The sequence below is a fragment of the Aliifodinibius sp. S!AR15-10 genome (assembly GCF_031569985.1).
GTDB lineage: Bacteria > Bacteroidota > Rhodothermia > Balneolales > Balneolaceae > JAMQKA01.
Window position 1 is genome coordinate 1 of sequence record NZ_JAMQKA010000029.1, and the last position, 57,671, is coordinate 57,671.

Below are 57,671 nucleotides of genomic sequence, written 5' to 3' on the forward strand. Positions count from 1 at the left end.
CACTCCCGGCAGCAGCTGGTCGATCAACTCATGAGCTACATCAAAGACTATAACCAGAAGAACGCAAAACCATTCAACTGGACCTATGGAAAAGAGTACCTCACGAATTAAGTGGTAATGACACTAGAGCCTTTTACAAACGGTTCGAACTGCTCCTCGTTATCCATTTTCCACAGGTTCATGGGCTGAAATGTACTACCTTCCTGTGCGTCCCGAATAAAAATATGTCCCAGTTGCCACCCCAGGAACTTCTTTATCCGTTTGATACAGGCTTCCAGGGAGTGGGTGTAGTCCATATTTTTATTGACAATCTGGGCAATATCTTTTTGCAGTTCCTGGACTTTTTGATCCCAAATCATCTGCTGCTCTGCTTTTTTTCGCTCCCTGATGTCTCGGATGATGCTATACGTTTGCTCTTTCCCGTCTCTCAGTTCAACAATACGAGATGTTATCTCAACCGGGATGGCAGACCCGTCTTTGTGTTGTAGTTCCAGCTCTCCCTTAAACTTCTTCTCTTCAGCCTGTTCTCTCTCATGAAGTAGTTTTTGCAAGTCGGTGCCGTCAAGTTGAAATAGATCGGTTCTTCTTAGCTCCAGGAGTTCTTCCCGGCTGTATCCCAGCAGATCGCACAACGCTTGATTGGCATCCAAGACCTTTCCTTTTTTCTCTGGCTGTCCAATTAAAATACCGTCCATGCTGGAATTGAACAGCAGTCGGTATCGCATCTCACTTCTTTTCAGGGAGTACTCAGCATGCAGTCGTTTTTCTTTCTCCTTGGATTCTCGAATAGCTCGTATAGCTACTTGCCCCAGGCGTTTTTCTGCATTGTTCTTGATGAGGTAGTCTACTGCTCCCTCCTTAATCAGTTCAACAGCCTTTTCGTCACCAATCGTCGCCGAAACGATAATGATTGGAACCTCTTCGCAGTATGAATCTTTCAACTTGATTGCATCTAGGCCTGTGAAATTTATCAGGCGGTAGTCGGAGAGAATAAGATCGGCCGGAAAGTTCTGCAGGGCCTCCTCATAAGTCTGCTTGTTGTGCACCAGCTTAATTTTGTCGAACGGTTCCCCTGACCGCTGCAGGTACTGCTTCATCAGGTTGGCGTCAGCCTTGTTGTCTTCCAATATCAGAACATTGAATCCCATATTTGACCGAAATGGTTTAGTTGGGTTTTTGGTTGAGCAGCAGCCAGTAAAAGCCAACGTCCGATATTGAATCCAGGAATTTGTTAAAATTCACCGGTTTTACGATGTAGCTGTTGACCCCATACTCATAACTTTGAACGATATCTTTTTCCTCTTTGGAGGAGGTAAGAATGACCACCGGAATGCGCTTGGTTTCTGAATGTGTCCGGATTTCTTTAAGTACCTAGAGCCCGTCAACCTTTGGCATTTTCAGGTCCAGCAGTACCACTTTCGGTTTGTTTCTTATGGAGCGGTCGCCGTATTCCCCGCGGGCAAACAGGTAATCAAGTGCCTGCTCGCCATCTTTAACCCATACTACTTTATTTCCCAGGTTTCTTTTTTTTAAAGCCCGCATGGTCAGGTCGGCATCTCTATTGTTGTCTTTGGCTAATAAGATTTCAATACCCTTTTGTCGTCCTTGATTATCTTTGCTGCAAATTTTTCTTCAAACAGCTCACTGTCCGTTTTCCCGATGATATCTTCCTGTTCCAGTCCAAAAGTTTTTCTGAACTCCTTGTTAACCAACCGATACGGTCCATCTACATCCTTCACAAAGATAAATGAGCCCGATTGCTCCATGATCGCTTCGAGCAGCTTTTGCTGTTTTAATAGTTCATCCTGGGCTGATTTCTGTTTAGAGATATCAATCCCGACTCCCAACAGGTAGGGCTTGTCATTCAAGATGATTCTGCTGGCACTGAAATAAAACGGAATTTGATCACCTTTTTTTGTGACAAGACTGGCCTCAACTTCTACACTTCCCTCTTTGAATGCCTGCCCTATCGCTTCTGAAATTCGCTCTTTGTCTTTACCCTTAAAAAAGTCGAGTGCATCCAGCGTCCTTATTTCTTTCGTGCTGTAGCCGGTAATTTCTTCCACATTCTTATTCCATCGCAGCATGTTTCCTTCATCGTCGAAGATATAGAACGTCCCGGGGATATTTTGGGCAAGGGCGTCCATAAACTCTTTTTCTATATTCAACTCCTGTTCCGCCTGGACTTGCTCAGTCACATTTTGGGCCAGGACGAGCTTGCACATCTTATCCCCATCATAAATGGGGGTTGAAAGAATGTGAACAAAGAGTTCGGAGCCGTCCTTTCTCCTGTGCTCCCAGATACCCGCATTGTTGAAGTGTGGCTTTCGTTTTTCTACCTCTGTAATCAACTTTGGTATTTCACTTTGGGGACGCAGATCTTTTATGGAGAGGGAAAGGGCCTCGTTTCTGTTATAGCCGTAGAGTTGTAGCGCGGCCTCATTGACCTCTATAATGCTGAAATCATCGGGATCATAGATCCACATGGGATTTGGGTTATCTTCAAAAAATAGATCTATGTTTTTTATACCCATAATTTGCGCTCCTGCCTGATCCCTAATTTTCAGAGGTGAGAGTATTACCGCGGTAAATGTTAATTAATTTTAATATTTATTTCCAAATATTGCCGCTCAGTATGTCAAAAATAGGTGGAAACGCTTAGTTTATTTCCCTGCCACTGGTTGTAGCTTGTTTTTTCTCTTAGTTCGGATTCTTTCATCCTGCTGTTTACATTGCTCAAAATTTTGCAGTATTTCTTTCCTGATGAAGTCAGCAATTAAATCAGTATTTATTTGGAGCGCCGTGCTGGGCCTGATTGCCATTTGGGTGCCGGTGCTGGGTGTGGTTCGGCTGTTTGACCGCGATCCCGCGCATTATCGCACGGGGCGACTCTTCCGCAAGCTGGGTAAGTGGATTACCAAGGTGAATCCAGAGTGGTCGATTCATATTTCGGGTAATACCGAGGTAGACGACCGAAAGCCGTTCATAGTGGTAAGTAATCACCTGTCCAATGCCGATATCCCCCTTATCTCAAACCTGCCGTGGGAGATGAAATGGATTGCCAAGAAAGAGCTTTTCGAGGTTCCGCTCTCGGGATGGATGATGAAGATGGCGGGCGATATCCCGGTGAACCGGCGCGACCCCCGCAGTCAGATATCAACGCTGAAAAATGCCGTGCATTATTTGCGTAACAACTGCTCCGTAATGTTTTTCCCCGAAGGTACACGCTCTCGTTCCGGAAAGCTGGGACGTTTCACCAACGGTGCGTTTCACCTGGCCATACGAGAACAGGTCCCCGTATTGCCACTGGTCATTGATGGCACGCAGGACTGCCTTCCCAAGAACAGCTGGAAGTTTGGTCGCGCCCCGGAGATCCGCCTGAAAGTGCTCGACCCGATCCTGGTAGAAGGGTTAGGCTCAGATGATGTGGATGAACTGATGAAAAAAACACGGGCTGCCATTTTAGATCAGCTCTCCGAATGGCGCCAACAACCCACTGCCGAAATTGATGCAACAACGAAGTAAAAACAATAGAGGTGAGCCCTAAAGCGGCTACTTTTTGTGGGATAGATCATTAGGGAGGGTGTATTACCCTTAATCCAACGCCATCTCAATTAAATAATCGTCCAGTTTTTGCTGGGGAATGATGTGGGTGTCGAGATCCAGGTGCTGTACAATTTGGTGGTTTCGCTGGCTGCAGTTTTCGTAAAATCGTTTAAGGGCTTCAAAATCTTCAAGCAGAAGTTTGCCGATATATTTGTCCAGCAACTCCTGTTCCCTGAAATGAGAAAGCATAATTTCGAACAACTCATCCGAGGAGCCGATAAATAGTTTTTCCAGTAGCGCGGTGCTTATTATGTGCTCATCCGAAACGTTAAGGCTATAGTTCATGGGCGTAAGATTTTTGAGCAAGATCGAAGGAAGGTGGTGAGCGGAATCGACCTTGTGTTCAGCTATATACAGCAGGCGGAACAGGGCACCCAGGGCTTTGCGAACCACCACGTGACCTTTGAACGCCCCGTAGGTATGCCACTCTTTTTCAGAATATTGGCGCATGTTTAGTTTAAAGGTCCAATAGTTTTCCTCCTGCTTAACATGAATGAAGTAGTAAGTTTCTGGAGATTTTTTGGCATGATTGAACTCGGGTTGCTTTTGACGGATCAGCTTGTTTTCGCGGAGTAATGCCTGTTTCTCATTCTTGCAGAGCTCATACTGAATATCATGCACCATACGTATCAGCCTGATGGTTTTACGAGAGGATTTCCCAACCTTGGCACGGCGATAGGTAAACAGCCGATTGCGCAGGTTTTTGGCTTTGCCTACATACAGCAGCATACCATCGCGGCCATACATTTTATAGATTCCCGGTTTTTTGGGTAACGCATCAAAAAAATCAGTCCCCAATCGATCTTCGAGTGGATTATAGTGGTTAAACAGACGCTGTTGTTCGCTATTCTTCATAGCACCTTTTATAATTCAAATAACAAATTGAGTTTTCCTCGGCAGAAATCTATTCTTAAAAAAAATACTTCTAAATAGAACATAGAATTACCATTTGTCGTGTTATTTGTCTTACTTTACAAATACAAACTTCATAAAAACTGGGGGAAGTTATGAGGAAGCTATCATATACAGGGTTATTTGTCATCTTAGTGTTAATCTCTTCTGTGGCAGCCGGTCAGTCAAGCGATGCCAATTACCTGAAATTCGATTATATAAAAGTACAACCCGAGAACGTCCATGATTATCTTGAGTATATGCATAATACTTGGAAACCCCTCTATCAAAAGCAGGTGGCATCAGGTAAAATAGACAGTTGGAATTTATACCGGGTCTTTGCACCGGGGGGAGCAGATGGTAAATATAACTTTGTGGCTGTCACTTCTGCGTCCGGTCTTAATGTATACCAGTCCCTGAGTCCCAGGGAAATACTGAGTATGAATAAAAAATCGCAGCGAGAAATTGGCAGAATGATGGACAGGGCAAATGACCTGCGTACCGTCATGTACACGGAGTTCTGGAAAGCGATTAACAAAATTGATGAGGATGAGGCATCTCCACATCCTGCAAAATATATGATGGTTGACTACATGTTGGTCGCACCCGGCAAAGATTATGACTACCAGATGCTGGAAGATGAGGTGGCAAAACCGATCCACCAGGAACGAAAAGAACAGGACCGTATGGCAGGATGGGAATTGTTTTCCCTTATAACCCCGGGCGGTCGGGAATATGGGTATAATTTTGCTACCGGAAACTATTTTGAGGAACTCAGCGATGTAGAGTTCGGCTTTACCGAAGATGTCGTCATGAATGCACTGCCGGGTACTGACCTTCCCGAACTCTTTGATACCATCTTTGCCACCCGCTCCCTGGTAAAAAGCGAGGTTTGGGAACTGGTTGATCGTACTGACTAAAATTATAAAAGTTTGAAATCCGGATGCTCCCCATTTGTTCTGCGATTAGAGCAATATGCTGAATTTGGGCATCTGGATTTCGAATTTAATATCGCTTTTCTTGTTTTTGAAATACCCATTGCCCATCTTCATTCTGATTGTTTGAAAAAAGTGATATCAGAACTATGCCGTACATTGCCGACCTCCATGTCCATTCCCACTACTCCAGGGCGACCAGCAAGGATCTGAATCTTGAATCGCTCTATCAATGGGCTAAAATAAAGGGTATTAACGTAGTTGGAACGGGCGACTTTACTCACCCGGAATGGTTTAATGAACTCAAACAGAAACTACAACCGGATGGAAGAGGATTCTATACACTGAAAAACCCACCCGAGGACCCGGCGATTCCCGGGACAAAAACACGGGACATAGATGTACGATTTTGCCTGACTACCGAGATCAGCTCTATCTACAAGCATGGGGATTGCGTACGCAAGAACCACAACCTGGTATATGCTCCCGACCTGGATACGGTGGCACGCATCAACCACAAGCTTTCGGCCATCGGGAACCTGGAAGCCGACGGGCGCCCGATATTAGGGCTGCCATCGCGCGATCTGCTGGAGATTGTCCGTGAGACCTCGGACCGGGCCTACCTGGTGCCGGCCCACATTTGGACGCCGTGGTTTTCTACGCTCGGTTCCAAGGCCGGGTACGACAGCATCGAAGCCTGTTTCCGGGATTTGACCGGTGAGCTGTTTGCAGTGGAGACAGGCCTCTCTTCCGATCCCGCTATGAACTGGAGACTTAGCAATCTCGATCAATACACGCTGATTTCAAATTCTGATGCCCATTCACCCTCCAAGCTGGGCCGTGAAGCCAATCTTCTGGATACCGAATTAAGCTATGATGGGCTTTTTGAGGCTTTCAAGACCGGGGATGGTTTTATGGGGACGTACGAGTTTTATCCCCAGGAAGGAAAATACCACCATGATGGTCATCGCAAATGTGATATCTCCTTTGAACCCGAGGTAACCAAAAAGCATAATAGCCTTTGCCCTGAATGTGGGAAGTCACTTACCGTGGGTGTGCTTCACCGGGTAGTAGACCTTGCCGACCGCCAGCAGCCTCAAAAACCACGGGAAGCTGCTGATTACCAGTACATTATTCCACTGCCAGAAGTACTTGGAGAGATTGAAGGCGTGGGACCCAAAACAAAAACCGTCCGAAGAAAATACCGCGATGTGATATCAAACTTCGGTAATGAGTTCGACCTGTTGCACCAGGTCCCAATTGAGGATGTTGAGAAGAAAAACGGGGCTGTCCTTGCAGAAGCTGTGCGACGAATAAGGGACAATGATGTCAATCCCAAAGCCGGCTATGACGGTGTATTTGGGGTAATTAAAGTGTTTGAGGATGGGGAAATTGAACGGATTCGCGGGCAGCTGGGATTCTTTGGAATAGATGAATACAAAGTTGATGAAAAAGAACAGCAAGCTGCTGAGCCTGAGCCAAATGCCTACGAGCAAGATGAGGAACTCAAGACCGGCTCGGAAGAACCCTATGCTCTTAACCCTCAACAGCAAGAGGTAAAAGATTCCCTGCGCGGTACAACACTGGTGAAGGCGGGGCCGGGCACCGGGAAGACCCATGCTCTGGTTGAATGGATTGTAAACCAAGTGGAGATCGGCCAGCGAGCCCCGGATCAAGTGATGGCGGTTACCTTTACAAATAAATCAGCTGAAGAACTCCAGCAGCGATTAACCAATCGGTTGGGGTCCCGGGCCAAACGGATGACCATAGGTACATTTCATGCTATTGCATGGAAGTTGCTAAAAGAGCTGCGCCCAAATATACATACGATCTATGACCGGGGTGCCCGAAGAATGACGCTTAGTTTTGTGTTCCCGGAATTGAGCGGCTCGAAACGTAAGCAGCTCGAGGAGCACCTTTTACGATATTTTGAACTGGGCACAGAGCTTCCAGCTGATTTTAAAGACTACGCCCGAAGATACCAGGATTACCTTGAGGAGAACGGGGCAGTAGATCTCTCAAATATAATTAACCGTTTAGTTAGTATAGCCAGGGATAAGAATGATATCCGGAACCAGCTCCAAAATCGTTTTAAGGCAATTGCTGTTGATGAGTTGCAGGATATCAACCCGATTCAGTATGAGATGGTGGAATTGCTGGGCGGTGGAGATGAGAAAAGTATGCTGGCCATCGGGGATCCTGACCAGTCAATCTACGGCTTCCGCGGTTCTGATCTGTCGCTCTTCTTTAAGTTTGGACGCCAATTTGAAGCTAATGAAATCGCGTTGAGCAGAAATTATCGATCTACTGGCAACATATTGGAGGCGGCAGGATCTGTGATCGACCACAACGAGATGAAGAGTGAGGTTGCATTGAGACCCAGTAAGGAAGAGGGCAGTCTTATATCTGTGCATCGCGCAGCAAATCCTTTCGCAGAAGCTGATTATATACTGGACCAGGTTGAACGATACATCGGGGGAATTGACAGCTTGGCTTCAGGTACACATACCTACAGTCAGCACTCCTACGGTTTGGGGGACATCGCCGTGCTATATCGCACGAATGCGGTAGGGGAATCGCTCTTTAAAGCGTTTCTAAAAGCTGGAATCCCCGTAAACTTTGGAGATGGAACCCCGTTTCTCACTGAGCCCCCATTCACTGTAATTGCGAACCTCCTTCGACTCATGCTCAATCCAGGTAACAAAATGGCGCTAAGTGACCTGCTATCCGAAGGTTATGGTTGGAGTGAGGCACAAATAACGTCACTGCTGAATGCTGTCAGTGGTAATGAGATGTCACTGTTTGGGGACGAACTGGTAGAAAATATTGCAGATCCACTGCAGGAAGACCTGGAGAATTTGAAGAAGATATATGCAGATATTACTGAACATATTGAAAGTTCTGGGTTAGCATCGGCCGTGACAGTAGCCTGCAAAGAGTTTATGCCGGATGACCTGCTTACTGATGAGCAGCTCCTGAAGAAGGAGACACTGCTGGAACTGGCGGAGGAGTCGGATCAAAATCTGGAGCATTTCCTTGAGCAGATGCAGCTGAACCCCTATACCGATGCAGGCCGTCTCAAATCTGAAGGCGTCCATTTGTTGACCTTCCATGCGGCCAAAGGTCTGGAATTTCCGGTGGTTCTTATTGCTGCTGCAGAAGAAGAGGTTGCGCCGATACTTCGGGAGGATACGGATCTGGAGGAAGAAAGGCGCTTGTTTTACGTGGCTATGACCCGGGCGGAAGAAGAGCTCCAGATAACATACACTGACGAGAGAAGTCGGTACGGTGAGTTGCGAAAAATGGAGGCTTCCCGGTTTATCTCTGAGATACCCGAACATCTAAAAGAGGTTTCCGGAGATGTGGAGGCTAAAACGGAAGATGAGAAAGAAGAGACCCAACCGGAGCAGTTGGGATTGTTTTGAACAGGAGCTGGAATATGTGCGACGCACTTTGGAAGTGCGTCGCACATTGATAGTCTAAGGCTATTTACTACCTGCCAGCAGTTCCGCAGGGTGGAACGCTTTACGACCGGTGCCATCCATAATCTGGTGACGGCAGGAAAAGCCTGGAGCACAAATCAGGGCGTCTTCGGGTAGTTCCCGCAAGGATGGGAAGAGTACAAGCTCACCGATATCCATCGATACTTTGTAATGCTCCTTTTCATATCCGAAGCTGCCGGCCATCCCACAACAACCGGTTGCCAGGTTTACTGGTTCAAATCCAGCTTTTTTAAGAGCTTTAAGTGTTGGGTCCATACCTACCAGCGATTTAGCGTGGCAGTGTCCATGCACATACACTTTAGCTTTCTTTTGGTAATTAAGTTTTTTATCCGATTGGTTAATAAATTCTTCAAACTGATAGGTGCGCTCAGAGATTAGTTCAGCCTTGTCCAGGTCTTCTTCTTTGCAGAGGTCCAGGTATTCATCTCGAAGGGTCAGTATCTCTGATGGTTCAAGTCCAACTATGGGAATACCTCTGCTGGCGTAGTTATATAGGGAAGGGATATTTCTGTAAACCAGTTGTTTAGCCAATGCCACCAATCCCTTCGAGAGATGTATTCGCCCCAGTTCAGCAATGTTTGGAACAATAACTTCATATCCCAGTGATTCAAGGATTTCTACGGCTGCTTTCCCGATATCCGGTTCATGGTAGTCGGTGAAGATGTCAGCCAATAACACAACCTTGTCATTTGCCCTCTGCTTTTGGTATCCATGAAACCATGTCCTGAATCGTTGATTAGCAAATTCAGGCAGATTTCGTTTTGGGTGGATACCAAGGAATTTTTCGAGGAGTTCTTTTCCCACGAGACTATTAATTAACCAGTTGGTTATTTGCGGAAAGGCACTTGCCAGTGGATAGAGAGCTCCTGCCTGGCCGAAAAAACGCTCGGCGAGTGTAATCCCGTTCTCCTGATGCCACCCCTGCATAAACTCGGCTTTCATCCGTGCCATATCCACATTGGCCGGACACTCGCTCTTGCAGGCTTTGCAGCTGAGGCAGAGGTCCAGGGCATCTTTTAGCTCTTTTGATTTGAATGCGTCCTTTTGCTTACCGGAAAAGAGCTGCCGGAAAAGGTTTGCTCGTCCCCGGGTAGTATCTTTCTCTTCTTTGGTGGCCATATAGGAGGGGCACATTGTGCCACCACTCTCGGCAAGTTTACGACAAACCCCGGCACCGTTGCACAGTTCCAGTGCTTCTCCGAAGCTGCCCTCTTTGCGCCAGTTAAATTCAGTATCCACCTCTGCTTTCCTGTACGTAGTCGGGGAAACCCGAAGATCCTCATCAATCGGTTTTGCACGTATGATTTTGCCAGGGTTGAAAATATAGCTGGGATCCCAGATCTCCTTTACTTTTTGGAGAAGTGGGATCATCTCTTTGCCAAGCACTTTTTCGATATAGGGAGCACGGGCCCGGCCGTCGCCGTGTTCACCTGAAAGAGACCCATTATAACTGCGCACAAGGTCCGCAATATCATCAGCCATATCCTTCATCTTCTGGACGCCTTCGGCCGTATGGATATCGATGACCGGCCGCAGGTGTAGCTCCCCAACCGAAGCGTGCGCATAAAACACGCAATTGGTGTCGTACTTGTCTAAAAGCTTTTTGAAGTCGTCAACGTAATCGGGCAGATCCTGCACGCGAACGGCAGTATCCTCACAGAATGAAGGAGAAGGGGCGCTTGAACCCAGCCCCATAAGCAGGCCCAACCCTGCTTTCCTTAGCTCCCAAACACGGTTGACTTCATCCGTGTTGGTAAGAATAGGGTGAGCGTATCCAAATCCATTTGAACGTAATCGCTTTTTGAGGTCAGTTGCTCTTTTCTCAATTTCATTCTGTTTTTGTCCCTCAAGCTGGATAATAAGGATACATTCTGGCTCTCCATCCAGGAAAAAGCGATTCTTTCGCTGCTCAATGTTGCCTTTTGTGGCATCCAGGATGATGCTGTCGACCAATTCCACCGCTGCGGGTTCGTACTTCACAATCTCAACGGTAGCCTCCATCGCTTCTCGCAGGGAGTTGAAGTGGGGAACCATTACCAGTTTGCAGGGGTCCAGCGGTTCAAGGTTCACTTTTGCCGACACGGTCATCGCCAGCGTGCCTTCACTCCCACAGAGGAGTTCCGCCATATTGAAAGGTCTCCCATCGGGGGCAAAGGGTTGCATGCTGCAGAGCTTGTCGAGCACATATCCGGTGTTTCGTCGTATAATCTCGGGATGGGGATACGCTTCCAGTATTTTCTGGCGATGTTCTTCGATAAGCTGCAAGACTCCCCGGTAGATATCACCTTCAAGGTTATTAAGCTTCTTCTTCTCCTCAAGCTCTTCAGGGGATAAAGGTTTGAAAACGGCTCGGGATCCATCACTTAGAATAGTCTCAATTTCCAGGATGTGATCCCGGGTTGTGCCATATTTGATCGAAAAGGATCCGCATGAGTTGTTGCCAATCATTCCACCAAGCATACAGCGGTTCGTGGTGGCGGTGTCTGGCCCAAAGATCAGGTCGTGTTTGCAGGCCTCTCGGTTTAGCGTATCCCGGATAACCCCGGGCTCAACGCGGGCTCTCCGTCCCTTGGGATCAAGATCCAATATCCTGGTCATATGCCGTGATACATCCATAATCACCCCGTTACCTGTTGTTTGTCCTGCCAGGCTGGTGCCGGCACTCCTGGGGGTAATGGTAAACCGCTCCTTGTTAGCCCTTTGTACGAGCTCCTGGATATCCCTGGGCCTTTGAGGAAAGGCTACTCCCCTGGGCATCTCTTCATACATGGAAGCATCATTTGCATAAAGTCGCCGGGTTTGTGAGTCGGTCTTAATTTGGAGTGAATCGGGCATATGGTGCGGTATTTATATTCGTATTTGAATCTCTAACGTAAGAAATTCAGGAGTGTAGGCAAAGAAGGGCGTGTCCTTGGTTACGTTTATTCACAGGTATGAATCTGCATCGACAGTAGAAGCCTGCTGCCAAAGGTGTAAAGGTAGTTACGAATCTATATCTACAGATCGAAATTCCGCTCGGCGCGCTTCACTACTTCATCCCCGATAGCCAGGCCTGCCGTGGCAGCAGGACTTGGGGCATTCAGGATGTGAATTTCGTTGCGGGTTGTCTCAAAATGGAAATCATCCAGGATCTGCCCATTTGGTTTCAGTGCCATGGCTCGTACCCCCGAGGGGGAGGTGACAAGATCATTCTCACTGATGGCGGGAATTAGTCTCTGCAGGTCCTCAACAAACGCTTTTTTAGAAAAGGAGCGGTAGTACTCATCCAGTCCCATGCGCCAGTGCTGCTTGGCCAGGTTCCAGAACCCGGGGAAATTGATCGTTTCAATGGTTTCATTGAGATCAAATGAGAGTTTATTGTATCCCTCACGTTTGAATGCAAAAACTGCATTGGGACCACATTCTATACCTCCGAGGACCATTTTGGTGAAATGAACCCCTAAAAACGGGAATGCAGGATTGGGCATCGGGTAGATCAAGCCGTTCACCAGGTGCGCGGCATCGGGTTTCAGCTCGTAGTATTCACCGCGGAAAGGCACAATTTGTATTTCGCTGCGCACGCCAGCCGATTCCGCTACATGGTCGCTGTAGAGTCCCGCGCAGTTGATCAGCCAGGATGCCTCAAAATGGTCACTTTCTGTAACAGCTACAACATGCCCGTTCTGGTGATGTACATTTTTTACCTCTTGATTGAATTTAACTTCATTGCCTTTTTCTTCGATGAGCTCTTTCTGTTTTTCGCAGACACCCACAAAATCAACGATACCTGAACAGGGAACATGGATCGCTTTCACACCACTGGCATGCGGTTCGATTTCAGCCAGCCGCTCCGGCCCAATCATCTCAATGTCTTCAATCTCGTTAATCTGGCCGGTCTCATAGATTTTTTCCAACCTGGGGATGTCTTTCTCTTCAGTGGCAACAATCACTTTGCCGCAAATTTCATATGCTACCTCATGCTCTTCACAAAAGTCTACCAGCTGGTGTCGCCCATTCACACAGTTTTTTGCCCTATAACTATTTGGTTTGTAATAAATTCCGGAATGAATGACGCCTGAATTGTGCCCCGTTTGGTGCGCAGCCACCCGGTCTTCCTTGTCAAGAACCAAGATGTCAAGATCAGGATATTTTTGGGAAAGTTTATAAGCCGTTGAAAGGCCAACGATGCCGGCTCCAACGATGATAAAATCGTATTTCATACAGAAAATAGTCTAAATTATTTAATTGCCGTCCAATATAAAAAATGTGCACTTAATAATAATAAAGGAGGCCGGAAATACCGACCTCCTTGGTAAAATTAATATTTATTGGATGGTTAATTGACATTTTCAGCTTCTGGAATGGGGAAGCTAATCCAGACGTTGTCTCCCGAACGATCAATAGGAAGGTTGTCCAGGCGATCGTAACGCCGCATATCTATCCACCGGTGTCCCTCGAAAAAGAGCTCATACCGGCGTTGGTTCAGCATTTCATTCGTAAGCGCTGCCTGGGTGGTGGACCCGCTGTAATCGGGGAGATCGGCTGCATTGCGGACTATATTGAGCAGGTCTTCCGCGTCATCCAGGTCAGAGCCCTGGTTCCTGTTGATGAGCGCTTCTGCCCTTAACAGAATCAGTTCGGCATTACGGATAATCGGGATGGAAGCCGTTGGGGAATCATAAACGGCCAGCCCGTAGTTACTGCTCAGGCCATCCAGGGCGGCCTCCGATTCGCGTAGTTCTACTTTCTCATCCACGCGGGCATCCCCATTTTCGGCATCCGCAACAAACGAGGGATGTGCCACCCAGCTATCGCCGGAACCCGCTTGTGGATCTGCAAACACCGGATTGGTCTCATCGTTGGGTTGGGTGGTGAAGTCGTGGTAGACGCCTGTGGCCAAGCTGCCGTCCTCGTCAATAAACGAGTTGTCCAATGCATCGAGTACAGCCTGCCAGTCGCTCATTTGATACGCTGCCACGCGCGCCTGGAGTGCCCGGTTGAACTGCTGGAATCCTTCTGAATCGTCAAAACCGGAGAACCCCGGTGGCAGATTAAAGATAAATTCAGCGTTGTCCAGGTCGGTATACGCTTCATCGAGCAGGCTTTCAATCAGGGCGAATCCATCGGGCTTGCTGAGCATATCACCCACCGCATTGATATCATCGGTAACCTGCCGGCGAATACCGTTATTATTAGTCAAATTCAAAGCCAGCAGGTACTGGTAAGCTTTGATCGTTTTGGCGAATCCCAGTATTCCGTTCAGTTCCTCCGCGTTTACGGCCGGTGAATTGGAGGCTGCCTGGATCAGGATATTAGCCATCCGGATATTGGCATAGTAGGCCGACCACGGACGTGTGGTATAAAATGAACCGGGATCAAGCTGCGAATTTTCCTTTCCAAGCAGATCACCGGTATTACGAGGCTCTGCTGAAAGGAAGCGATACATCTCGCGCCCGATCATGCCGTGGTTGATGAACCAGATGCGCATATCCACCCGCATACCTGAAACAGTACCCACCGCCAAAGTTGAAAGATTTGGACGAGAGGGATTGTCCAGAACTACTTGCAGTTCGGTGTTATTGGGATCAGCGCGGTCTTCAATGTCGATGATGTTGCATCCACTGATCCAAACTAGAGCCGCAAAGAAGATTGCGAAACTTGCCTTGTTTATTGTATTTAGTCGTTTCATGGTCCCCCCTAAAAGTCGATGTTTAAGTGAGCATAGAACTGCTTGGAAGAGGGGAACGGCGTAACCTCAACTCCGCGGCCAATCGGTTGATTGCCAAAGTTCGATACTTCGGGATCATAGCTGCGGTACGGCGTAATCGTAAACAGGTTTGTTGCCGAAACTCCAACCCGAACGCCCCTGATGGCGTTATTAAGGGAAGCGAAGGCAGAGACCGGCACATCGTAATACAGGCCGATTTCCCGCATACGCAGGTAGCTGGCATCCTGGATAAAATGATCGGCACTTATACCCAGCAGAGCCAGACGTTTGATAGCGTTTGTTTCGGTGCCGTCAAGGCCGGCTGCCTCAAGCCTAAAATCAGCAATATCCAAGTCGGTGTCATCGTAATCATTCGTTGTGCCGTTCAGGTCAAACAGCAGTTCCGTAAGATTGAGGTTGTCACCACCCTTTTTCCAGTGAAGCAGGAAATTCAGGCTTAAGTTGTTGAAAATTCTGACATCGTTGGAAAATGACATCTGGAAGTCGGCTTCGCCATCTCCCAGCTTCTTGGTAATTATTGACAAGCTGCCCTCTTCTTCCGAGACTACATTGCCATCGTCATCCCTGTACACAAGATCTCCATTTGTGTCCAATTCAGGATCCGAACCCACGATCTGAGTAGCAGATTCTCCTTCTTCTATGCGATATTGCCCCAGTGAGGTCCCAAAACCGCCACCCTCTATATCAAATGGTGGAACTGGTAGATCAGTTACTTTTGACCAGTTTTTCCAGAAATTGATGGAAGAATTCCACCTGAAGTTGGCGGTGTTAAAAGGCAGCAGGTTCAACCCTACTTCGACACCTCGGTTCCACATGCTGCCGGAGTTGAAACTTTCAAAATCAAAACCGGTAGAGGGTTCGAGCTCGCGCTGCAGCAACATGTCTTCAATGCTTTTTTGATAAACTGTTAACTCCAGCGAACCAAATCCGCTGGCCAGACTGGCGTCAATCCCGGCTTCGATTTCAGTTTGTCGTTCCGGTTTCAGGTTCTCCACACCACGGGTTTCATCGATTAATACACCACCGAGACCGGCGATGTTCGATGGACCCAGCGAAGTGAATTTGGCGCCAAAGGTTGAAAGGTTGCCTGTTTGCCCAAACGCCACACGGAGCTTCAGGTTTTCCAAGGTTCCGCTGTTCCAGAAGTCCTCATTTGTAAGATTCCAAGCCAGGGAGGCTTTGGGGTAGAGATAGAATTTACCGACATCACCATTGCGGTCCGATTTATCAAATCGGAGTCCCGCTGTAAAGATATAGGTATCATCAAAGTTGAGTTCCTCTTGTAGGAAAAATCCGCGATCGCGCTGGAAAACTTTGGTCTGGTCCGCATTTAATTCAACAGCTTGGTCTACGTTGGTTTGGGTACCCAGGATATTGTTGGCAATGGTCAGGATCCGGTTTTGGTCATTGTTGAATGATGTGTACCCGGCCTGAGATGTAATTGTAAGGTTGTTGCCGGTGGTAAAAGTATGGACGAGGATAGCACTGGTGTTGGTGTTAAGATTATCAGTTGCTGTTTCAATTAGTGTTCCCGGCGACCCGCTTATGCGCTCAAACTGAAGCTCCGAAGGGAAAATGAGCTTGTTGTTTTGGCTGAAAAAGTCAACCCCGCCATTGAATGTAAAGGTGAGGAAATTATTGGGTTTCTGCCAGATATTGAAATTGGCTTTTACCGAGGTTGAGACGCGATCAACACCCTCTCCATTGGAGAAAAGGTCACGGGTTTGTAGTGGGTTGGAGGTATTAAAAGGATGATCCGGGTATAATCCATCTTCGTTCGGTCTCAGGTCGATGAAGTTGGGAGTGGCTGTCATGGCCACACCAAAGGTCGTGCCCGAGTTGTCATTGTTTGTAAGGCCCCGAAAGGCTTGCGAATGCACATAATTACTGGAAACGGCGACATTCAGACTGGGACTGAACCGGTGATCCATATTGGCCCGGATCGACTGGCGTTCATATCCCGTAGTGGGGATAATGCCTTCGTCGTCCTGTAGGGAACCACTTACAAAGAAGGAGGTATTCTCGTTGCCAAAGCTGGTGCTCAGCGTGGTTTTGGATAATAACCCTTCCTGGCCATACATCTCCTCTTCGTAGTCAATAAATCGATTCTGAGACTGGGCCTCTTCAAACAGGGTGCGCCCGGTAGAGCCAAAAGCAGAATCCGCCGTGGCAACGGTGAAGTCACGCATACCCAGCTTTTTCTGAATTGTGGTAAAGCCCACCCGTTGGGACAAGCTAAACAGCGGACCGCCCGAGGTGCCGCGCTTGGTAGTAATAATAACAACACCGCCGGAGGCTCGTTGCCCGTAAATTGCTGCCGCTGAAGCTCCCTTCAGGATCTCAATGCTCTCGATATCCTCGGGATTCAGATCGGCAATGCGGTTAACAGGGTTGTCCTGGTTGGAGGCACTACCCCCGCCGGCTGCTGCAGTTACAGCATTGGATCCGTTGGGAATATCATCATTATTGTAATAGATACCGTCCACAATATAGAGTGGCTGCGAAGCCCCGTTGATACTGGTTACTCCGCGCAAACGGATGGAGATCCCTCCGCCCGGAGCACCCGAGTTGGCACTGATTTCTGCCCCGGTCACTTTCCCGTACAGGTTCGAACTCAGGGTCTGGGCAGGCGATTTTCCAATGAGTTCTTCTGCAGAAATCGAAGAAACAGAGTTGGCAAGGTTCTCTCGTTTTACAGTGGTGCCAAGTCCTGACACGACGACTTCACCCAGCTCTGCAATATCCTGCCGGAGTGTTACATCCAGGGTCCCCGTATTGGAATCTACCGGGAACGTCTTGGTCTGATAACCGATATATGAAAACACTAACGTTGCACTCGAACCCTGCAGCTCAATTTCATACTCCCCCTGGCTGTTTGTGACGACGCCAGATCCTGTTTCCTGAACCTGGATGGTTACGCCGATCAGGGGTTGATCGGTTTGTTCTTCAGTTACTGTTCCTGAAACAGTAAACTGGGCTACTGTTGCATAAGAAAAACCCAAAAGAAAGGTTGCAACAGCTAATACTAACAGTAGATTGGAGAAACTTCTGTCGCTTTTTTTCATATTAGCTCCATTTATGTAATGCTATATTTGACAGAAAAGGCGGGAAATATAGCGCTGACCGTCTACCTGCTTTTCGCGCTGACTGGCAACGTTTGAAAAATAGGTAGGCTATTTGATACTAAGTTACTGATTTTAAATGAATTAAGCGATATTATGGGTTGTTTATTGAAGCAGGCAGAATAGCAAGTAGGGAACATGATAAAGCGGACTTTTTTTCGGTAAGTAAACGTTATATTGGCCCTTCTAAGAAGAGGAAGATTTAATTTTAAATTAGTTACTATATGAAACTGTTGTACTCCTTAAAAAAGCTCATTCTGTTGTTAATGTTTACAAGCCTTTTGGTGGCGTGCAGTTCTGAGAAACAAGAATCATCCACTCCAAAGGCTGAATCTGCTACTTTACAAAACGATTCTACCGATACTGCAAAAAAATCAACTGCCGAAGCTCAGGCCGTTGAACAAGCAACATTTACCGATTTAGAAGGCAATGCTGTTGATATTGCTGAATTTGAAGGCAAAGTGGTGTTGATTGATTTTTGGGAAACCTGGTGTAAGCCCTGCCTGGCAAGCTTCCCGACGATGCAGCAGTTGATGGATGACTACCCAGAGCAATTTGTAGTTCTGGCCGTTACCCCGGGATTTCTTAACACGAAGGAAGATGCAAGCGAATTTTCCGGGGAAAATGACTATGATTTTGTTTACCTGTTTGATGAGAATAAGCTGCACCAAAAATTAAATGTGCAGGGCATTCCGTTTAAAGTGTTTGTGGATGCTGAAGGGAATTTTATAGAAATGTCGATGGGGAGCAGGGGACCGGAGGGCGATTACAAACACGCAAAAGAAATTATTGAGAAGCACAGCTGAACTATATACGCCCGTTCTTAGTTTCAGTTTGAGTGTAAATCAAAAGAGGGCGGTTACTTTGATTGACTATAGAATAACGAGTATCTTTATCCAACAATAGAAATTCAAAAACTGAAAAATTTTATGGCACAACAAGTTGAAGAAAAACTACCATATAAAGTAAAGGATATCGGCCTGGCCGACTGGGGTCGCAAAGAGATCCGTCTGGCTGAAGCCGAGATGCCGGGATTGATGTCCCTGAGAGAGGAATACCGTGAAGAACAACCGTTGAAAGGCGCCCGAATTGCGGGATGCCTCCACATGACCGTTCAGACGGCTGTACTCATCGAGACGCTAGTAGAACTCGGTGCTGAAGTGCAGTGGTCGTCTTGTAATATCTTTTCTACACAGGATGAAGCCGCCGCTGCAATTGCAGAAACCGGCGTACCGGTCTATGCCTGGAAAGGGGAAACCGAGGAGGAGTACTGGTGGTGCATTGAACAGACCCTGTATTTTGAGGATGGAAAGCCGTTGAACATGATTTTGGATGATGGTGGAGACCTGACTCAGGTGGTCCATGAAGAGCATCCGGAACTGCTCGATGAGATTCGTGGTATTTCCGAGGAAACAACCACCGGCGTAAACAGGCTTTACCAGATGGCCAAGAAGGGCGAACTTGGAGCTCCTGCCATCAATGTTAATGATTCGGTTACAAAGTCGAAATTTGATAACAAGTACGGCTGCCGCGAGTCTTGCGTAGATGCGATTCGTCGCGCCACTGACATCATGTTTGCCGGGAAAGTTGCCGTTGTAGCCGGATATGGAGATGTAGGAAAAGGCTCAGCCGCGTCGTTGCGTGGTGCCGGTGCTCGTGTTATCGTAACCGAAATCGATCCGATTTGTGCACTGCAGGCTGCCATGGAAGGCTATGAAGTGAAGAAGATGGACGACGCCATCAAGGAAGCCGATATCGTGGTTACCGCAACCGGAAACAAAGATATTATCACCGAGCGTCATTTCAAGGCGATGAAGGACAAGGCGATTGTCGGCAATATCGGTCACTTTGACAACGAAATTGATGTGGCCTGGCTGAAAGCCAATGCCGAGCGCGATAACATCAAGCCGCAGGTCGACCTGTTTAAGCTGGAGGATGGCAAAGAAGTGATTCTGCTTTCCGAAGGCCGCCTGATGAACCTGGGGAATGCTACGGGACATCCTTCATTTGTGATGTCGAACAGCTTCACCAACCAGACACTTGCTCAGATTGCGCTCTGGAATCGTCAGGATGATTTTGAGGTAGATGTGCATGTGCTGCCAAAAGATCTGGATGAGAAAGTAGCCCGTCTGCATCTGAAGAAAATCGGGGTTGATCTCGAAGAACTCTCCGATGAACAGGCGGAATACATCGGTGTGCCGAAAGAGGGTCCATACAAGCCGGACCACTACAGGTACTAATTCTTACGTTTTATTTAAGCAAAGGCCTCCGTCGTTTTGGACGGGGGCTTTTTTATTGCCTGAGTTAGACTAGAATTGGAATTTTAGATTCGTATTTTGGGCTGCACTTCAGAAAATAATTGAAAATAAACTGTAGAAAACTGAGTATGGCTACGAAAAAGAAGGATATCAACATTACGGTTGAACTTGATGACCAGGACATCCCGGAGCGTATTGTGTGGGATGCCAGTGACATGGGCGGTTCAGATGCTGCAACCTGCAGGGCGATGTTCCTTTCTATGTGGGAACCTGAAAATAAAGATACGCTGAAGCTGGATCTTTGGACGCGTGATATGACGATAGACGAGATGAAGATCTTTTTCCACCAAACACTTGTCACGATGGCCGATACGTTGACACAGGCCACCAAAGAGGAACAGATGGCGGAAGATATGCGAGATTTCTGTTCCTATTTTGCTGAGAAGATGGAGATAATAGAGTGAGATATTTTTACTGATGAGCTCTCTATGAAACTGGTCGCTTATTTTCTAGGGGATGCGTTCATTTTTTCAATGAGGAAAAAACGAACCAAAAAAAACTCACCGGCTGAGTAAAATATCGCTGCGTTCACTTCACCTCCGCTAAAATCATTGAACTCGATCCGTAACACACGCAGATCTCAGACAACAATGATTTCTTTACGCTCCGGTTGCGCTCTCTTTCCCAGCGAAATTTACATTAGGCCGGAGGGGGCAATTGAGAATTAGGAAGGTTCTGGCTATTTCTCCAGATCCAATAACTTGGAAGTATTATAGCAATAGATGAAAACCCGAAGAATTTCTGTTTGACGAGGTGCTGGCAGGGAATTCAACCAGCGTTACCGTCGGCATCAGCTCCCGAGGAGTTATCCCGAAAGTCTTAGGGAGGGTTTTTGGTCCAGCTCTGCTGGTTCCGAACCCCCTCGGAATTGGGCCAAGCCAAAATGAATACCTAGATAAAGGAACTGGCTCCCAATAGTTTGTGATTATAATTAGGGCGAAGCTCCAATCCATGTAATCCGCGTTCTATTCCCTTACTTTCGATAAAGAATGGAGCCAAAAGAGACAGCACTTTCCCGCTCAGTTTCATCCCAGAGGTCGTAGGTTAGCTGCTCCCCTTTTACATCCGGAATGGCATTCAGGAAGGAATACAGGGGAGCGAAGCCACAAATCCGGTAGGGATCGTGCTGCTCTCTCATTAGGTTTAGCATTGATTCCCTATCACCTTTTTCAGAATAAGTCATGAACATCCGGTCAAAGCTTTTAACTTCGCTGAACATATTCGAAGCAGGCTCCGGATCCCCGAACTTTTTCCCGATATGTGCCAGGTCGCCGCTGATCAGGAAGAGCGTTTCATTGTCCTCCCCAAACTGCTCATTGAGATAGTTTCCAAACTTCTCAACTTGTCCTGCCAGATGACCATCTTCCATGTAGAGCAGTTCATCGAAACCGCGGACGAGCACCGGGACGATCTCGAAGTCATGATCCCACAGGTAGCTCAGGAACAGCAGATGTAACTCAATGCTGTGTTCAATGCGGTGGGCACGATCGCAGCCCGTTACTCCCAGCCCTTCAGCCTGCAATAGCTCATCGATAGCGGTTTTATCCGCCTTGATCGTACCGAGCGGCAGTTCAAAATTCTTGCGGGAAACAATAAACGGCTGATCCTGATACAGGTCCGGGTGCATGCCGGAGTAGTGAGAAGTCGCGAGTACGACCACCCGTTTCGGCTCCATTTCCCTTATTGCTGAGAACGCCTTTACATAGCTGTCGAGTCCCACACGCGGATCGATATGAGGGGCATAAAGCGCCTTGATGCCCTTGGAATCAGCATCGATATCCGTATTTTCGTGCTTGGTAAATGCATCATCCAGAAAGGTTCGCAGTTCATCAGGATTGGCGGGATAGGAATTGCCGGCCGTAATGGACGAGTGCACGGAGGATGACTCATACTCTTCTTCCACCTGATCTGCGTGTTGCTTAAAATGCGGCGTCAGCAGGAGACGATTTTTATCCAAAAACTGGATGTATTCCAGCAGCTGGTCTGCAGTGACACCTTCTCCCAAGTGTGGTTTAAGCTGCTCAATACTTTTTTGTCCATCGAGCAGTGACAGCAGGGGGCCCGCTTGCCGGTTAAGAGCAAAGTTGTCGGTGGCGTATCCCATCGAATCATGAAAATAAAGGTACGAATCCCCGTTGTTTTCTACGGGTATGATATCGAGTTCAGGTCTGATTCGGGGTAGCGGATCGGTCTTGGAATCGAATAGTTTACCGTTCTTACTCATGGTCGTTCGCATGTTCTCTCATTTTATGACATTCGCATTGTTTCCCATATTTCACACAAATGGGATGGTCGGGCGGTTCCGAAAGCCGGGCCTTGCAGGCTTCCCGCCCGTGGTGAATAAAAAGATGCGACAGGTTGGTCCAGTGCTCCCGTGGAAACAGGGCCATCAGGTCGCGCTCAATTTTTTTGGTGTTTTTTTCTTCTTTGGTCAGCCCAAACCGGTTGGAGAGTCGCCGTACATGCGTATCAACCACAACACCCACGTTCGTATCAAAAGCGTTGCCGAGCACGACGTTGGCTGTTTTACGAGCCACTCCATACAGCTCCAGCAGGTCCTCCATATTTTGGGGCACTTCCCCGTCATGTTTTTCTGTGATAATCTGGGAAGATTGCTTGAGTGCCTTCGCTTTGTTTCTGTAAAATCCGGTGGAGCGCACAAGCTCTTCCAGCTCCTGGATCGGGGCTTCCGCCATCGCTTCCGGTGTGGGATAGGCCTCAAAAAGGTCGGGCGTCACTTTGTTGACGCGAACGTCGGTGCACTGGGCACTCAGGATGGTGGCAATCAACAGTTCGAACGGGTTTCGATGATCTAGTGCGCAGTGAGGGTTGGGATAATACTCATAGAGCTCATCCAGCAGCTCCCTGGCATATGCTTTTTCCTTGTCGCTCTTTTCAGGTAGCTTGGGCAATTTGTTTTTCTTCTTCGTTGTGTTGGATGATGCCATGTGTATTTTGCTAAATACTTTGTATTACCGTTGATTATCTAGGCTACTTTAAAACAATTGCACAAAATTATAAAGAGTGGGGAGATTTACAATATTGAATAATGGATGTTTGGGAGTATTTGAAATCCCGAATGATGAGTAGCAGCGTATTATTTTTAATCGCTTATGTGTACGCTATTGTATATTATATAATTATAAAGGGTAACGGTGGAGGTTAAAATAACCGCCTGGATAATAACTTACTTTCGAGGAAAGAGAGGGATAATGGGGAGAGGGAGATTTAACGCATTAATCATTTTCTGTGTTGGAGTTGTTCTTCTATCGGGATGTATAATTATTTACAGGACCAATGCTATTGAAACAGACATTTCTTCAAAGAAAGTAAACAGTCCGGTTAAAGCCCATTTATACGATGGGCGAACGGCGCTATTCCGTTCCGGCGCAGAGTTTACTGACGAATATATTTCAGGGGATGGAATGCTATATTCCTTAACTCTCGAGAGCGAAGAGCCAATAAGTATGTTAGATCGAGAAGAGGTAGCCGCATATGAGGTATTTACTTCCGATGTAGATGCTCCTGCCTCCATTTTTGTTTCTACTCTGGCGACAGCAGGAACATTTTTTGGAGTAGCAGCTCTGTCTGTGGCAATTTTTGGTTCCTGTCCCACTATCTATTCACAAACAGATACGACGATGTATCTCGAATCTGAGTTGTTTTCCAACAGCATAGCACCTCTTTTTGAAAAGCGCGATGTGTCTGCAATTATGGCTAAGCCCGATCCGAATGGTTCCCTGAAGCTGGAGGTTCGGAATGAGGCGCTGGAGACTCACTATATAAACCATCTTGAGTTACTTCAAGTTGTGCATGATCGGGATGCGAGAGTAGTTCCAGCGGGTAATGGAAATGTTTTGACGATCAGCAACCTTATAGATCCGGTTTCTGCTATCGATATAAATGGGGAGGATCATCGTACGGTTCTATTGGATGATGACAGCCTTGCATATTCCTCAGATATTACCGGGGATGTTGGATCTGAGGTTCAATGGGATCAAATTGAGCTGGTATTTTCTCCAGAAGACAGTGATGCCGGGGCACTGTATCTTAATTTGCGTAACAGCCTGTTTACCACGGTTTTACTGTACGATTATCTGCTGGCCTCCCAGGGCGTTGAATCTCTCAATTGGGTTGGCAAAGAACTACAGACGGTAAGCGGGGCCGTCGCCCTTGGCGATTTTAATCACTCATTTATGGGGCTCCAAATTGAGCAAAGAGTGGATGGTATATATCACCAGGTGGGACGTATTGAAAATACTGGGCCGATCGCCTGGCGTGAACTTGCCGTTCCCATTTCAATGACGACTGGTGATTCCGTTCATATAAGGCTGAAGTTCCTGGCTGATGTCTGGCGTATTGATGAGATAAAGCTCGCAACTCAAGTTGAGTTACCCGAAGTCAACTACCTGAAGCCAGCCGCCATTTTGGATTCAAAAGGAGCAGGACTACCCGGGAAGACTGACCTGTTGGCAAGCGCTGATGATAAATACCTGGTAACCTATCCCGGTGAGCGTTTCTATGTTTTATTTGATGTGGATGAGCGGAATGATAAAAAGGCTAGCTATCTGTTAGCAGGACAGGGATATTATATTGAGTGGATTAGAGAGGAATGGATCGAGAAACACGAGATGGGCGAACCCGTGGTGTTTACAAGTGAGTTGGTCATGGAGGCACAGCAGCGATGGCGTGAAACGAAGGATGAGTTTGAACAAAAATTCTTTGACTCCAAGGTGGCAATACAATGAAAACGTGCTGTTCACTTCTTTTATGTTTTTTGCTGTTGGCAGGTGTTCTTGGTTGCCGAACTCCTGATAACATCAGTAAATTCTATGCGGCAAATAATCCCGGTGGAGACCAGCTGGAGGTTCGCCTTGCCGACAAAAGATTTTTCAAGGGGGAGTTTCTTAGTCTGAGTAGACTTATGACTGTGACTATGTTGATAGAGATGTCTAACCAAAGAATCAATCAAAGCACCAATTTCTCCCCGATAATTTCTGAGATTTCATTGGACAAGGTTCAATCAATAAAGCTGGTCAATTCGGATGAGATGCTGGTCTCGGAGGGTGAAATGGTTAGTGCTGAGGAAAGAGAAAAGCTTAAGTATTACAGTCGCTATCCACAAGGAATTGATGCTACGCTGATGAATCGACTTTTAGAGGCGTATGGACAAGATTCATTGCTGGTAATTGATTAGAAATGAGGTGTCGGGGATGAAGATTACTATTACTCTCAGTCTGCTGTTTTCATTGTCCCTGCCAATACATGCGCAATCAACAGGATTACATGCCAAAGATACAGCAGAATTACACAGTCCAGGTGAACCGGGTGATCAGTATGAGCAAATAGTTGAAAAAATCCGGGCTGCAACCGAGATTTACAAAGATCAAAAAAAGGCCCAGGCAGCAGGCTATCGTAAATTTGGTCCGGATATGCCAAACATGGGTGTTCACTGGATCAATCCAGCCTTGGCTGTAAATAGAATATTTGATTGGGCAACACCTTCCACCCTGACCTATTTAGAGGTGAACGGGGAGCCCAGGTTGACCGGCGTCGCTTATACATTTCCTGTTCAACCGGGGGAAGTACCTCCTGGACTTCCTTTGAAAGGGATTGAATGGCACTTTCACTCAGGTGACCTTGAGAAAGAGGCGCATGGGCTGCATGATCATGAAATTCATCCACCTTACACAGAAAAAGCCCGGCTTGCAATGATCCACGCCTGGGTATGGGCCGGCAATCCCCAGGGGTATTTTGTCGCAGATAACTGGGCACTATCATATCTTCGGTTGGGGATTACTCCTCCTGCAGATCCGGATCCCGGGGCCTCAAAAGTGCTTTTTTTGTTAGATGATGGCACTGATTACTTTTTACGGTTTATGGAGTTGGCATCAGAACGTAAGCTCCCCAACAATGATAAAATCCAAAACATTTTACATCGGTATAGAGAGAAAGTGAAGGTATTAGCGACCAGAATGCAGGAACAGTTAGAGGTTACGGAAGGGGATCAGCATGAGTTAAAAAGACTTTGGGGCGGTATGTGGAAAGAGATGGAACTAGTCGTTGGAGAAGATATCTGGCCTTTGATAAAGAAACATCTGGACCATCAAATGGTATTTAGTAGGTAGAGGATAACGAGCAAATATTGATACAATATTTTGATCAAAACGGGGTTAATGTATCGTTATATGCGATATTTCTATTTGCATAATTAGGGTGAATTTTTTTAAAATTTGCAACTCAAAATGTAAACTTTGAAACAGTTCACATGAGTATAACCGTTTCTAATCTGACGAAGAAATACGGTCCTCAAAAAGCTGTTGACGATATTTCTTTTAAGGTCAAAACGGGAGAAATCCTAGGCTTTTTGGGTCCAAACGGTGCGGGCAAAAGCACCACGATGAAAATCATCACCTGTTTTATCAGTCCTACCGAAGGTGGTGTCAGCCTTAATGGTTACAATATCCACAACAATCCACGGGCGGTGCGCAGTCGCATCGGCTATCTGCCGGAGAATACGCCGCTGTACACCGATATGACGATTGTGGATTATCTCAAACTTTCGGCTCGGCTGCAGGAGATGCCGCAGTACCGCATTATGCCACGTATCCGTGAGATGATTGATGTATGCGGCCTGGGACCGGAAAAGCACAAATTCATTGGCGAGCTCTCCAAGGGTTATCGCCAGCGTGTGGGACTTGCACAGGCACTGATCCACGATCCGGAGGTCCTTATCCTGGATGAGCCCACTACAGGACTCGATCCCAACCAGATTGCAGAAATCCGTTCGCTGATCAAGGAGATTGGCAAGGAAAAAACGGTGATGCTGAGTTCCCACATCCTCAAAGAGGTGGAGGCAACCTGCGACCGCATCCTCATTATCAATAAAGGAAAACTGGTGGCCGATGGGTCTACCCAGGAGCTGCGTCAACGTGCAAAAGGAGCAAACCAGTTGTTGGTACAGATCCGTGGGGCCAATGGCGAAGTTGGGGAAGGATTGCTCAAGCTCTCGTCCGTTGCGGCCGTTAATAAAGCTGAAGATGGGGAAAACATGTGGCTTATCGATACCAAACCCGATCTCGACTCCCGCGAAGAGGTCTTTCGACTCTGCGTAGAAAACGACTGGATCCTAACCCAGATGACACCGAAAGAGTCAAGTCTTGAAGACATTTTCCGAGAATTAACAGAAGAATAAAAATAGCGCTCAGCTATCACCAAAAAGACATGTCTGCGCTGATAGCTGACGGCTAAAGCTGATAGCTACAACTATGAATCATATTTGGACTATTTGCAAACGAGAAGTTAACGCCTTTTTTGATTCGCTGATGGCCTACATCATGCTGGTAGTGTTTTTGGGAATCAGTGGATTATTTACCTGGATGCTGGGGGGCGGTGATATCTTTTTTGTTGGACAGGCCTCATTGGGCAGCTTTTTTGAAGTGGCATTCTGGACGCTCTTCTTTTTTATTCCCGCCATCACCATGCGCATGATGGCCGAGGAGGAGCGGGCCGGCACGCTGGAACTCCTGGCCACCAAGCCGATCTCCCATTTCCAAATCGTAGCTGGAAAATGGCTGGCTGCCTGGCTGCTCATTGTCATTTCACTGGCCATGACGCTGCCATATTACATTACTGTTGCCAACCTCGGCCCGATCGATCACGGCGCCACCATCAGCGGTTACATTGCACTGCTGCTGATTAGTGCGGTTTACACCAGCATCGGCATCTTTGTCTCCAGCCTTACCAGCAACCAGATTGTGGCGTTTATCGGCACGCTTTTCATCGCCATCTTTTTCCAGATCCTATTCGGGCAGATGGCATCCGTACTGCCTGAGTTCTTATCAGGTATAGCAGAATTTATGAGTCTTAATCAACACTATAGAACTATGACGAGAGGAGTTATCGGAATAACAAATATCGTCTATATGCTAACACTGACCTTGCTTGGATTTGTATTTGCCACCGCTTCACTCAAACGGAGGGCGTGGCAATGAATAACTGGTTTAAGGGCTTTTTCAAGAACAAGCGCGAGACTTCACTACAGCTCCTGTTAATTGTAGGAATAGCAATAACAGCTAATCTATTGGGGGACGAGTTGTTGCTGCGGTTGGATCTTACGGAAGATAATCGCTATACCCTGTCGCCGGCCAGTGAAGATATTGCTGAATCGCTGGATGACCCGGTGACGGTAACAGCCTATTTTTCGGAGAATATGCCACCTCAGCTTTCTCAGGCGGAAGATGAATTCCGAAATTTTCTGGAGGAGTTCCGGGCGTATTCCGATGGCAACCTGGAGTATCGTTTTGTGAATCCCAGTGAGAGCAATCAGACCGAACAGGAAGCACAACAGGCGGGGGTCAGGCCGCTGAGTGTGCAGGTTCGGGAACGAGATCAGGTGTCGCAGCAGCGGGCTTATTTGGGGGCTTTATTCCAGTATGGCGGAAAGCGGGAGGTTGTACCGGTTATACGTCCGGGTTCGGCACTCGAGTACACCATTGCCAGCACCATCAAGCAGCTGACGGTGGACCAGAAACCGAAAATCGGGTTGCTGCAGGGCCATGGCGAGCCGACGCAGCAGGAGATGACCCAGGTGACGAGCCAGCTCAGCCAGATGTATCAAATCACCGAGGTTTCCGGTTTGGATACGGCCGCAGTACCCGCCGATATCGAAGTGCTTATAGTGGTGGCGCCAGAACAGCAGCTCTCACAAGAGGAATTGCTCAAAATCGATCAGTACCTGATGGCTGGTGGACGAGCGATATTTGCAATAAATACTGTCCGTACTGATACCCGGCGCGGTATGGCAACGCCAATGAATACGGGCATTGAGCGATTACTCTCTGCCTATAACACGCCTGTAAATACAAACCTGGTGCTGGATGCCAACGCCGCCAACATCCAGGTCCAACAGCAGCAGGGGGCGTTCCAGATTGTCAACCAGGTGCAATATCCCTACATCCCGCTGGCTAGTAATTTTGGTAATCACCCCATCAGCCAAGGTTTGGAGACCGTGATGTTCCAGTTTGTTTCTTCGGTTGATACCAGCCGGGTTGACTCCTCGCAGGCACTCACCCCACTGGTGTTGACCTCCGATCAAGCCGGGGTATCACAGGGGCGATTTAACCTGAATCCAATGCAGGAATGGAATCAGCAAAGTTTTATGCAGTCTCATGTTCCACTCGGCGTAGCTGTTGAAGGGACGTTCGCTTCCGCTTTTGCCGGGATCGATTCGGTGAACGCAGAGTTGTCCAGCAGTCAAAAGACATCCATCGTGGTGTTTGGCGATGGCGATTTTGTGATTAACGGCCGGGGCCAGCAGCAACAACAGCAGCGCCTGCCGGAAGATAACGTCAACCTGATGGTGAACTCGGTCGACTGGCTGGCAGATGACACCGGACTTATTGAACTGCGGACGCAGGGAGTCACTAACAGGCCACTTGTCAGCGTGGCCGATTCAACCAAAACAGTGCTCAAATACCTCAACACATTTTTGCCGATTGCACTGGTAATCGGGTATGGTATTTATCGGTATCAGCGCAGAAAGATCAGGCGACGCAAATGGATAGAAGCGGGCGTTTAAACAATTAGAAATTAAAAATGGAGAATTAAGAATAACATTATGTGGTGAATGGGTACACATGATATTACGTATTGCGTATTGATCGAGTCGTTGGTTGAAAGCAGGATTTAATACGCAGTACGCAATACGCGATACGCAATTGATAATGAGAAATAACTGATAACAAATAACCAATTTTCGAAACAGTATGACAAACGCGACAAAATCACTGGCTATCATTTTTGTGAGCCTGTTGGTTGTTACCGGGCTTGTAAAGTGGACTGATACCTCCTCTTCAAGCCAGGCGTTTAGATCCACCCTGGTGGAAGTGGATCAAGCCCGGGTTAACAGGATCGTGATTGAAGCACCTACGCAAAACCGAACCCTTACACTTAAGAAAGAGGGCAGTAGCTGGCAGGTAACAGGTAAATCCACCGAGGAGGGTTATCCGGCTGACTCCACTTCAATAATACGGGCGATTGAGCAGCTGAATGATTTAAGCGTGCAGGCTGTGGCCACCCGGAATCCCCAAAAGTATACCCGTTTTAAAGTAGACAGTACCGGTACTACCGTTTCGTTGTACAACAATGAAAACCTCCTTTCAAGCATTATCATAGGAGCACCACAGATTATTAGCCGCCAGCAATACAACAACTACGTTCGGCCCGTTGATGATGAGGCGGTCTATTCCGTGGAAGGACTGCTCAGCTCAACGTATGGCAAGGACCTGGAAGGCTGGCGTGATAAGGCTGTTTGGGATCTTGATGACTCCCAGATTTCACGCATCGACTTTCTCTTTCCCGCGGACAGTTCCTACAGCATTCAGCGAGCGGGTGATAATGAGTGGGTTTCGGACGGGGATACCCTGAGTGCCAGTTCAGTCAGCCGTGTTACCAGCCGGTTGAGTTCGCTCAGTGCCAGTGGTTTTGTGGAAGGAGTGTCCCCATCAAGCTTTGGAACCGAACTGTATGCAATTCAGCTACAGCTTGAAGATGGTACTCAGAAGACCCTGCGACTCAAATTACCAGGCGAAGAAGCATCATCCTATCATGCGGTTGCAGGAGATTACCCCTATACGTTTACGCTCAGCAAAGCATCCTTCGGCAATTCCGTTCTAAAAGCGCGTGGCGAACTGCTTACAAACTAGCCCGTAAATCTCACCAAGAAATTTGTTTATGGACAAGGCCCTCCGTCGCGTAAAGCTATGGAGGGCAGGCGAATGCGGGTTTACTCTACGAAGCCTTGGCGTAGGAGAGCCATTTACCCTTCAACGCCGCACAGAGACGAATTTCGCAGCGTTCTACACCCTGTTATAATTTTCTGACCCTAAAAATGGATACAAGTTTCTGTATGCCAATAGGTTACAGGAATTCAACATAAATATTTGTGAGATATCCGGGCTAGTTGTTATCCTGCATGCCGGAATACAGCATGCGTAGTTACCTACCCCATGGTAATCGTAAGACGCTTACGATTATAATTGCAAACCTTTTACGATTACAGTCGTAAGTCTTCTACGATTATAATCGTAATCCTCTTGCAATTACTATCACAAGAGGTTTGGGATTGTAATACCATGCAAGAATTAGTGACCCACTTCTCGAAAGTTTATTAAGTCTACCTCCGGCCCTGGCGATTTATGAGTTGTCCGAGCAAGAGAAGCGAATGCCATTCTGAAAGAAGACTCCCGGTTGTGAATTAGGAGCTACCCTTCATTTGTCTGTCGATTTTTGCACCGCCAAAAACCGACGAAAAAAGCGGCCGCCTGAAATCTGTTTCGCTCAAAGCGGGTCTCCCTGCGCCTAAAAGAAACCTAGATATTATCATTTATAGTTTTTGTTTAGCCACCAGGTTTGTAACATCCACCAATTCTTAAAATCAACCTGCCAAGGTTTCTTTCTTAACGGTCTCCGGTCGTCCTGCTTGCCCATCGCTCCACAGATAAAGGCCGGAAATGGTTGGATCATTGTTTACTCTTCGCTAGTCCCTTCGTCAGACAGAAATGCTTCGAGTACTCTTCTTGCAATGAGGAGGTTGATATTGGGCTTTTTAAAAAAATAAGCAATACCCCCCCCAAGTCCAGAGAATCCCTGCAGGAAGCTAATGAAAAGGCTCTTAACGTTCCAAAGCAATAAGTTAGTTTTAGGCAGGATAGGACAATATCTGGGATTCTTTGGCGGCTTTTTTGTGAAAGTTCTTTAGTCCGACCAATGGCGGATTTTTATCGCTAAAAAAATGAATACCCCCAATCAGCAAACTCTCCATGCTGGAGTCCATAGTGCGGCCTTATAATTACAAGCATCTTCTAACTATAATTAAGTAACCTACTTAAGGTAATTAAGTGACTTACTTAACTATAATTAAGAGACCTACTTAATTACTTTAGGAGCGGCTCTTAATAGTAATTAAGTGACGCACTTAATTGTGAGAGGCTTTAAACGCCGTTTTTGTTTTATCCACAGCCCATGATAAACTCAGAAGAGGAAATAAAAAAGGTTGCAGATCCGGAAACCTGCAACCTTACACAAGTAAAAGAAAAGTACTTATTTATACGGCATCGAGTGAATGTGAAAGAGCTTGCAGCGATTTCTTAGCATCACCAAAGAACATCTGGTTGGTATCCTCATAGAAAAGACTATTGTCGATGCCGGCATATCCGGGAGAGAGGCTCCGCTTGAACACAATGGTTCGTTTCGCCTCATCCACATTCATGATCGGCATGCCGTAAATGGGGCTGCCGGACTCGGTTTTAGCCGCTGGGTTAACAACGTCGTTGGCACCGATAATCAACACCACATCAGTAGTTTTGAACTCAGGATTAATCTGGTCCATATCATACAGTTGATCATAGGGCACATCGGCCTCGGCAAGCAATACGTTCATGTGACCGGGCATGCGACCTGCCACGGGGTGAATTCCATATTTTACTTCCACACCCTTTTCTTCCAGCGCATCCGCCACTTCTTTGAGCACGTGCTGCGCCTGGGCAACGGCAAGTCCATAACCCGGCACAATGATAACTTTATCGGCATAGGCCGTTTGAAGGGCAACATCATCAGGTGTGGTCTCGTGGACCGTTTTGTCGTGGTCGACCGCTGCTCCGCCGCCACCTGATCCCCCGTCGCCGCCAAAGGCACCGAAGAGCACATTGCCGAGCGTACGGTTCATCGCTTTACACATGATGTTGGTGAGGATAAGTCCGGCTGCACCAACCAGCGCACCTGAAATAATCAGCAGGTTGTTGTTAATAACAAACCCGGCCATTGATGCCGCAATCCCTGAATAAGAGTTGAGCAGGGAGATAACCACCGGCATGTCTGCCCCACCGATTGGCAGAACAGTGAGAACGCCCAACAGCAATGCAATACCGAATATAAGCCAGAACGCCAGCATGTTGGTGGGGTCGAAAGTAAACCAGCCCACGAGTCCCAGCGTACCGAACGTCAATAAAAGGTTAAAGTAGTTTTGGCCGGGAAAAGCGATCTGTCCGCCCCCGATAAAACCCTTCAGCTTTCCGAATGCGATAAAACTGCCGGTAAAGGTGATGGAACCAATCAGGATACTCAGGCCGATGGTGACGAGGTCTTGTCCTGCAAACAGCGTCGGATCCATCCGGGAGAATTCACCCCAGGCAACTAGCGCCGAAGCACCGCCGCCAAAGCCGTTGAAAATGGCAACCATCTCGGGCATGGCGGTCATCTCCACCTTCTTGGCGGCTATAGCTCCTATTAAACCACCGAGAAGTACGCCACCAATGATATATTCAAACGTCAGTATTTGTTGATCGAAAAGGGTAATGATAACCCCCAGCAACATACCAAAAGACGCCATCTGGTTACCAGAGCGGGCCGTGGCCGGTGAGCCCAGCCGCTTGATGCCGATGATAAAGAACGACATCGCAACAAGGTAAAGCAGTTGAATCAGGTCGGGAAGTATGTTCTGGATTCCTTGTGGTAGAAACTCACTCATCAGTTATCCTCCTTTTTCTTGAACATCTCCAGCATACGATCGGTTACCATGAAGCCGCCCACCACATTGATAGTAGCAAAGACAATGGCCACGAAGCCGATGAGGTGTGCCAGGCCGTTGCCAACATCACCGGCTACAACCAGCGCACCAATAATAGTAATGCCTGAGATAGCGTTGGCGCCTGACATCAACGGCGTGTGCAGCGTGGGAGGCACTTTTGAAATGAGTTCAAAGCCCACAAAAGATGCGAGCACGAAAATAAAGAGATTGAAAATTAAACCAGACATAGAGTCTTTTAGTTAAGTGTTGGTTTTAAGAACTGAAAATATTTTCTAGTGTAAAGCCAATCAGTCACCATTCCTCTTGGAGACCCATCTGAGCAGTAGCTTGTCTCCAGAGATTTTTTCCTGAAGTTCAGGGCGAAATGACTGACATTGTTTATTCGGATTCTTTCAGCATTGGACTGATGATTTCACCATCATGCGTAATCGTTGTTTTGAGGGTGATTTCATCTTCAAAGTCAAAGTGCAGCTCACCTTCTTCAATCAGGTGGTCCAGCAGAGCAAGCATGTTTTTGGAATATAGCTTGCTGGCGTGATACGCAAGCTGGCTGGGCAGGTCCAGCGGTCCGATAAGCTTTACTTCATGTTTTACCACATTTTCGCCGGGCTCGGTCAGTTCGCAGTTACCCCCCTGTTCTGCGGCCAGATCTACGACAACTGATCCGGGTTGCATATCCTTGACCATCTGTTCCGTAATCAGCAGTGGTGCTGGTTTCCCTGGAATCAGTGCCGTCGTAATCACAATATTGGATTTCTTGGCATGCTCATGGATGACCTGTCGCTGACGTTCCTGCTTATCTTCCGAGAGCTCTTTGGCATATCCACCTTCGGTTTGCGTGTCTTCACCTACATCAGGAACCTCAACAAAAGAAGCGCCGAGACTTTCCACCTGCTCTTTTACTTCCGGTCGGATATCAAACGCTTCTACCTTGGCACCGAGACGTTTGGTTGTGGCGATGGCCTGTAGACCGGCAACACCAGCACCCAGCACCAGTACCCTGGCAGGAGCAATAGTTCCCGCAGCGGTCATCATCATCGGCAGGTAGCGGTCCAGCTCATTGGCCCCGATCAAGGCTGACTTGTAACCGGCGATGGAGCTCATTGAGGATAACGCATCCATATTCTGTGCGCGAGAGATACGCGGGACGGCATCCATTCCCAGGGCTGTAATACCCTGTTGTTGAAGTTTATCTACGGTATCCTCGTTTTGGAGCGCCCACAAAAAGCAAACAAGCACACTTCCTTTCTGGAGCTTACCCAGATCCTCTTCAGGAGGAGTATTTATGCTTAGCAATAAGTCAGCTTTGGAAAAAAGCTTGTCCCTATCGGCAACAATCTGGGCTCCTGCTTCCTCAAAAGCCGAATCTAAAAAATTTGAAGCATGCCCAGCGTCTTTTTCAATCCATACTTCAAAATCCTTGTCGACCAATTGCTTGGCCGTTTCCGGGATGAGAGCTACTCGTTTTTCTAATTTCCCTGTTTCTTTAGGTACTGCTATAATCAATATGTTCCCTCCAACTATCGGTTATAAACTTGAGACACATATAATGAAGGAATAGAATGAAATGCAAATTATCGTAAAAGTAAAGTTTAATCTGGTCAAGTCGTCTATGAATTGGAACTGGCCTTAAAATATCGAGAATTCCTATGAGTTGGATAGGAAATATCGACTCAATGTTAAGGGTTATTTTTTGTAACTTCAGGCTGAAAATTGAAAACAAAGGTTAGAAGAATGGAAGACATTGCAGGAAAGACATTAGATGTAGTAATAATTGGCAGCGGTCCGGCCGGCCTGACGGCAGCGTTGTATGCTGCTCGTGCTGATCTGAATCCGCTGGTTTTTGAAGGACCGGAACCCGGGGGGCAGCTGATGCAGACAACCGATGTAGAAAACTATCCCGGGTATCCCGAAGGCGTGATGGGTCCCAAGATGATGGAGGATTTTCGTGAACAGGCCAAACGTTTTGGAGCGGACTGCCGCTACGGCATGGTTACAAACATAGAGTTTGACAAACGGCCGTATAAATTGACAGTGGATGAAGAAACTGAACTCTTCGCAAAGTCAATCATTATTTCAACGGGGGCTTCCGCAAAATGGCTGGATCTTGAAAGTGAGCAGCGGCTCCGCGGAAAAGGTGTTTCTGCATGCGCAACCTGCGACGGGGCATTCTTCCGCGATCAGCGTGTTGTTGTCGTTGGTGGTGGAGACACTGCTATGGAAGAGGCGACCTTCCTGACGAAATTTGCCAGCAAGGTAACCGTCCTGCACCGCCGGCAAGAGTTGCGAGCATCCAAAGCGATGCAGAACCGCGCGTTTGCCAATGATAAAATTGAATTTATGTGGGATACCGAGCTTCACGAAGTGCTTGGTGACAAAGTGGTGGAAGGCGTGAAAGTGATTAACAATGAAACCCAGGAGATCACAGAGCTCGACGATGTGACCGGCGTCTTTGTGGCCATTGGTCATAAGCCGAACACCGATCTGTTCAAAGGTGTACTGACGATGGATGATGTGGGTTACATCCAGACTAAAGGTCAGTCCACTGAGACCGATCTGCCCGGCATTTTTGCGTGTGGCGATGCAATGGATCCCATTTACCGTCAGGCCGTGACTGCTGCGGGCACCGGCTGCCGTGCTGCGCTCGATGCCGAACGATTTTTAGGTGAACAGGCTGTGGCTGAAAAAGAGATGGCGGCCGAACAGCACTAACCCTTTTCGATGAGTAAGAGTGATGGGTAAGGGACGCTCTCTCCCTTGCTCATTACTTTATTCTTCCTCGTCATTCTCATTCTTACCCTTCTTTCCTACCGTTTTTTCTGTTTCTCCCGATGAGGTTTTTTGCTCTTCATCGTCCTCATCGTCTTCCTCCTCTTCAATATCGATCACCACTTCGGCATCGTCTACTTCGTATTCATCTTTCTCCCGTTCTTCTTCGGGATACTTTTCGACGATGATTTTTACGTCGTTCATGAACAGGGCAAACATGCCGATAGCTGAAATGACCGGGGCCATTGCGGTTACCAGTGCTGTACCTGCCACGCCGGCGGCAAGCTGAGTCTGAAACAGCACCTTGCCCTCCTTGTTTTCAATAATCAACCGGCGGGCAGCGCCTTCCTTGATCAATCTCCGAATCTGTTTGATAATTTCTGATGTCGTGCCCTTTAGCTCTTCTGTAAAGGTTTTACTGGATTTAGATGACTTCATAATCTCGTTCTTCATGAGGTTTATACTCTATTTTCAAAAAAATTTAAAAAATTTTGTAAGGATTTCCGTTCTCACCGGTCTATGTACGTAAGGCGAAAGGTTAAAGATTCAAATTTCATCATTATGTTATCAAGAGTGTACAGTGCAGCCACCATCGGGGTGGATGCGAAAATTATTGAAGTTGAAACGAATATGTCATCGGGAATGCCCAAGTATTTCCTGGTGGGACTCCCGGATCGGGCAGTTAGTGAGTCGAGTGATCGGATAGAAGCAGCGCTCACCAACTCGGATGCCAGCTTTCCCAGGGGACGCGTTACCGTCAACCTGGCTCCGGCGGATCTGCCGAAAGAGGGCAGCGCCTTTGATTTGCCGATTGCCGTTGGCCTCCTGAATGTTTCCCGGCAGTTAAAAACCAATAAGTTGGACTCCACTATGATTGTGGGGGAATTAGCGCTGGATGGTAAGCTGCGTCCCATAAACGGGGTGCTTCCGGTGGCGGTGGAAGCTCAAAAACAGGGATTCGAGAATATCATTGTTCCCGCCGATAATGGACCGGAGGCGGCTGTTGTTGAGGGTATCAATGTGTACCCGTTTGAGAAGCTGCTGGATGTAATGGACTGGCTTGAGGATGATATCGGTGAGCCGTTGCGGGTGGATATTGACGAAATGTTCAGTAGGAATGGCAAGGGCGAAATCCTGGATTTTGAGGATGTTCGTGGCCAGGAAAATGTGAAACGGGCCCTTGAAGTGGCAGCGGCGGGGGGACATAATGCCGTTATGGTAGGACCTCCGGGCTCAGGGAAAACGATGATGGCCCGTCGACTGCCCACAATTTTGCCACCGTTGACTTTGGAGGAGGCTCTGGAGACAACCAAGATACATTCGGTTTCAGGATTGTTGCCTTCTGGAGAGGCACTGGTTACGCAGCGTCCCTTCCGTTCGCCTCACCACACGGTTTCAGATGTGGCACTGGTGGGCGGAGGAAGCATCCCGATGCCGGGCGAAATATCGATGGCACACAACGGCGTGCTGTTTTTGGATGAGCTTCCGGAGTTCAAACGTAGTGCGCTGGAGGTGATGCGGCAGCCGCTGGAAGATGGCTCAGTCAGTATTTCACGGGCACGGATGAGCGTCAGCTATCCCAGCCGCATTATGCTGGTGGCTTCGATGAACCCGTCGCCAACCGGTGACTGGTATGATGCCGCTGATCCCGCTGGAGCATCACCAGCCCAGATGCAGCGCTATCTCAGCAAAATAAGCGGTCCCATGCTCGATAGGATTGACCTGCACATCGAGGTGCAGAAAGTGAGCTATGATGAACTCTCCAGCAAGTCGAAGGGGGAGTCATCGGAACAAATACGCGAGCGGGTTGTTGAAGCGAGGGAAGCCCAAACGAAGCGATTTTTGGGTGTGAATGGCGTGTATTGCAATGCACAGATGAATACCAAAACATCACGCAAAATCTGCAAGCTGGATGACAGCAGTTCGAAAATGCTCAAAAAAGCGATTACCTCGCTCGGACTTTCGGCACGTGCCTATGACCGTATCCTGAAAGTGTCGCGCACAATAGCCGACCTGGAGCACTCGGAGGATATCCGGCCCAATCACGTGGCGGAAGCGATTCAATATCGTAGCCTCGACCGTGAAGGGTGGCTTGGGTAGAAGCGAAGTAGAAGCTATCTGCTTGTAAATGATTGGCAGGCAACATCTTGAACCAGGCAACCGTTTTTCTGGCAGGGTGGTTATCATAGAAATCAGGGTGTATTAGAATATAGGTTAAGAGAGTTTAGAAACGGAGAAGACGGTTAAATACGAAATAAACCTCAGATATTATGGGTGAAACAAGCTACAGACGAGGCGGTTTAATATTTATGATTCCCTTTTTCATTCTTCTGCTATACCTGCTTTTCTTGTGAGATTAAAAGCAGTATTGACTTGAGGAAGCAAATTGGATATGCTACTTCGCAACTTTAGCCACTAATTTAATGACGAATTATTGCAACAGTTTGCGGAGATAGTATTCCCTACGGCCGTGCGGCACCCCTTTACTTACGCCGTTCCGGAGAAATTCAGGGATCAGATTACAGTAGGAACCCGTGTATGGGTGCCACTGCAGAAGCACAAGTCCATCGGCATGGTGGTGGCTATCCACGACCAAAAGCCGGATTTCAGGACCCGACCTATCGAGAAGCTGCTGGATGAGCAGCCGATACTCTCCGACGAGCTGCTCAAGCTTACCCGCTGGATTCATCGTTTTTACTACTGTGGGTGGGGTGAGGTCATCCAGACTGCGCTGCCCGTAGGACTTAACTTTTATTCCGAAAAATATCTGCAGGTTAACGAAGGGGCTCCCAAAAAGTCGCTTAACAAATATGAGCAAGAAATTTTCGAAGAAATTAGCCAGCAGCAGGAGTACCTGCATGATGAGGCACGGAAGCGGTGGTCGGAGGGCAGGTATAAAAAGGCGTTTAACAGCCTGATCAACAAAGGTGAGGTGGAGGTATGGGAGCGCCCCGCCATGAAGATGAAACCGCAGACCGAGAAGCAGTGGGATTGGCAAAAGTCACTCAAAGAAGTAGATGAACTGGTCCAGGAATATGTGGATGCGGGCAAGGAGTATAAATGGATTGAGGCCCTGAAAGAACTACGGGATATCGGCCTGCCTAAGCTGCAAAACGAGCTCATCCATCACGAACTCCTGGAATACTACACGCTGAACCGGATTGCAGAAGAAGGTCTCATCAAGTCTGAAGAGGTTGAGGTAACCAGCACTATTGAAGGGTTGGAATATGAGCCGTCAAAGATAAAAACACTTAACAAGCGGCAGAAGCAGGCGTTTGAAAAAATTCGGGAGCCGCTTGAAGAGGGCGAGTTTTCCAGTTTTCTGCTCTACGGTGTAACGGGCAGCGGCAAAACGGAAGTCTATATCCACGCCCTGAAGAAAGCACTGAAGCTGGAAAAAGGGGGTATCGTGCTGGTGCCGGAGATCAGCTTGACGCCGCAGACGGTGAAACGGTTTTACCAGATTTTTGGGGATACGATCGCTGTTCTCCATAGCGGCCTCACCGATCGCGAGCGCTACAATGCCTGGCAGGAACTACGGAAGGGAGAAAAAAAGATTGCCATAGGTGCTCGATCAGCGATTTTTGCACCGGTCCAAAATGTGGGACTGATTATCGTTGATGAAGAGCACGACGCCTCCTATAAGCAGACTGACCCCGCGCCGCGTTATCACGGTCGGGATGTAGCTATTATGCGGGCCTACCTGAATGATGCAGTTGTGGTTATGGGTTCTGCCACCCCCAGTATGAACGTGTTGTATAATGCCCAGAAGGAGAAAAGTACGATGCTGACGCTCCCGAACAGGCACAAAGGGGCGACGCTGCCCGAGGTGCACGTGGTGGACCTGAAGCAATATCGTTCAGCCATGAAAGGACCGCTGGCGGTCTCACTTCATAATGCAATTGAACAAGCCCTGGACAAGGGGGAGCAGGTGATCTTACTCCACAACCGGCGCGGATTTTCCTCTTTCCTGCAATGCGAAGACTGTGGTAGTATCCCGGAATGCCCGAACTGCTCGGTCAGCCTGACCTACCACAAAATTAAGGATACGCTTCGCTGCCATTATTGCGGATTCTCCAAAAAGATTCCCAACAAGTGTGGATTCTGTAATGGTAACGAAGTAAAACAGCAGGGCATTGGGACCCAGCAGGTTGAAAACGAGCTGGCAAAGCTATTCCCGGATGCCAGCATCAGTCGGATGGACCGTGATACTACATCCGCAAAAGGGAGCCACGAGCGTATACTTTCCAGTTTCGGGGATGGCGCCATCGATATTTTAGTGGGAACCCAGCTGGTGGCCAAGGGGCTCGATTTCCCCAATGTGACCGTGGTGGGCGTAATCAATGCCGATACCGAGCTGGCGTTTCCATCATTCCGATCGGCCGAGCGTATGTACCAGCTGCTGAGCCAGGTCTCCGGTCGTTCCGGGCGTGCCGATAAAAAGGGTGAGGTTTACCTGCAGACCTGGCAATCCGATCACTTCGCCATCCAGTGTGCCCGGCAGCATGATCACCGAAAATTTGCCCGCCAGGAGATGGCCAAGCGAAAAGATCTCTACTATCCGCCTTACTCCCGGATAGTGGCGTTCCAGTTCAAGAGCCGGGATTCCCAGAAAGTAGCTAAAGTGGCCCACGCCTTCACCCGGTGCCTGCGCGAAATAGCTGGGCAATACCCGGTATTGGGACCTTCTCCTGCAGCCATCACCAAGATGCAGGGGTTTATTCGGTGGGAGAGCATGCTGAAGCTGGATCCGGAACTAAAGACCTCGGAAATTGAGTATCTGCTCCATCGTACGTTCAAATATTACGACCAGCAAAAGCCAAAAGGAACCAGTGCGGTCCGCATTAATGTTGATGTAGATGCGATAGAATAATCCGGATAAAAAACGGGTAAGCTTGCAATGTGTACCAGAAATTCGATTATTTAGTAGCAAGCTTGTAATTCAAGCTATTCCAAACTGAGGGTTATCAATGGGTGAAGAAAGAGTAAAATTAGCAGACAGCCAGGAAGAAACACAGCATTTTATGAAAAACGTGCTGAAGGATCTTCATGCGCTGGAAAAGATGTTGCAGGGAGACTGGTTTGAGAAGGATCCCCTCCGTATCGGTGCTGAGCAGGAGCTCTGCCTGGTTGATCGGCAGGCCAAGGCCTCACCTACCTCCATGGAGGTATTGGAAAAGCTGGAGGATAAGGATGCATTCACGACGGAATTTGCCAAGTTTAACCTCGAGATCAACCTGGAGCCCCTGGAGTTTACGGGAAAATGTCTCTCACAGATGGAAGAGAATCTTTCTAAGCGCGTAGAAACGGTTCGGAAAGCAGCACAGGATTTGAACAGCGACGTTATTCTCACCGGTATACTACCCACTATTCGCAAGGCCGATGTGGACCTGAAAAATATGACGCCCCTGCAGCGTTACCGGGCGCTTTGCCAGGCGATTAACAAAATGCGTGGAGAGGAATACGATCTACGCATCCAGGGAACTGATGAGCTGTTAATGAAGTTCGATTCACCACTGCTTGAGGCATGCAACACCGGCTTCCAGGTGCATCTGCAGGTAACGCCTGAGAATTTTGTACAAAAATATAACGTAGCCCAGGCGATAACAGCCCCGGTATTGGCTTGTTCTGTAGGTTCGCCGATCCTGTTTGGGAAGCGGTTGTGGAGTGAAACGCGTATCGCACTGTTCCAGCAGTCGGTGGATACGCGCCAGGTGGGCGATCACCTCCGGGACAGCAGCCCGCGAGTGACCTTCGGCAATGAATGGGTAAGCAATGGAATCCTGGATATTTTCCGGGAAGATACCGCTCGTTATCGTGTATTGTTGAGTTCCGAGATTGAGGAGGATGTAGATCAGAAAATGGCTGAGGGCACGCCACCAATGCTGGCTGCCCTCCAGGTTCACAATGGCACAGTTTACCGGTGGAACCGCCCTTGTTATGGTATCAGTGAAGGAAAGGCCCATTTAAGAATCGAGAACCGGGTGTTCCCATCAGGTCCTACGGTTACCGACGAAGTCGCAAATTCTGCCTTTTGGCTGGGACTGATGAACAAGCTGGAAGATTATTACCCGGATATCCCCGAGGTAATGGATTTTGATCAGGCCAAGATGAACTTTGTTGCAGCATCGAAAATGGGACTGGATACCAACTTCCGGTGGTTTAATGACAAACGGGTAAGTGCGGCTGATTTAATTACGGAAGAGTTGCTTCCCATTGCTCGTGAAGGGCTTGAAAAAGCAAACATACGGAAGAGCGATATTGATACCTATCTTGATATCATCGAGGAACGTGTCGTATCCGGTCAGACGTTTTCGCACTGGATGACTGAGAATTATGCTTCTCTGCTCAAACAGAACAGCTCAAAAGAGTTAAGCCTTGCGGCTATGACGACAGCGATGATCAAATACCAGAAAAAAGGAGAGCCGGTTCACCAGTGGGGACGGGCCCGTATGGACGACCTGGAACACTGGGAGCCTTCGAGCTTGTTGGTAGAAGAGTTTATGACTACTGATCTGTTTACCGTCCAGAAAGATGACATCCTGGAGTTTACGGCAGACCTTATTGAGTGGAGACGAATTCGGTATGTGCCGGTAGAAGATGACAAGAAACACTTGGTTGGACTCGTTACAATGCGTATGATTTTTCGGGAGTACAACAGTGCACTACATCATGACGAGGAGTTGCATACGACGGTTGAAGAGATTATGATCAAAAACCCAATAACGATACATCCTGAGGCGTCCATTATTGAGGCAATGGATATCATGGAAAGCCAGAAAATCGGGTGCCTCCCCGTTGTCAAAAACAATCGTTTGGTGGGCATTATCACTGAAACAAATTACATGACGATAACCGGGCGATTGCTCAGGGTTGTCCATGCGAACGCGAATAAAAAGGATGAATAGTAGAATCACATTTACCGAGCCACAAACAGAAGTTGAAGATGCATCTCGAACAATCGGTCGTATTGACGGGACCGAAGATGGGCCAACCATTATCATTTTTGCAGGTATCCACGGCAATGAACCGGCTGGCATAGATGCGCTGAACAACCTGTTTGCTAACCTGGAAGATCAGAAGGAACATTTTAAAGGAAAGCTGGTGGGCATTTGTGCAAACCAGCAGGCTCTTTTTGAAGGTGTCCGTTTTGTGGATGAAGATATGAATCGCATCTGGTTTCCATCCATCATAGATAAAATAAAACGAACCGCAAGCGAGGATTTGAAGTCGAGCGAACGCCAGGAGATTAAGGAGTTGCTGGGTATACTCAAGCGGGAAATTCCCGATGAGTCCGAGTCTGAGTACCCCGTTATTTTTGTTGATGTGCACTCGTTTTCTTCACAAGGTGAGATGTTTGCGATTACGGCCCGCAAACAAAACCACATCGATCTCCTCTCCTCCATGCACGTGCCGATGATTTTTGGTATCGAAGAGGCTCTTCGGGGTACGACACTGCGCTACTTCCAGGATGTAGGCTATATTACGTTTGCCCTGGAGGGGGGAAATCACCAAAATAAACTGACGGTAACCAACAACACAGCGGCACTCATGTTGCTGGTTGCTTCAGCAGGGAACCTTCCGCCCAGGTACATTCCTGATTACAAAGACTATAAGCGTCACTTGGTGCAGGAAAATAAACAGTTGCCTTCCTCGGTTAAGTTTATTTACCAGCATATCATAGAGGACGGGGATGATTTCAAGATGAGGCCCGGTTATACCAATTTTCAGCCGGTTAAAAAGGGGGAATGGCTTGCCAATGATGTAAATGGGCAGATACGCGCACAATGTGACGGCTTTATTTTGATGCCCCTGTACCAAAAACAGGGTGACGACGGATTTTTTATCGTCAGAGAGCAGGTATGATTGACAATTTTTTTTATCTTATACCAACCATCAACGCTTTAGCTCTTTCATCATAAATGAGCTTTTTGTCTACGTATTACCGGCATTTCAATAAAAGGAGCTATCCTAAACGTACTAAATTTCTCCATTTGCTATGACGAATGATTACCAGTTTATAGATGGATCGCGGCTATCTTCTGTCATCGAGGCGCTCATTTTTTCGAGCCCGGAACCTATTACAGCCGATAAATTGTGTGAAATTATCCAGCAGGGTGAAGAAAACCTGGAGCTGGAGACCGGTGCCATAGATTCGTTTGTGGAAAAACTTAACCAGCGGTATGATGAAAACGGCCTGGCGTTTGGGATCAGGAGAGTGGCCGGTGGCTTTACATTTGCTACGCGAAAGAAATATGATCCGTGGCTGAGCATCATTCAGCACGAAAATGCCTACCGGAAGCTTTCGCAGTCGGCCATTGAAACCTTGGCCATTGTAGCATATAAACAGCCGATCACCAAGCCGGAAGTCGATGACATTCGGGGCGTTGATTCAGGTTATATCCTCCGACAGTTGCTGGAGAAAGTACTTATTGAGGTCTCAGGCCGACTTGATGCCCCGGGGAAGCCGCTGCTGTATCGTACGACCCAGCACTTTTTAAAGCATTTTGGGCTCAAAAATATTGATGAGCTGCCGAAACCCCGTGAAATTGAAGAGATCCTCAAGGATGACGATATGGCCGAGCACCGGCAGTTTTTGATTGATCGTCAGCTGGAGCTCGAAGACCTGGAGCAGCAGGATGGAGAGGGTTCAGATGATATTTCATTGTTGAATATCGTGAAGAAAATTAGTGATAATAATGGCAGTAATGGTAATGGAAAAGAAAATGGCAGTGAACAGGAAAATGGCCATGATCCCCAGAAGAATGATGTAGAGGATGAAAGTGGAGAAGAAAACGAACAGGAAAATTCAGGTGATCAAGGTAAGGTAGAAGATGTCGTCTCGTCGTAAAAAAAGAAGACCCAGAAGTAACAAACAGGATCCCAAGCAAACCCCGAATGAAGCCAACCAGGACTACGATAAAGATGAGGAGATTCGGATAAATAAATTTATCGCTCATGCGGGACTCTGTTCCCGGCGCGATGCCGATGAGTACGTAGAGCAGGGACTGGTGGAGGTTAACGGGGAGGTCGTCACTCAGCACGGCACCAAAGTTACGCGTGCCGATGAAGTGAAAGTTGATGGACAGACCCTCAGCCTGGAGCCGTTTGTCTATATTTTGTTGAACAAGCCAAAAGATACGATCACTACGACTGACGATCCTCGTGGTAGAGATACGGTTATGGATAAAATTGAAGATGCCACCGGCAAGCGCGTGTACCCTGTCGGGCGGCTCGACCGTCACACCATGGGTCTCCTGCTGCTTACCAACGATGGCGACCTGGCCCACCGGCTGATGCATCCCAGCTACCAGGTTCGAAAAACTTATGAGGTCGAAACCAACCGCTTCCTCACCGATGACGAACTGGACGAAATGGTTAGCGGCATTCAGCTTGCGGACGGAGAGGCGAGTGCATACCGGCTGAGCAGGCTTAAGGGTCGCGACGGGATTTTGCTTTCCATCATGGAAGGGCGAAATCGCCTGGTCCGGCGCATGATCGAATATTTCGACGCTGAGGTTACAAAACTAAAACGAGTGGAGTATGCCGGACTTACGCTACAAGGTGTAAAGATGGGGCGGTGGCGCTACCTGAAACAGAAGGAAATTAACGGTCTGCGAAAACTCGTTAAGCTGGATAAACTGAATTTCAGAAAGAAATAGTCAACGCGGTATGCCTTTCAGTAACATTGTTAAAAGTTCGGGTTCTGTAGCTTCAACAGAAGATCTGCCGATCTATTACGACCTGTATGTGCCAAGCGGAAATAGTGATGCAAAATTTCCGGTGATTTTATTTCTGCACGGATTCAAGGGATTCAAGGACTGGGGACCCTTCCCCGATGCCTGTCACGAACTTGCCAGCGCCGGCTTTGCAGTATTGGCAATGAACTTTTCGCTAAACGGCGTGGGAGAGAGTATGACCGAGTTCGATCAACTGGACCTGTTTGCTAGGGAGACTTTTAGCCAGGACCTGGACGATGTGGGTACTGTAATTTCTGCCTTAAAAGAAGGGGGAATCAGTTCCGACAAGGCCGTTCTCGAAACCGATACAATGGGTGTACTGGGACATTCGCGTGGTGGTCAGACTGCGGTGGCTGCAGCAGCAGAGTACCCCGAAATTAGCTGTGTAGTTACATGGTCTGCCGTGGCCGATTACAACGCCCGCTGGAGCGACCAGATGAGGAAGGATTGGGAGAGCAGGGGCTATACCGAGATTATGAACGGGCGTACTGGCCAGGTGATGCGGATTGATAAAGTGGTATTTGAGGATGCCCGTGATAACGCTGATCGTGTCATTGCGCTCAACCGGGTAAAGAATCTGCATCTACCGATCCTGTTTATCCACTCCAGGGATGATGAGTCGGTATCTCACAAGGAAACGGAAACCCTGTTCCAAAACTGTCCCTCGAAAGAAAAAGAGATCAGTCTTGTGAACGGTACCGGGCATACCTATGGCGGTGCTCACCCGTTTGAGGAGGACGAGTTTCCCGAAAAGTTTGCCGAAGTTTTGGAAGATACATCACTATGGTTTGAAGAGTATCTGAAGTAACGATGTATTATCCTCTAACTTTTTCCTGGGCCATGAAACGAGATGTAATTGAGATAGGGAGGACACTTCATAAACTATGGTAGGTTGAGGAGACTAAAATGTTATTGTAACAGACACGTTGGTAAAAAGAGATACAGTTTCCACAACCAGAAAGGTTATATTGCTACAACTTAGAACAATACTCTCCTTGGTTTTTATTTTCTGCGTTCAAGTAACAATTGTTGCGCAGACCCCTCCTGAATTGATCAACGATACAGAATTCAGGCCCGTGGCCCGGGAAGCCGTTGATTCTCTTTATAACTTTAACCCGGAAGCCGCCGATGCACTCCTGGAACCCTGGAAGCAGCAATATCCCGATCACCCCCTGTGGATGCTGTTTGACGGGATTGAGCTTTGGTGGCAGATACTGGCCGACCTTGAAAATACTGCCCACGATGAGAAGTTCTTCAATTTAATGGGACGTGTGGACTACCAGAGTGGTCGTTTGCTGAGTCGGGACCGCGATCATGCGGATGCTTTGATTATGAAGGCGATCAGCAACGGGTATATCGCCCGCCAATACGCCAACCGGGACCAGTGGATAACCAGCGTCAACCAGGCACGTAAAGCGTTCAATGCCTACCAGTACCTGCAGGAGGTGCAGCCCGATCTGCCCGATTTGAAGATGGCGGAGGGACTCAAACTGTATTACTCTGAATATCTGCCGGATGCGTATCCCATCGTAAAAACCGTATCCTGGTTCCTTCCCGACGGTAATAAACAGAAGGGCCTCGCGCTCCTTGCCGACGCGGCGGAGAGCAGCATTTTTGCCCAGGCTGAAGCGCGCTATTTCCTGGCCAACATAAGCCTGTTGTATGAGGAAGATTATCAAACGGCCACTGAAAACTTTGAGCAGCTGTATCAAGCCTATCCTAACAACAGTTATTATGCGCGGATCTTGGTGCGTGGTTATTTTCGCATGCAGGATTATGATCGAGCGCTCAGAGTTATCGATACAACACTTGCTCGGTGGAGGAGCAACAATCTTCCGTTTGAAGATGTACTTAAGGAGGAGCTGCTGACCTGGAAGGGACGGATCTATTTCCGGCGTTTCCAGTATGCGGAGGCAGCAACGGCGCTGGAACCTGCTTTTGAAGTGGGAAAATCGTTGTCCGATCCGGGAAATAGAAGTCAGCATGTTATTGCCGGCTATTATTTGGGAAGAAGCTATCTCAGAACAGGGGATAAAGAGAAAGCCCGCAAGTACCTGGAAGCTGTAACTGATATGGATACCCAGGATAATTACCGAGATCATGCAGGGGAGTTGTTAGATGAACATTTTTGATTAAGTTGTCTGTGTAGCACTCTGAAGTTTGCGAACGAACATATACTTCCAAAGTACAACACCCTGAGATCCAGGTTAGAAAAGGGAAACGCGACAGCTATTGTGAAGTATGCCCTATCACTTGCGCGGGAATTAATTCCCGCGCTATCGATAAGGCGGAATTGTATAGCGCCGACTCCTGACTCATATAGCTTGCGTAATGAGACTCTTTGTAAGTCCCATTCAACAAGGATCTCTCCCTGTTGGGGCAATATGACGTCCCAAAATGGATGATCAAGAGTTCAAAAATGGGTATAAATTATTTCGACTTGCATGAGAATAGAAAATTCAATCTTAAACATTTAGCCATGCTGATAGGACTCATTGCAGATACGCACGATCATGTACCACATATAAAGAAAGCGGTAGAAGTTTTTAAGGATCGGGAAGTGGAACTTGTGCTTCACGCAGGAGATTACTGCAGTCCGTTTACCATTCCCCATTTTGAGGGACTCAATCTGAAAGGGATTTTGGGGAATAACGATGGTGACAAATACCTGTTAATGGATAAGTTCGAGTCCATCGGAGCTGAACTGGAGGGCGAATTTATGGAAGTGGAAACCGGTAACCTGCATATTGCAGTTTACCACGGCACTTACCAGCCCATAACAAAAGCGCTGCACAAATCAGGTATCTATGATGTGGTGATTACGGGGCACACGCATACCATTGCAAACCAGATGATCGGGACCACGCTGGCCATTAACCCGGGTTCGGCCCACGGTTTTGAAGGCGATGCCACCATTGCATTGCTGGATACCGAAACCAAAAGAGTCGAGTTTGTGGATTTGAATTAAGGTTCACTGCTTTTGCCCTTTTTCGAGGAAAGGCTCTCTCTTCGTTGGAGATGACTAGCTGAAGAGTAGATTTTCGTTTTTTAGAGGAGGGGGGCTATAATCAAATTCAAAGTAATTTTACTTCATCGTCATTTCCGTCCTAAAGGCCGTTGGAAATACCCCAAGACTCATCATTATTGTTGCCCACCGTGTCCACTAACCAGTCTCTAAACTAGACAGAGGCTATGTCTAGACTAGGCACAGCCTCTGTCTAAGGTAGACACAGCCTATGCGTAGTCTAGCTATAGTCTCTGGGAAAGGCTGGTTATTCAGTAGCTCGGGTTCAAGGTACGATACTTAACCTGGGTTCTACATAGGAAATATCCAAAATAATAATTGTCATCGCGAGGAGGCTTTGGTGATAGGTGTTGGTTCCACGATGAGGTCGACGTGGCGATCTCCCCGCCCGTTTTTGTTCATCTATTCAGGAGATCGCCACCCGATGGTCGCTGAATCCCAATGCAATGACAGGTCATTATATCGAACTGACTTTAACTTATTACCTCAGCAAGAAAAGTTACTCCAGGTTATTGCAAACAGACCGGGTAAAGGTATCTGTGGTACCCAGCCCACCGATATCCGGTGTGCAGACTTTCTCGTACTTCAGGGTCTCATAAACGGCTTGTCGTATCCGTTCAGCTATCTCAGCCTCACCGATGTGATCAAGCATCATGAGAGCGGCAAAAAGAAAGGCGATCGGGTTGGCCTTGCCTTCTCCAGCTATGTCAGGCGCTGAGCCGTGGACGGCTTCAAAGATAGCGGCATCATCCCCGATGTTGGCGGCCCCGGTCACACCGAGTCCCCCCACAAGCCCGGAAGCCAGATCAGACAGGATATCTCCAAAAAGGTTAGTAGTAACAATAACGTCAAACCGGTAGGGGCGCATTACCATCTGCATCGCCATGTTATCAACAATCAGGTCTTCAAACTCAATATCAGGGAATTCTGAGGCGATATCCTGCCCCACTTCAAGGAAAAGTCCCGTCGTCAGCTTCAGGATATTGGCCTTGTGAACCAGCGTTACTTTTTTGCGTCCCTTGTCCTGGGCATACTTAAAAGCGGCGCGGATGATTTTTTCGCTGGCCTCCCGAGTTACAACTGCAATACTTTCCGCATGCCCCTGTTCCGGCCCCACCCAATGCTCTTTGCCAATATAAAGTCCCTGGGTGTTCTCGCGGAAGATAACCATATCCACATCTTTGTACGATGTTTTGATGTAGGGTAGTGATTTGGCCGGTCGGATGTTGCTATACAACTGAAATTTTTGTCGCAGGGCAACATTTACTGACCGAAAACCGGAGCCAACGGGTGTCGTGAGCGGTCCTTTCAGGCCAATGCGATATTTGTCCAATGCTTCTATCGTTTCGTCGGGAAGGGGATCATCCTGTTCATTATAGGCTTTGAGTCCTGCAGAACACCGGATCCAATTTATTTCCGCACCAGCCTCTTCCAATATCGTTGTCACGGAATCGGTTATTTCAGGACCAATACCGTCACCTGGAATCAGTACAATATCTTTCATAAATAAAGAGCATTTTTCAATTCAGTTGGTAATTTATCGATGGATACCGCTCAAATGGTGCGGCAAATTTACAAAGAATCGTTGTTAATATCATCAAGCCCAGTTAAGCGTAAGTAAGTAAAGTCGCAGTCGGGTTCCTGACAGGATACCCTGCAGAATGATGGAATTCAAATATAGAATTTTGTTAGTCAATCTTTAGTACTGCGGAGCCATCAAAATTTCCTTCCCGAAGGTCGTTCAGGGCTTGATTGGCATCTTCCAGCTTATAGGTAGTGACATTGCTTTCTATTGGAATTTTAGGAGCCAGCTCAAGGAATTCCTGCCCGTCGCGGCGCGTCAAATTAGCCACTGATTCAATGCTGCGCTCTTCCCACAAAATGTTGTATGGGAAGGAGGGAATATCACTCATATGGATGCCGGCACATACCACGGTTCCTCCCTTTTTCAGTGCTTTTAGGGCTTGTGGAACCAACGGGCCGACCGGGGCAAAGATAATTGCGGCATCCAGTTTTTCCGGAGGAAGCTCATCAGAACCGCCTGCCCAAACAGCCCCTTTCCTGGTGGCAAAATCCTGCCCTTCGGTGTCACGGGGACGGGTAAAGGCAAATACTTTTTTCTGTTGGTAGTTGGCAACCTGGGTCAGAATGTGAGCGGAGGAGCCGAACCCGTAAAATCCGAGCGTTTGTGCCATCCCGGTTTTGCGCAGTGACCGGTAGCCGATGAGTCCTGCACAGAGCAGGGGAGCGGCCTGCTGGTCGGGATAATCATGCGGAACAGGGAAGCAGAAACGGGCATCAACTGCTGCATATTCTGCAAATCCCCCATTGATATTGTAGCCGGTAAATTGAGCATTATCGCACAGGTTCTCCTTCTCATGCCGACAGAATTCACACTGCCCGCATGTTTGGCCCAGCCAGGGAACGCCCACTTTATCTCCCCGGAAAAATCCAGAGACTTCTTTGCCGATCTGTTGGACGGTACCCACAATTTGATGCCCTGGGATAAGCGGAAGGTTCGGCTCGTCCAGGTCCCCGTCCACAATGTGCAGGTCGGTGCGGCAAACACCGCAGGCACTGACCTTTATTAGCAGTTGATGTGCTGAAGGCTCTGGCTTCGGCATATCCCGGCGTTCCAGCGGCTCTCCAACCGAATTAAAAACCATTGCTCGCATAATGCAGTAATATTTTTTGGCTTTTCTTCACTGCAAATATAACAAATGCTTGGGATGGCTTGTTCGGTTAATTTGTTGCCGGCTGTATGCGGGATAACTGTATAAAGGACTCCTGGACCACTTACCTATATGAACATGAACTCAGGTTACATTAAGTGTAAATAGGTATTATGAATAATTAGTCATACATTGAAGTGTTAAATTTAATTACTCACCTGGTAAGCGAACTTTACTGAAACGACGCGTTAGTCCAACTCTTTTCACAAGATGAAACCTACTGGTGCATAAAACAGAATACACATGTCACAACAAGGCAAAATAAAATTTTTCGATTCCCAAAAAGGATTTGGATTCATCAAGCCCGACGACGGAGATAAAGATATTTTCGTTCACAGAAATAACGTTCAAAATCTTGGTTATGATCAAGGTTTTGAAGATGATGAGGCCGTAGAATTTGATGTTGAAGAAACACCCAAGGGCTTAAGTGCTATTAACGTACGAAGTCTGGATTACGAATAGGTTAACGGTATTCACATTCGAATTTAAAAGCCTGCCTCCTTAAGGAGAGCGGGCTTTTTAAATTTCTGAACTTATTTCGTTCAGATAAGGAGGATATTATGGCAGACAAACAAGATCTTGATTTTACCTACAGCACCATAGACCGCATTTTCAGGCTAAGCCTGGGGGAAATGGCTGATTTCAGTGGAGCCATGTACAACGGGAACTTCTCAATGACCCTTGAACAGGCCCAGGAAGCGAAGCATAGATTTATTGTCAAACAGTTGAATATCACTCCCGAAAGCCGGGTCCTGGATATGGGATGCGGCTGGGGGCCTTTGGTTAATTATATTACCAACGAGGTGGGGGCGAGGTGTATTGGGCTTACACTATCCGATGCGCAGGCTGAGGCGTGCAGGAAAAACGGGCTGGAGGTCTATATCAAAAACTGTCTGGAAGTGACATCAGATGATTACGGAACATTTAACGCCGTGGCCTCGCTGGGAGCCTTTGAACATTTTTGCTCCGTTGAAGAGTATAAGTCTGGAAAACAGGAAGAGGTGTACCGACGGTTTTTCCGTACTGTGTATGACCTGTTGCCAACCGGTGGGAGAATGTACCTGCAGACGATGGTGTTCGGCAAAAATATGATCGATTATGAGGATATCGATATTAACGCCGAAAAAGGTTCTGATGCCTATATACTGGCGCTGATGGAAAAACAATTCCCGGGATCTTGGCTGCCGTATGGATCGGAGATGGTAATCGAATGTGCCGAACCCCTTTTTAAACTGATCAGCAAGAGCAGCGGTCGATTGGACTATATTGAAACGATCCGCCAGTGGGAAAAGAGATACCGGTCGTTTAATCTAAAGAAATACGCGTTCTTACTCGCGCTGTTGCCCAAATACCTCACCGACATTAATTTCAGAGCTCTGCTCAGTACAAGCCCCAACAGGATATGCTTCGAACGTGAAATATTCGATCATTACCGGATGGTTTTTGAAAAGACAGATTGAAGCCAAAAACCAAGGCTGAGTGCATGCAAACTGGTAGTACTTGCCAGCAGGATCCCCCCCCAATCAATTATAGGAGATCTCAGGGGGATAGAAAGTTAATTGCGCTTTCTTATTCTAAAAACTGACTTGAAAAGCTGCTCGTAGCTGTGAGTAATCGATCGACCGCTGAGCTGGAATGCTGTAGTTGAGTTTGATTTTCGAATATTGCGATGGTGAAATGTTGAGCCCCACAAGAACAGATTCTGAGTCAGCCGCCAGCAAATCACCTTCAAAATTATCCCATCGAAGCCGGAGTTTTGATTTTTTGCTGATCTGATAACCTGCTGTAATGTAATATCCGTAGGGATTGAACTCTCTGCCAAAATCAGACTGCAGCCAGGAGTAGATCAGTTCGCCCGTCAGTGAGAATTTATTTTTTGAGAGATGGAGGTACGAATCCAGGAGCGTCTGTTCGCCTTCAAAGGTAGATTGAATATTACCACTGGCAGAAGGTCGCTCTTTTTGTTCATATGAGATATTGGCTCCGATCAGCAATTCACTTTTTGATCCACTGCTGGGCAAAAGGTTGGCCTCGAGGTTACCGATGTAAAGGAAATGGTTATCATTATTTTGGTTGATGCTAAAATGATTCCCGTTGAATATCCCGGCCGTATAGCTTAAAAATCCACCTGCAAACCTCCCGTCCAGCTGAAGTCCAATTTGACGTTTTGGAGCAAGCTGATTGACAACTGTAGAACGCTCTACAAACGGAATGGAGCCGGCACTGGTCAGATATTCATAGGAAAACGGCGATTTGCCAAAGCCTACCGTGATCTTTGTGTTTGGAGACAATTTGTAGTAGAGGTTTGCATCCACAACAGCCGGACTGCTGGTGATGCTGGCCTGCAGCTTATAGCCAAACGTTTGATCGAGTGCCCCAGAAACTTTGAGTCGTGCATAATTGACAATGAACCCGTTATTACCGGATATCCGTTCGGGTTGGAACTCGGCCACGCCCTGTACCAGACCCCCTATCGAGAAATACTCATTTTTGAAGTGATTTTGCAGTTGCTGAAAATCACTGATTTCATCCGCCCCGTTCTGTGCTCTTGTAATAGGGGTTATGGCTAACATGAGACTGAGAGTGAGGAATGTGCTGAAAAAATGTCTGTCAGATATGTTCATTTCCTAATGCTGAATTAATTGTTATTAAATTGTAAATGCTTTTGAGGTGTTATCGTAGCGGAGACGGGAAACTTAAATAACTAACATCTTGTCACTAGAATGGCGGGATGGGTATCCACCGGCAGGAAAGGGTAAGAGAAAGAAGCAATATGGGTACCGGTTAATCCCCGGTTCTGAGAGTCGTTTCGCCGAGGAGCGAAGTGATTTTATTTATTAGGAGCTTATAACTCCCGGCCTTTTTATAAACAATGCCGTCGGTATGTTGCTGTAGTTTAAGTTCCTTTTTCTGAGAAATGTGTTCCCCTGTGTAAATGATGCTCAGCGGATCAGCGTACTTTGGCTCGGTATTAATATTCACTATCAACTCATAGCCACTGGTATCGGGCAGATCCATATCCAGGATAACGCAATCTATAAAATCTTTCTCAAGTATTTCGTATGCCTCTCTTGCAGTGTTGGCTGTCAGGCAGGTTTTTATTTTGAGACCTAAATATTCTTTTAAGGCGAGGTTGTGCATTTCATTGTCATCGACAAGTAAAACTGTTTGATTCAGGTTTGAATCCGGTGTGCTGGCAACGTGTAGCGAAGGGGAGCTCTTTGAAGAATATGAGGTGCCCTTCGTTTTTTGTGTTCCGTTCATTGATGTATTGCCTGTGCCGGCGGGGAGGTAAAACGTGAATACACTACCTTGGCCTGCCTCGCTCTCAAGATGCAGTGCCCCATCCAGCAGTTCAGCAATTTCTTGGCAGAGGGCCAGGCCTAATCCCGAACCCCCATAGGATTCATGAATTGAACCATCAGCCTGGCGAAAAGTCTCAAAAATGATCTGTTGCTTTTCCTCAGGAATACCCATGCCGGTATCTTCCACACTGAATGCGATGTTTTGCTGGTGTCTGTTGTCAACATTCAGATCTGCCAGTTCAGTAGCCCCGGGTGAATAGCAGGTCACGGTGACGGTCCCTTCCTGGGTGAATTTTAAAGCATTGGATAGGAAGTTCTTCAAAACCTTCTTTAGGAATAGGTGGTCCGTTTTGAGAGTTTGTCTGCAATCGGGGCGTATGTGAAACTCCAGCGTAATGTCATTTTCTCTGGCCAGTGGTGCAAACGCCTGTTCCAGGTGGCCAAAGATGTCTTGGACACAAATCTCTTCCAATTTTATTTTTTTCTGTCCCGATTGAATGGCTGATTGGTCCAATACCTGGTTCATAAGTTCAAGCATGGAGTGGCTTGCTTTGGCAATAGTCTCGGTATACTCCCACTGCTGTTGGTTAAGGTCCTCACTGCTGCTGTTCAGCAAATTACAGAACATGGTAATGGAATTAAGACTGGTACGCATCTCATGGGTGATGCTGGCCAGGTATTTCGACTTCCGCAGGCTTGTCGTCACATGCTTTTTCAAGTCGGAAATATCTCGTGCAATGCCCGCAAGTATAAACATTCCATTCTGGTGGACGGGATGAAAATGTATTTCTACAGGGTATCTGCTTCCATCTTTCCGTCTATGAAGGGTGCAGAGGGAGAGCTCCGGACAACTCCCGTTACGTACAGGTTCTAAAAGTTTTGCAAAGACAGTGGGAGAGAAATCCGGATATAATTTTGAGAGTGAAATATGTTTGAGCTCTTGTTTAGAATATCCCAGGTTTTGGAGAGCCTGCTTGTTGGTGAAGGCAATTTTTTGGGACCCCGGTTCAAAGAGATAGATCTCATTTGGGCTGCACTCGGCAAGCCACTTATTTTCAATTCGAACTTCTTTAGCTTTTTGCAACTCCCTTCTGGTGCGGAGCTCGCGGTTGATGACCGCGGGAAGTTTTTTCAGGTTTTGCTTGTCCAGACATTCACAAGCACCCTTATTTATGAACGTAAGGGTATCTTCCAGGCTAATTTCATCCCTGACAAGGATGAAAGGGAGCTTAGGTTTATGATGCCTGGCAATTTGAAGCGCAGAGATATCATCGAATGCCGGAGGGTGCAATGCACATAGAATGATATCCCAGGACTTGGCATCCAGGGCCTCTTCCATTTGTTTCGCAGTTTTTGTAATCTGATACCGAGGTTCAAATCCACTGCGGTTGAGTTGGTTCAATGCCTGTATAATGGTATTGTTATCGTTATCAGTCATAGCAATGCCAAGTACGGAGATCGTTTTTCTCATAGTCGTAGTTTATCCATTCCGAAAACAGCCAAACCAATCAAGCTGATGCTTTGATTGGTAGAAGAAATTCAGTGTTTATAGGTATGTGGAAATGAGTTTATTCGCATTCCCACATATTTGTTGTACCCGGTTCTGTTTAAGATTTTAAAAAAGAAGCCGATAATACCTAGCAGATGGCTTCACGCTATTGAACCTTCCCGTTTCTAATAAACGTGCTGCTGGGAATAAATTCAAGGCCGGGATTAGAATTTTATAATATTGGAAAATTTTAATATACTGGATTTGAGGATTTCAGCGATCGGGGTCAAAGCCTGGTATCTCAAAAAGTAGACCAGGTGTTGAGATCTTCATAAGAGAAAAGGTTTTTTATAAAATTCGGGTACAACAAATGGATATAGTAAACGAGTCTGTTGGTTCAGATGCAGTGGGTAACTGCTCTATACTTGAAAATCGAAATTCATCACACCTTGTTGGTAAATCCAAGGCTGTGGATCGATACGAAAAGCTCAAAGCTTTGAATAAGCTGCAAAAGAGGATTGTCAGGCAGAACATGCACAGCGCGATGTCACCGATAAGTGCAATCTCAGGGTATCTGGAGCTGATGAATGTTTCATTGGACAACAACGTCGATGTAGAACGAATTCAGCGGTACCGGGAAAAAATTGAGAGTGGTATTGATGAGTTAAATGCCATTCTTGAGCATCTACACAAGACTTTTAGCGAGGAAAAGGGTGAGAATAATTCTCGGTTGGGAATGAATCTTCTTATTGAAGAAACGACTCTTTTCCAGGAAAAGTAGACCGGGTCCTCAGGTTCTGGTATCAAACGGCGTGCACAGGTTATAGTGACAGGTCGTATTTGGTCCCTTTGGGAGAACGGAAAAAATGCATCTGTACCTGGTACAATTTATTACGCAGCAGATCAAAATTAGCTGATCTCGCGTTATGCCAAGATAAAAA

The 57,671-nt window shown here is 47.4% G+C and carries 46 protein-coding genes (1 of these 46 running past the window's edge); 26 read left to right on the forward strand and 20 right to left on the reverse strand.

From position 1 onward, the window contains the following. Positions 1-107: 107 nt before the first annotated feature. The 4 genes from NC796_RS16830 to NC796_RS16845 are packed head-to-tail and all read right to left on the reverse strand — an operon-like array spanning position 108 to position 2,534. Positions 108-1,148 carry a PAS domain S-box protein gene (locus tag NC796_RS16830; RefSeq protein WP_310686055.1) on the reverse strand — a complete coding sequence of 347 codons (1,041 nt, stop codon included), beginning with the start codon at positions 1,146-1,148 and terminating at the stop codon, positions 108-110. A gap of 16 nt (positions 1,149-1,164) precedes the next feature. Beyond that, positions 1,165-1,359, reverse strand: a complete 195-nt coding sequence (locus NC796_RS16835) for a response regulator (RefSeq protein ID WP_310686147.1) — start codon at positions 1,357-1,359, stop codon at positions 1,165-1,167. A 12-nt stretch (positions 1,360-1,371) separates the two neighbouring features. Continuing rightward, positions 1,372-1,542 (reverse strand): hypothetical protein, encoded by a 171-nt coding sequence (locus NC796_RS16840; protein WP_310686056.1) that lies wholly within the window; start codon positions 1,540-1,542, stop codon positions 1,372-1,374. A gap of 32 nt (positions 1,543-1,574) precedes the next feature. After that, positions 1,575-2,534, reverse strand: a complete 960-nt coding sequence (locus NC796_RS16845; RefSeq protein WP_310686057.1) for a PAS domain S-box protein — start codon at positions 2,532-2,534, stop codon at positions 1,575-1,577. Between the two features lie 229 nt (positions 2,535-2,763). Between NC796_RS16845 and NC796_RS16850 the strand changes: the two genes are divergently transcribed. Then, positions 2,764-3,525 carry a lysophospholipid acyltransferase family protein gene (locus NC796_RS16850; RefSeq protein ID WP_310686059.1) on the forward strand — a complete coding sequence of 254 codons (762 nt, stop codon included), beginning with the start codon at positions 2,764-2,766 and terminating at the stop codon, positions 3,523-3,525. 69 nt (positions 3,526-3,594) lie between these two features. On the opposite strand, the gene NC796_RS16855 is transcribed toward NC796_RS16850, so the two are convergent. After that, positions 3,595-4,461, reverse strand: coding sequence for a nucleotide excision repair endonuclease (locus tag NC796_RS16855; RefSeq protein WP_310686060.1), 867 nt, complete (start codon positions 4,459-4,461; stop codon positions 3,595-3,597). 152 nt (positions 4,462-4,613) lie between these two features. On the opposite strand from NC796_RS16855, the gene NC796_RS16860 reads away from it, so the two are divergent. Next, on the forward strand, positions 4,614-5,417 hold the full coding sequence (locus NC796_RS16860) for a hypothetical protein (RefSeq protein ID WP_310686061.1): 804 nt from the start codon (positions 4,614-4,616) through the stop codon (positions 5,415-5,417). Between the two features lie 164 nt (positions 5,418-5,581). Beyond that, complete coding sequence (locus tag NC796_RS16865; protein WP_310686063.1) at positions 5,582-8,857, forward strand: UvrD-helicase domain-containing protein; 3,276 nt, start codon at positions 5,582-5,584, stop codon at positions 8,855-8,857. A gap of 60 nt (positions 8,858-8,917) precedes the next feature. Here the strand turns inward: NC796_RS16865 and NC796_RS16870 are convergent, their stop codons facing one another. From NC796_RS16870 to NC796_RS16885, 4 genes are all read right to left on the reverse strand, one after another. Beyond that, a complete protein-coding gene (locus NC796_RS16870) occupies positions 8,918-11,770 on the reverse strand; it encodes an FAD-linked oxidase C-terminal domain-containing protein (protein ID WP_310686065.1) in 2,853 nt (950 codons plus the stop codon). 161 nt (positions 11,771-11,931) lie between these two features. Next, positions 11,932-13,134 (reverse strand): L-2-hydroxyglutarate oxidase, encoded by a 1,203-nt coding sequence (gene lhgO, locus NC796_RS16875; protein WP_310686067.1) that lies wholly within the window; start codon positions 13,132-13,134, stop codon positions 11,932-11,934. Between the two features lie 116 nt (positions 13,135-13,250). Continuing rightward, positions 13,251-14,603, reverse strand: a complete 1,353-nt coding sequence (locus NC796_RS16880) for a RagB/SusD family nutrient uptake outer membrane protein (RefSeq protein WP_310686068.1) — start codon at positions 14,601-14,603, stop codon at positions 13,251-13,253. An 8-nt stretch (positions 14,604-14,611) separates the two neighbouring features. Next, positions 14,612-17,707, reverse strand: a complete 3,096-nt coding sequence (locus NC796_RS16885; protein WP_310686070.1) for a SusC/RagA family TonB-linked outer membrane protein — start codon at positions 17,705-17,707, stop codon at positions 14,612-14,614. A gap of 323 nt (positions 17,708-18,030) precedes the next feature. On the opposite strand from NC796_RS16885, the gene NC796_RS16890 reads away from it, so the two are divergent. The 3 genes from NC796_RS16890 (at position 18,031) to gldC (ending at position 20,486) form a co-directional block, all read left to right on the forward strand. Beyond that, positions 18,031-18,570: a TlpA disulfide reductase family protein gene (locus tag NC796_RS16890; RefSeq protein ID WP_310686071.1), complete on the forward strand. Its 540-nt coding sequence runs from the start codon at positions 18,031-18,033 to the stop codon at positions 18,568-18,570. A 123-nt stretch (positions 18,571-18,693) separates the two neighbouring features. Then, entirely contained in the window at positions 18,694-20,004 is a 1,311-nt protein-coding gene (gene ahcY / locus NC796_RS16895) for an adenosylhomocysteinase (protein WP_310686073.1), read from the forward strand. A 146-nt stretch (positions 20,005-20,150) separates the two neighbouring features. After that, positions 20,151-20,486: a gliding motility protein GldC gene (gldC, locus tag NC796_RS16900; protein WP_310686075.1), complete on the forward strand. Its 336-nt coding sequence runs from the start codon at positions 20,151-20,153 to the stop codon at positions 20,484-20,486. 569 nt (positions 20,487-21,055) lie between these two features. On the opposite strand, the gene amrB is transcribed toward gldC, so the two are convergent. Beyond that, positions 21,056-22,306, reverse strand: coding sequence for an AmmeMemoRadiSam system protein B (gene amrB / locus NC796_RS16905; protein ID WP_310686076.1), 1,251 nt, complete (start codon positions 22,304-22,306; stop codon positions 21,056-21,058). Further along, a complete protein-coding gene (gene nth / locus NC796_RS16910; protein WP_310686078.1) occupies positions 22,299-23,030 on the reverse strand; it encodes an endonuclease III in 732 nt (243 codons plus the stop codon). Before nth ends, amrB begins: the two co-directional genes overlap by 8 nt. 519 nt (positions 23,031-23,549) lie before the next feature. On the opposite strand from nth, the gene NC796_RS16915 reads away from it, so the two are divergent. From NC796_RS16915 to NC796_RS16945, 7 genes are all read left to right on the forward strand, one after another. Further along, the gene (locus NC796_RS16915) at positions 23,550-24,830 is read left to right on the forward strand and encodes a hypothetical protein (protein ID WP_310686079.1); all 1,281 of its coding nucleotides are present in this window, start codon (positions 23,550-23,552) and stop codon (positions 24,828-24,830) included. After that, complete coding sequence (locus NC796_RS16920) at positions 24,827-25,279, forward strand: hypothetical protein (protein WP_310686080.1); 453 nt, start codon at positions 24,827-24,829, stop codon at positions 25,277-25,279. The genes NC796_RS16915 and NC796_RS16920 overlap by 4 nt, the downstream gene beginning before the upstream one ends. A 16-nt stretch (positions 25,280-25,295) precedes the next feature. After that, positions 25,296-26,210: a hypothetical protein gene (locus tag NC796_RS16925; protein WP_310686082.1), complete on the forward strand. Its 915-nt coding sequence runs from the start codon at positions 25,296-25,298 to the stop codon at positions 26,208-26,210. Between the two features lie 140 nt (positions 26,211-26,350). Then, the gene (locus tag NC796_RS16930; RefSeq protein WP_310686084.1) at positions 26,351-27,277 is read left to right on the forward strand and encodes an ATP-binding cassette domain-containing protein; all 927 of its coding nucleotides are present in this window, start codon (positions 26,351-26,353) and stop codon (positions 27,275-27,277) included. A gap of 73 nt (positions 27,278-27,350) precedes the next feature. Then, positions 27,351-28,076 (forward strand): ABC transporter permease subunit, encoded by a 726-nt coding sequence (locus NC796_RS16935; RefSeq protein ID WP_310686086.1) that lies wholly within the window; start codon positions 27,351-27,353, stop codon positions 28,074-28,076. Continuing rightward, positions 28,073-29,662 (forward strand): Gldg family protein, encoded by a 1,590-nt coding sequence (locus tag NC796_RS16940; RefSeq protein ID WP_310686088.1) that lies wholly within the window; start codon positions 28,073-28,075, stop codon positions 29,660-29,662. The genes NC796_RS16935 and NC796_RS16940 overlap by 4 nt, the downstream gene beginning before the upstream one ends. A 187-nt stretch (positions 29,663-29,849) precedes the next feature. Continuing rightward, positions 29,850-30,788, forward strand: a complete 939-nt coding sequence (locus NC796_RS16945; RefSeq protein ID WP_310686089.1) for a DUF4340 domain-containing protein — start codon at positions 29,850-29,852, stop codon at positions 30,786-30,788. A gap of 1,400 nt (positions 30,789-32,188) precedes the next feature. Here NC796_RS16945 and NC796_RS16950 read toward each other — a convergent pair. From NC796_RS16950 to NC796_RS16960, 3 genes are all read right to left on the reverse strand, one after another. After that, positions 32,189-33,610, reverse strand: a complete 1,422-nt coding sequence (locus NC796_RS16950) for an NAD(P)(+) transhydrogenase (Re/Si-specific) subunit beta (protein WP_310686091.1) — start codon at positions 33,608-33,610, stop codon at positions 32,189-32,191. Next, positions 33,610-33,897: an NAD(P) transhydrogenase subunit alpha gene (locus tag NC796_RS16955; protein ID WP_310686093.1), complete on the reverse strand. Its 288-nt coding sequence runs from the start codon at positions 33,895-33,897 to the stop codon at positions 33,610-33,612. Before NC796_RS16955 ends, NC796_RS16950 begins: the two co-directional genes overlap by 1 nt. Before the next feature lie 151 nt (positions 33,898-34,048). After that, a complete protein-coding gene (locus NC796_RS16960; protein WP_310686095.1) occupies positions 34,049-35,176 on the reverse strand; it encodes a Re/Si-specific NAD(P)(+) transhydrogenase subunit alpha in 1,128 nt (375 codons plus the stop codon). A gap of 228 nt (positions 35,177-35,404) precedes the next feature. Between NC796_RS16960 and trxB the strand changes: the two genes are divergently transcribed. Further along, the gene (trxB, locus tag NC796_RS16965) at positions 35,405-36,382 is read left to right on the forward strand and encodes a thioredoxin-disulfide reductase (protein WP_310686097.1); all 978 of its coding nucleotides are present in this window, start codon (positions 35,405-35,407) and stop codon (positions 36,380-36,382) included. Between the two features lie 57 nt (positions 36,383-36,439). Here trxB and NC796_RS16970 read toward each other — a convergent pair whose 3' ends face one another. Then, positions 36,440-36,892 carry a DUF4342 domain-containing protein gene (locus NC796_RS16970; RefSeq protein WP_310686098.1) on the reverse strand — a complete coding sequence of 151 codons (453 nt, stop codon included), beginning with the start codon at positions 36,890-36,892 and terminating at the stop codon, positions 36,440-36,442. Positions 36,893-37,000: 108 nt separating this feature from the next. Between NC796_RS16970 and NC796_RS16975 the strand changes: the two genes are divergently transcribed. From NC796_RS16975 to NC796_RS17015, 9 genes are all read left to right on the forward strand, one after another. Continuing rightward, positions 37,001-38,539 (forward strand): YifB family Mg chelatase-like AAA ATPase, encoded by a 1,539-nt coding sequence (locus NC796_RS16975; RefSeq protein ID WP_310686100.1) that lies wholly within the window; start codon positions 37,001-37,003, stop codon positions 38,537-38,539. 334 nt (positions 38,540-38,873) lie between these two features. Next, positions 38,874-41,312: a primosomal protein N' gene (gene priA / locus NC796_RS16980; RefSeq protein ID WP_310686101.1), complete on the forward strand. Its 2,439-nt coding sequence runs from the start codon at positions 38,874-38,876 to the stop codon at positions 41,310-41,312. Positions 41,313-41,409: 97 nt separating this feature from the next. Next, positions 41,410-43,347, forward strand: coding sequence for a glutamate-cysteine ligase family protein (locus NC796_RS16985; RefSeq protein WP_310686103.1), 1,938 nt, complete (start codon positions 41,410-41,412; stop codon positions 43,345-43,347). After that, entirely contained in the window at positions 43,340-44,305 is a 966-nt protein-coding gene (locus NC796_RS16990) for a succinylglutamate desuccinylase/aspartoacylase family protein (RefSeq protein WP_310686105.1), read from the forward strand. Before NC796_RS16985 ends, NC796_RS16990 begins: the two co-directional genes overlap by 8 nt. Before the next feature lie 133 nt (positions 44,306-44,438). After that, entirely contained in the window at positions 44,439-45,290 is an 852-nt protein-coding gene (gene scpB / locus NC796_RS16995; RefSeq protein ID WP_310686106.1) for an SMC-Scp complex subunit ScpB, read from the forward strand. Continuing rightward, positions 45,274-46,101: a pseudouridine synthase gene (locus tag NC796_RS17000; RefSeq protein WP_310686107.1), complete on the forward strand. Its 828-nt coding sequence runs from the start codon at positions 45,274-45,276 to the stop codon at positions 46,099-46,101. The genes scpB and NC796_RS17000 overlap by 17 nt, the downstream gene beginning before the upstream one ends. Before the next feature lie 10 nt (positions 46,102-46,111). After that, positions 46,112-46,987, forward strand: a complete 876-nt coding sequence (locus NC796_RS17005; protein ID WP_310686108.1) for an alpha/beta fold hydrolase — start codon at positions 46,112-46,114, stop codon at positions 46,985-46,987. Between the two features lie 241 nt (positions 46,988-47,228). Continuing rightward, complete coding sequence (locus NC796_RS17010) at positions 47,229-48,311, forward strand: tetratricopeptide repeat protein (RefSeq protein WP_310686109.1); 1,083 nt, start codon at positions 47,229-47,231, stop codon at positions 48,309-48,311. Positions 48,312-48,658: 347 nt separating this feature from the next. Beyond that, positions 48,659-49,147: a metallophosphoesterase gene (locus NC796_RS17015; RefSeq protein ID WP_310686110.1), complete on the forward strand. Its 489-nt coding sequence runs from the start codon at positions 48,659-48,661 to the stop codon at positions 49,145-49,147. Between the two features lie 556 nt (positions 49,148-49,703). Here the strand turns inward: NC796_RS17015 and NC796_RS17020 are convergent. Both NC796_RS17020 and NC796_RS17025 read right to left on the reverse strand, forming a co-directional pair. Further along, the gene (locus NC796_RS17020) at positions 49,704-50,708 is read right to left on the reverse strand and encodes an isocitrate/isopropylmalate dehydrogenase family protein (protein ID WP_310686111.1); all 1,005 of its coding nucleotides are present in this window, start codon (positions 50,706-50,708) and stop codon (positions 49,704-49,706) included. Between the two features lie 184 nt (positions 50,709-50,892). Further along, on the reverse strand, positions 50,893-51,879 hold the full coding sequence (locus tag NC796_RS17025; RefSeq protein ID WP_310686113.1) for a zinc-dependent alcohol dehydrogenase family protein: 987 nt from the start codon (positions 51,877-51,879) through the stop codon (positions 50,893-50,895). Between the two features lie 300 nt (positions 51,880-52,179). Here NC796_RS17025 and NC796_RS17030 point away from each other — a divergent pair, with 300 nt between their 5' ends. Together NC796_RS17030 and NC796_RS17035 are read left to right on the forward strand one after the other, a co-directional pair. Further along, positions 52,180-52,398 (forward strand): cold shock domain-containing protein, encoded by a 219-nt coding sequence (locus tag NC796_RS17030; RefSeq protein WP_310686115.1) that lies wholly within the window; start codon positions 52,180-52,182, stop codon positions 52,396-52,398. A gap of 98 nt (positions 52,399-52,496) precedes the next feature. Further along, positions 52,497-53,396 (forward strand): class I SAM-dependent methyltransferase, encoded by a 900-nt coding sequence (locus NC796_RS17035; RefSeq protein WP_310686117.1) that lies wholly within the window; start codon positions 52,497-52,499, stop codon positions 53,394-53,396. Between the two features lie 114 nt (positions 53,397-53,510). Here NC796_RS17035 and NC796_RS17040 read toward each other — a convergent pair whose 3' ends face one another. Both NC796_RS17040 and NC796_RS17045 read right to left on the reverse strand, forming a co-directional pair. After that, positions 53,511-54,560 (reverse strand): porin, encoded by a 1,050-nt coding sequence (locus tag NC796_RS17040; protein ID WP_310686119.1) that lies wholly within the window; start codon positions 54,558-54,560, stop codon positions 53,511-53,513. 160 nt (positions 54,561-54,720) lie between these two features. Then, positions 54,721-56,712 carry an ATP-binding protein gene (locus tag NC796_RS17045; protein WP_310686121.1) on the reverse strand — a complete coding sequence of 664 codons (1,992 nt, stop codon included), beginning with the start codon at positions 56,710-56,712 and terminating at the stop codon, positions 54,721-54,723. A 388-nt stretch (positions 56,713-57,100) separates the two neighbouring features. On the opposite strand from NC796_RS17045, the gene NC796_RS17050 reads away from it, so the two are divergent. Beyond that, positions 57,101-57,511, forward strand: coding sequence for a hypothetical protein (locus tag NC796_RS17050; protein ID WP_310686123.1), 411 nt, complete (start codon positions 57,101-57,103; stop codon positions 57,509-57,511). 40 nt (positions 57,512-57,551) lie between these two features. Here the strand turns inward: NC796_RS17050 and NC796_RS17055 are convergent, their stop codons facing one another. Continuing rightward, a protein-coding gene (locus NC796_RS17055; RefSeq protein ID WP_310686125.1) for a hypothetical protein crosses the window boundary here: on the reverse strand, positions 57,552-57,671 show its 3' portion. Its footprint extends 330 nt past the window's final position; 120 of the gene's 450 nt are visible here — the last part of the coding sequence; its start codon lies off the right edge, out of view; it ends in the stop codon at positions 57,552-57,554.

Excerpts from the sequence above, each read along its gene's own strand:
- NC796_RS16890 (WP_310686071.1), top strand. The coding sequence starts at position 18,031 with ATGTTTACAAGCCTTTTGGTGGCGTGCAGTTCTGAGAAACAAGAATCA.
- NC796_RS17000 (WP_310686107.1), top strand. The coding sequence starts at position 45,274 with ATGTCGTCTCGTCGTAAAAAAAGAAGACCCAGAAGTAACAAACAGGAT.
- NC796_RS16975 (WP_310686100.1), top strand. The coding sequence starts at position 37,001 with ATGTTATCAAGAGTGTACAGTGCAGCCACCATCGGGGTGGATGCGAAA.
- NC796_RS16985 (WP_310686103.1), top strand. The coding sequence starts at position 41,410 with ATGGGTGAAGAAAGAGTAAAATTAGCAGACAGCCAGGAAGAAACACAG.
- ahcY (WP_310686073.1), top strand. The coding sequence starts at position 18,694 with ATGGCACAACAAGTTGAAGAAAAACTACCATATAAAGTAAAGGATATC.
- NC796_RS17005 (WP_310686108.1), top strand. The coding sequence starts at position 46,112 with ATGCCTTTCAGTAACATTGTTAAAAGTTCGGGTTCTGTAGCTTCAACA.
- nth (WP_310686078.1), bottom strand. The coding sequence starts at position 23,030 with ATGGCATCATCCAACACAACGAAGAAGAAAAACAAATTGCCCAAGCTA.
- NC796_RS16885 (WP_310686070.1), bottom strand. The coding sequence starts at position 17,707 with ATGAAAAAAAGCGACAGAAGTTTCTCCAATCTACTGTTAGTATTAGCT.
- NC796_RS16950 (WP_310686091.1), bottom strand. The coding sequence starts at position 33,610 with ATGAGTGAGTTTCTACCACAAGGAATCCAGAACATACTTCCCGACCTG.
- NC796_RS16880 (WP_310686068.1), bottom strand. The coding sequence starts at position 14,603 with ATGAAACGACTAAATACAATAAACAAGGCAAGTTTCGCAATCTTCTTT.
- NC796_RS17040 (WP_310686119.1), bottom strand. The coding sequence starts at position 54,560 with ATGAACATATCTGACAGACATTTTTTCAGCACATTCCTCACTCTCAGT.
- NC796_RS17025 (WP_310686113.1), bottom strand. The coding sequence starts at position 51,879 with ATGCGAGCAATGGTTTTTAATTCGGTTGGAGAGCCGCTGGAACGCCGG.
- NC796_RS16930 (WP_310686084.1), top strand. The coding sequence starts at position 26,351 with ATGAGTATAACCGTTTCTAATCTGACGAAGAAATACGGTCCTCAAAAA.
- NC796_RS16970 (WP_310686098.1), bottom strand. The coding sequence starts at position 36,892 with ATGAAGAACGAGATTATGAAGTCATCTAAATCCAGTAAAACCTTTACA.
- NC796_RS16945 (WP_310686089.1), top strand. The coding sequence starts at position 29,850 with ATGACAAACGCGACAAAATCACTGGCTATCATTTTTGTGAGCCTGTTG.
- amrB (WP_310686076.1), bottom strand. The coding sequence starts at position 22,306 with ATGAGTAAGAACGGTAAACTATTCGATTCCAAGACCGATCCGCTACCC.
- scpB (WP_310686106.1), top strand. The coding sequence starts at position 44,439 with ATGACGAATGATTACCAGTTTATAGATGGATCGCGGCTATCTTCTGTC.
- NC796_RS17030 (WP_310686115.1), top strand. The coding sequence starts at position 52,180 with ATGTCACAACAAGGCAAAATAAAATTTTTCGATTCCCAAAAAGGATTT.
- NC796_RS17020 (WP_310686111.1), bottom strand. The coding sequence starts at position 50,708 with ATGAAAGATATTGTACTGATTCCAGGTGACGGTATTGGTCCTGAAATA.
- trxB (WP_310686097.1), top strand. The coding sequence starts at position 35,405 with ATGGAAGACATTGCAGGAAAGACATTAGATGTAGTAATAATTGGCAGC.
- NC796_RS16920 (WP_310686080.1), top strand. The coding sequence starts at position 24,827 with ATGAAAACGTGCTGTTCACTTCTTTTATGTTTTTTGCTGTTGGCAGGT.
- NC796_RS16845 (WP_310686057.1), bottom strand. The coding sequence starts at position 2,534 with ATGGGTATAAAAAACATAGATCTATTTTTTGAAGATAACCCAAATCCC.
- NC796_RS17050 (WP_310686123.1), top strand. The coding sequence starts at position 57,101 with ATGGATATAGTAAACGAGTCTGTTGGTTCAGATGCAGTGGGTAACTGC.
- NC796_RS16855 (WP_310686060.1), bottom strand. The coding sequence starts at position 4,461 with ATGAAGAATAGCGAACAACAGCGTCTGTTTAACCACTATAATCCACTC.
- NC796_RS17015 (WP_310686110.1), top strand. The coding sequence starts at position 48,659 with ATGCTGATAGGACTCATTGCAGATACGCACGATCATGTACCACATATA.
- NC796_RS16990 (WP_310686105.1), top strand. The coding sequence starts at position 43,340 with ATGAATAGTAGAATCACATTTACCGAGCCACAAACAGAAGTTGAAGAT.
- NC796_RS16865 (WP_310686063.1), top strand. The coding sequence starts at position 5,582 with ATGCCGTACATTGCCGACCTCCATGTCCATTCCCACTACTCCAGGGCG.
- NC796_RS16935 (WP_310686086.1), top strand. The coding sequence starts at position 27,351 with ATGAATCATATTTGGACTATTTGCAAACGAGAAGTTAACGCCTTTTTT.
- NC796_RS16955 (WP_310686093.1), bottom strand. The coding sequence starts at position 33,897 with ATGTCTGGTTTAATTTTCAATCTCTTTATTTTCGTGCTCGCATCTTTT.
- NC796_RS16940 (WP_310686088.1), top strand. The coding sequence starts at position 28,073 with ATGAATAACTGGTTTAAGGGCTTTTTCAAGAACAAGCGCGAGACTTCA.
- NC796_RS17045 (WP_310686121.1), bottom strand. The coding sequence starts at position 56,712 with ATGAGAAAAACGATCTCCGTACTTGGCATTGCTATGACTGATAACGAT.
- NC796_RS16850 (WP_310686059.1), top strand. The coding sequence starts at position 2,764 with ATGAAGTCAGCAATTAAATCAGTATTTATTTGGAGCGCCGTGCTGGGC.
- NC796_RS16915 (WP_310686079.1), top strand. The coding sequence starts at position 23,550 with ATGTTAGATCGAGAAGAGGTAGCCGCATATGAGGTATTTACTTCCGAT.
- NC796_RS16925 (WP_310686082.1), top strand. The coding sequence starts at position 25,296 with ATGAAGATTACTATTACTCTCAGTCTGCTGTTTTCATTGTCCCTGCCA.
- gldC (WP_310686075.1), top strand. The coding sequence starts at position 20,151 with ATGGCTACGAAAAAGAAGGATATCAACATTACGGTTGAACTTGATGAC.
- NC796_RS17035 (WP_310686117.1), top strand. The coding sequence starts at position 52,497 with ATGGCAGACAAACAAGATCTTGATTTTACCTACAGCACCATAGACCGC.
- NC796_RS16840 (WP_310686056.1), bottom strand. The coding sequence starts at position 1,542 with ATGCGGGCTTTAAAAAAAAGAAACCTGGGAAATAAAGTAGTATGGGTT.
- lhgO (WP_310686067.1), bottom strand. The coding sequence starts at position 13,134 with ATGAAATACGATTTTATCATCGTTGGAGCCGGCATCGTTGGCCTTTCA.
- NC796_RS16860 (WP_310686061.1), top strand. The coding sequence starts at position 4,614 with ATGAGGAAGCTATCATATACAGGGTTATTTGTCATCTTAGTGTTAATC.
- NC796_RS16830 (WP_310686055.1), bottom strand. The coding sequence starts at position 1,148 with ATGGGATTCAATGTTCTGATATTGGAAGACAACAAGGCTGACGCCAAC.
- NC796_RS16870 (WP_310686065.1), bottom strand. The coding sequence starts at position 11,770 with ATGCCCGATTCACTCCAAATTAAGACCGACTCACAAACCCGGCGACTT.